General features: G+C 49.4%; 47 protein-coding genes. 28 read left to right on the top strand and 19 right to left on the bottom strand.

Features of this window, described 5'->3' with window-relative positions; all coding sequences use genetic code 11:
• Positions 1-77: 77 nt before the first annotated feature.
• The 4 genes from PGX44_RS09790 to PGX44_RS09775 all read right to left on the bottom strand — a co-directional run bounded on the left by PGX44_RS09790 (position 78) and on the right by PGX44_RS09775 (position 5,138).
• Entirely contained in the window at positions 78-1,274 is a 1,197-nt protein-coding gene (locus PGX44_RS09790; RefSeq protein ID WP_498855246.1) for an acetyl-CoA C-acetyltransferase, read from the bottom strand.
• A gap of 405 nt (positions 1,275-1,679) precedes the next feature.
• Positions 1,680-3,089 (bottom strand): vWA domain-containing protein, encoded by a 1,410-nt coding sequence (locus PGX44_RS09785; protein ID WP_498855245.1) that lies wholly within the window; start codon positions 3,087-3,089, stop codon positions 1,680-1,682.
• A gap of 5 nt (positions 3,090-3,094) precedes the next feature.
• Positions 3,095-4,171: an AAA family ATPase gene (locus PGX44_RS09780; RefSeq protein WP_498855244.1), complete on the bottom strand. Its 1,077-nt coding sequence runs from the start codon at positions 4,169-4,171 to the stop codon at positions 3,095-3,097.
• Positions 4,172-4,289: 118 nt separating this feature from the next.
• Positions 4,290-5,138: a hypothetical protein gene (locus PGX44_RS09775; RefSeq protein ID WP_289001640.1), complete on the bottom strand. Its 849-nt coding sequence runs from the start codon at positions 5,136-5,138 to the stop codon at positions 4,290-4,292.
• A gap of 722 nt (positions 5,139-5,860) precedes the next feature.
• Between PGX44_RS09775 and PGX44_RS09770 the strand changes: the two genes are divergently transcribed.
• The 5 genes from PGX44_RS09770 to PGX44_RS09750 all read left to right on the top strand — a co-directional run bounded on the left by PGX44_RS09770 (position 5,861) and on the right by PGX44_RS09750 (position 9,651).
• Positions 5,861-6,070 carry a hypothetical protein gene (locus PGX44_RS09770; RefSeq protein WP_186503167.1) on the top strand — a complete coding sequence of 70 codons (210 nt, stop codon included), beginning with the start codon at positions 5,861-5,863 and terminating at the stop codon, positions 6,068-6,070.
• A gap of 209 nt (positions 6,071-6,279) precedes the next feature.
• Complete coding sequence (locus PGX44_RS09765; RefSeq protein WP_498855243.1) at positions 6,280-6,894, top strand: GTP pyrophosphokinase; 615 nt, start codon at positions 6,280-6,282, stop codon at positions 6,892-6,894.
• A gap of 1 nt (position 6,895) precedes the next feature.
• The gene (locus PGX44_RS09760; RefSeq protein ID WP_186503169.1) at positions 6,896-7,561 is read left to right on the top strand and encodes a response regulator transcription factor; all 666 of its coding nucleotides are present in this window, start codon (positions 6,896-6,898) and stop codon (positions 7,559-7,561) included.
• Between the two features lie 4 nt (positions 7,562-7,565).
• Positions 7,566-8,849, top strand: a complete 1,284-nt coding sequence (locus PGX44_RS09755) for a sensor histidine kinase (RefSeq protein WP_498855242.1) — start codon at positions 7,566-7,568, stop codon at positions 8,847-8,849.
• 487 nt (positions 8,850-9,336) lie between these two features.
• The gene (locus PGX44_RS09750; RefSeq protein ID WP_498855241.1) at positions 9,337-9,651 is read left to right on the top strand and encodes a LysR family transcriptional regulator; all 315 of its coding nucleotides are present in this window, start codon (positions 9,337-9,339) and stop codon (positions 9,649-9,651) included.
• Positions 9,652-9,673: 22 nt separating this feature from the next.
• Here the strand turns inward: PGX44_RS09750 and PGX44_RS09745 are convergent, their stop codons facing one another.
• Complete coding sequence (locus tag PGX44_RS09745; RefSeq protein ID WP_498855240.1) at positions 9,674-10,825, bottom strand: 1-deoxy-D-xylulose-5-phosphate reductoisomerase; 1,152 nt, start codon at positions 10,823-10,825, stop codon at positions 9,674-9,676.
• A gap of 85 nt (positions 10,826-10,910) precedes the next feature.
• Here PGX44_RS09745 and PGX44_RS09740 point away from each other — a divergent pair, with 85 nt between their 5' ends.
• A complete protein-coding gene (locus PGX44_RS09740) occupies positions 10,911-12,119 on the top strand; it encodes an MFS transporter (protein WP_498855239.1) in 1,209 nt (402 codons plus the stop codon).
• Positions 12,120-12,197: 78 nt separating this feature from the next.
• Here the strand turns inward: PGX44_RS09740 and PGX44_RS09735 are convergent, their stop codons facing one another.
• From PGX44_RS09735 to PGX44_RS09725, 3 genes are all read right to left on the bottom strand, one after another.
• The gene (locus PGX44_RS09735) at positions 12,198-13,679 is read right to left on the bottom strand and encodes an aldehyde dehydrogenase family protein (protein ID WP_186503174.1); all 1,482 of its coding nucleotides are present in this window, start codon (positions 13,677-13,679) and stop codon (positions 12,198-12,200) included.
• Between the two features lie 51 nt (positions 13,680-13,730).
• Positions 13,731-14,327 (bottom strand): nitroreductase family protein, encoded by a 597-nt coding sequence (locus PGX44_RS09730; protein WP_186503175.1) that lies wholly within the window; start codon positions 14,325-14,327, stop codon positions 13,731-13,733.
• 112 nt (positions 14,328-14,439) lie between these two features.
• Positions 14,440-15,306 carry a LysR family transcriptional regulator gene (locus PGX44_RS09725; RefSeq protein ID WP_498855238.1) on the bottom strand — a complete coding sequence of 289 codons (867 nt, stop codon included), beginning with the start codon at positions 15,304-15,306 and terminating at the stop codon, positions 14,440-14,442.
• Positions 15,307-15,431: 125 nt separating this feature from the next.
• Between PGX44_RS09725 and PGX44_RS09720 the strand changes: the two genes are divergently transcribed.
• The 9 genes from PGX44_RS09720 to PGX44_RS09680 all read left to right on the top strand — a co-directional run bounded on the left by PGX44_RS09720 (position 15,432) and on the right by PGX44_RS09680 (position 23,967).
• A complete protein-coding gene (locus tag PGX44_RS09720; RefSeq protein ID WP_498855237.1) occupies positions 15,432-15,977 on the top strand; it encodes a phosphatase PAP2 family protein in 546 nt (181 codons plus the stop codon).
• Positions 15,978-16,029: 52 nt separating this feature from the next.
• Positions 16,030-16,617, top strand: a complete 588-nt coding sequence (locus PGX44_RS09715) for a chromate transporter (RefSeq protein ID WP_186503178.1) — start codon at positions 16,030-16,032, stop codon at positions 16,615-16,617.
• Between the two features lie 14 nt (positions 16,618-16,631).
• Positions 16,632-17,204 (top strand): chromate transporter, encoded by a 573-nt coding sequence (locus PGX44_RS09710; protein WP_498855236.1) that lies wholly within the window; start codon positions 16,632-16,634, stop codon positions 17,202-17,204.
• A gap of 85 nt (positions 17,205-17,289) precedes the next feature.
• A complete protein-coding gene (gene tatA / locus PGX44_RS09705; protein ID WP_498855235.1) occupies positions 17,290-17,532 on the top strand; it encodes a twin-arginine translocase TatA/TatE family subunit in 243 nt (80 codons plus the stop codon).
• A 168-nt stretch (positions 17,533-17,700) separates the two neighbouring features.
• Positions 17,701-19,836 carry an ASKHA domain-containing protein gene (locus tag PGX44_RS09700; RefSeq protein ID WP_498855234.1) on the top strand — a complete coding sequence of 712 codons (2,136 nt, stop codon included), beginning with the start codon at positions 17,701-17,703 and terminating at the stop codon, positions 19,834-19,836.
• Positions 19,837-19,914: 78 nt separating this feature from the next.
• A complete protein-coding gene (locus tag PGX44_RS09695) occupies positions 19,915-22,356 on the top strand; it encodes a homocysteine S-methyltransferase family protein (RefSeq protein WP_498855233.1) in 2,442 nt (813 codons plus the stop codon).
• A gap of 12 nt (positions 22,357-22,368) precedes the next feature.
• Positions 22,369-22,908 carry a hypothetical protein gene (locus PGX44_RS09690; protein WP_498855232.1) on the top strand — a complete coding sequence of 180 codons (540 nt, stop codon included), beginning with the start codon at positions 22,369-22,371 and terminating at the stop codon, positions 22,906-22,908.
• 126 nt (positions 22,909-23,034) lie between these two features.
• Positions 23,035-23,376, top strand: a complete 342-nt coding sequence (locus PGX44_RS09685; protein ID WP_498855231.1) for a cupin domain-containing protein — start codon at positions 23,035-23,037, stop codon at positions 23,374-23,376.
• 192 nt (positions 23,377-23,568) lie between these two features.
• Positions 23,569-23,967 (top strand): C-GCAxxG-C-C family protein, encoded by a 399-nt coding sequence (locus PGX44_RS09680; RefSeq protein ID WP_498855230.1) that lies wholly within the window; start codon positions 23,569-23,571, stop codon positions 23,965-23,967.
• A gap of 60 nt (positions 23,968-24,027) precedes the next feature.
• On the opposite strand, the gene PGX44_RS09675 is transcribed toward PGX44_RS09680, so the two are convergent.
• From PGX44_RS09675 to PGX44_RS09655, 5 genes are read right to left on the bottom strand one after another with little or no spacing between them, the layout of a single operon-like run.
• Entirely contained in the window at positions 24,028-25,563 is a 1,536-nt protein-coding gene (locus tag PGX44_RS09675) for an acyl CoA:acetate/3-ketoacid CoA transferase (RefSeq protein ID WP_498855229.1), read from the bottom strand.
• A 20-nt stretch (positions 25,564-25,583) separates the two neighbouring features.
• The gene (locus PGX44_RS09670; RefSeq protein ID WP_498855228.1) at positions 25,584-26,483 is read right to left on the bottom strand and encodes a thiamine pyrophosphate-dependent enzyme; all 900 of its coding nucleotides are present in this window, start codon (positions 26,481-26,483) and stop codon (positions 25,584-25,586) included.
• A 13-nt stretch (positions 26,484-26,496) separates the two neighbouring features.
• Complete coding sequence (locus PGX44_RS09665; RefSeq protein WP_498855227.1) at positions 26,497-27,678, bottom strand: hypothetical protein; 1,182 nt, start codon at positions 27,676-27,678, stop codon at positions 26,497-26,499.
• A complete protein-coding gene (locus PGX44_RS09660) occupies positions 27,671-27,946 on the bottom strand; it encodes a 4Fe-4S binding protein (protein WP_498855226.1) in 276 nt (91 codons plus the stop codon). The genes PGX44_RS09665 and PGX44_RS09660 overlap by 8 nt, the downstream gene beginning before the upstream one ends.
• A gap of 15 nt (positions 27,947-27,961) precedes the next feature.
• Positions 27,962-28,507, bottom strand: coding sequence for a 2-oxoacid:acceptor oxidoreductase family protein (locus PGX44_RS09655; protein ID WP_498855225.1), 546 nt, complete (start codon positions 28,505-28,507; stop codon positions 27,962-27,964).
• 180 nt (positions 28,508-28,687) lie between these two features.
• On the opposite strand from PGX44_RS09655, the gene PGX44_RS09650 reads away from it, so the two are divergent.
• Together PGX44_RS09650 and PGX44_RS09645 are read left to right on the top strand one after the other, a co-directional pair.
• Complete coding sequence (locus PGX44_RS09650; RefSeq protein ID WP_498855224.1) at positions 28,688-29,458, top strand: IclR family transcriptional regulator; 771 nt, start codon at positions 28,688-28,690, stop codon at positions 29,456-29,458.
• A gap of 25 nt (positions 29,459-29,483) precedes the next feature.
• Complete coding sequence (locus PGX44_RS09645; RefSeq protein WP_498855223.1) at positions 29,484-30,485, top strand: nucleoid-associated protein; 1,002 nt, start codon at positions 29,484-29,486, stop codon at positions 30,483-30,485.
• Positions 30,486-30,543: 58 nt separating this feature from the next.
• On the opposite strand, the gene PGX44_RS09640 is transcribed toward PGX44_RS09645, so the two are convergent.
• The 4 genes from PGX44_RS09640 to PGX44_RS09625 are packed head-to-tail and all read right to left on the bottom strand — an operon-like array spanning position 30,544 to position 34,143.
• Positions 30,544-31,866 carry an AMP-binding protein gene (locus tag PGX44_RS09640; RefSeq protein ID WP_498855222.1) on the bottom strand — a complete coding sequence of 441 codons (1,323 nt, stop codon included), beginning with the start codon at positions 31,864-31,866 and terminating at the stop codon, positions 30,544-30,546.
• On the bottom strand, positions 31,863-33,026 hold the full coding sequence (locus tag PGX44_RS09635) for a thiolase family protein (protein ID WP_498855221.1): 1,164 nt from the start codon (positions 33,024-33,026) through the stop codon (positions 31,863-31,865). Before PGX44_RS09635 ends, PGX44_RS09640 begins: the two co-directional genes overlap by 4 nt.
• Positions 33,027-33,038: 12 nt before the next feature.
• Positions 33,039-33,590, bottom strand: a complete 552-nt coding sequence (locus tag PGX44_RS09630; RefSeq protein WP_498855220.1) for a biotin transporter BioY — start codon at positions 33,588-33,590, stop codon at positions 33,039-33,041.
• Positions 33,580-34,143 carry a hypothetical protein gene (locus tag PGX44_RS09625; RefSeq protein ID WP_498855219.1) on the bottom strand — a complete coding sequence of 188 codons (564 nt, stop codon included), beginning with the start codon at positions 34,141-34,143 and terminating at the stop codon, positions 33,580-33,582. Before PGX44_RS09625 ends, PGX44_RS09630 begins: the two co-directional genes overlap by 11 nt.
• 223 nt (positions 34,144-34,366) lie before the next feature.
• Here PGX44_RS09625 and PGX44_RS09620 point away from each other — a divergent pair, with 223 nt between their 5' ends.
• From PGX44_RS09620 to PGX44_RS09605, 4 genes are all read left to right on the top strand, one after another.
• On the top strand, positions 34,367-34,984 hold the full coding sequence (locus tag PGX44_RS09620) for a hypothetical protein (protein WP_498855218.1): 618 nt from the start codon (positions 34,367-34,369) through the stop codon (positions 34,982-34,984).
• Between the two features lie 57 nt (positions 34,985-35,041).
• Positions 35,042-35,713: a TVP38/TMEM64 family protein gene (locus PGX44_RS09615; protein ID WP_498855217.1), complete on the top strand. Its 672-nt coding sequence runs from the start codon at positions 35,042-35,044 to the stop codon at positions 35,711-35,713.
• A gap of 14 nt (positions 35,714-35,727) precedes the next feature.
• The gene (locus PGX44_RS09610) at positions 35,728-36,972 is read left to right on the top strand and encodes a deoxyguanosinetriphosphate triphosphohydrolase family protein (RefSeq protein ID WP_498855216.1); all 1,245 of its coding nucleotides are present in this window, start codon (positions 35,728-35,730) and stop codon (positions 36,970-36,972) included.
• Positions 36,973-37,086: 114 nt separating this feature from the next.
• Positions 37,087-37,317, top strand: coding sequence for a DUF1653 domain-containing protein (locus tag PGX44_RS09605; RefSeq protein WP_186503199.1), 231 nt, complete (start codon positions 37,087-37,089; stop codon positions 37,315-37,317).
• A 190-nt stretch (positions 37,318-37,507) separates the two neighbouring features.
• On the opposite strand, the gene PGX44_RS09600 is transcribed toward PGX44_RS09605, so the two are convergent.
• Complete coding sequence (locus tag PGX44_RS09600) at positions 37,508-37,996, bottom strand: Hsp20/alpha crystallin family protein (RefSeq protein ID WP_498855215.1); 489 nt, start codon at positions 37,994-37,996, stop codon at positions 37,508-37,510.
• A gap of 386 nt (positions 37,997-38,382) precedes the next feature.
• On the opposite strand from PGX44_RS09600, the gene infC reads away from it, so the two are divergent.
• Genes infC through rplT form a run of 3 tightly spaced genes read left to right on the top strand, consistent with a single transcriptional unit; the run spans position 38,383 to position 39,460 of the window.
• On the top strand, positions 38,383-38,847 hold the full coding sequence (gene infC / locus PGX44_RS09595) for a translation initiation factor IF-3 (RefSeq protein ID WP_498855214.1): 465 nt from the start codon (positions 38,383-38,385) through the stop codon (positions 38,845-38,847).
• Positions 38,848-38,864: 17 nt separating this feature from the next.
• The gene (rpmI, locus tag PGX44_RS09590) at positions 38,865-39,062 is read left to right on the top strand and encodes a 50S ribosomal protein L35 (protein ID WP_186504542.1); all 198 of its coding nucleotides are present in this window, start codon (positions 38,865-38,867) and stop codon (positions 39,060-39,062) included.
• A gap of 47 nt (positions 39,063-39,109) precedes the next feature.
• Complete coding sequence (gene rplT, locus PGX44_RS09585) at positions 39,110-39,460, top strand: 50S ribosomal protein L20 (RefSeq protein ID WP_186504541.1); 351 nt, start codon at positions 39,110-39,112, stop codon at positions 39,458-39,460.
• A gap of 58 nt (positions 39,461-39,518) precedes the next feature.
• On the opposite strand, the gene PGX44_RS09580 is transcribed toward rplT, so the two are convergent.
• Positions 39,519-40,376, bottom strand: coding sequence for a LysR family transcriptional regulator (locus tag PGX44_RS09580; RefSeq protein WP_498855213.1), 858 nt, complete (start codon positions 40,374-40,376; stop codon positions 39,519-39,521).
• A gap of 159 nt (positions 40,377-40,535) precedes the next feature.
• Between PGX44_RS09580 and PGX44_RS09575 the strand changes: the two genes are divergently transcribed.
• The 4 genes from PGX44_RS09575 to PGX44_RS09560 all read left to right on the top strand — a co-directional run bounded on the left by PGX44_RS09575 (position 40,536) and on the right by PGX44_RS09560 (position 44,446).
• Positions 40,536-41,789 carry a diaminopimelate decarboxylase family protein gene (locus PGX44_RS09575; protein WP_498855212.1) on the top strand — a complete coding sequence of 418 codons (1,254 nt, stop codon included), beginning with the start codon at positions 40,536-40,538 and terminating at the stop codon, positions 41,787-41,789.
• 143 nt (positions 41,790-41,932) lie between these two features.
• Positions 41,933-42,451: a hypothetical protein gene (locus tag PGX44_RS09570; RefSeq protein WP_498855211.1), complete on the top strand. Its 519-nt coding sequence runs from the start codon at positions 41,933-41,935 to the stop codon at positions 42,449-42,451.
• Between the two features lie 14 nt (positions 42,452-42,465).
• Entirely contained in the window at positions 42,466-42,981 is a 516-nt protein-coding gene (locus PGX44_RS09565; protein WP_498855210.1) for a transcription repressor NadR, read from the top strand.
• Between the two features lie 124 nt (positions 42,982-43,105).
• Positions 43,106-44,446, top strand: a complete 1,341-nt coding sequence (locus PGX44_RS09560) for an MFS transporter (protein ID WP_498855209.1) — start codon at positions 43,106-43,108, stop codon at positions 44,444-44,446.
• Positions 44,447-44,524: the final 78 nt, after the last annotated feature.

The raw sequence follows: 44,524 nt of genomic DNA, 5'->3' as shown, positions 1-44,524 counted from the left end.
GCAAATAAAAAGAGGATGTGGACAAAATGATTTCTCATTTTGTCACATCCCCTTTTTTAAGACCATCTAGTTAGGAATTAGTCACACATTTTAATAGCAACTGCTGTGCCCTGGCCACCGCCGATGCAAAGGGCAGCAAGACCGAGTCTGGAACCGTTTTTGCGTTCCGGTTCAGCAAGAGCATAGAGAAGAGTTGTCAGGATACGAGCGCCGGAGCAGCCAACGGGATGACCGAGGGAGATACCGGAACCGTAGATATTCGTTTTGTCCATGTCGGCATGGAGTTCACGGCAGCAATATACAGCCTGAGCTGCGAATGCTTCGTTCAATTCAACGAGCTGGAAGTCTTCCATCTTGAGGCCGGTCTTGTCGAACAGTTTGTGGCAAGCCGGGATAGGACCAGTACCCATGATAGCAGGTTCAACACCAGCGGAAGCCCAGTTGAGGATCTTAGCAATTGGTTTGATGCCCAATTCTTTTGCTTTGGATTCGCTCATGAGAACGAGTGCGCAAGCAGCGTCGTTCAGGCCGGAAGCGTTACCAGCTGTAACTGTGCCGTCTTTTGTGAAGGCCGGTTTCAATTTAGCGAGACCTTCGAGTGTCGTGTCCGGACGGATATGTTCGTCAGTGGAGATAACGATATCGCCTTTTTTGCGGTTATGAATCGTTACAGGAACGATCTGAGCGTCGAATTTGCCTTCCTTCTGAGCTTTAGCAGCGCGCATCTGGCTGTTGTAAGCGCAAAGGTCCTGATCTTCACGGGATACGCCGAAACGGGAAGCAATGTTTTCAGCCGTTACGCCCATGTGGTAGCCGTTTTCTGTGCAAACGAGGCCGTCACGAAGCATGGTATCTTCGAGAACGCCGTTGCCCATACGATAGCCGCGACGAGCTTTAGCGATTACATACGGAGCGTTGGACATGGATTCCATACCGCCTGTTACAACGATGTCAGCATCGCCGAGTTCGATCTGCTGGGCTGCCAGGGATACAGCACGGAGGCCGGAACCGCAAAGCTTGTTGATCGTAAAAGCAGGTACTTCCTGAGGAATGCCGGAGTGGAGAGCTACCTGGCGAGTTGTATTTTCACCGCAGCCTGCTGTCAGTACATGACCCATGATAACTTCGTCAATCTGGTCAACAGGAACATTAGCACGTTCAATTGCTGCTTTAACAGCTACACAGCCGAGTTCTACAGCCGTTAAGTCCTTAAACTGGCCGTTGAAGCTGCCGATAGGAGTACGAGCTGCACTTACGATAACTACTTTTTCCATTTGTAAAACCACCCTTTCTGAATAACATAAAATAATTTAAATAGTATATTTCTAGTAGATGAGATATCTGCTAAGTAAATCACTATTTGTCTGCGTAGGGAGAAAAAATTTGGAACCCATACCCAATCAGATGATAGATCTGAAAACATCTGAGTTCTAAATTTCACAATCTCTATGTGTATATAGTATATTTTTTCAGAACTATTTGCAAGTCAAAAATGTATATTTCCTATATCGAATACGCATATTAGTAGCTCCTGATTTCTTCCCATGCATAAATAGTAGGATTTTAGGTTATTTTGAGTGTATTTGCGAACGAGTTTGCAAATACACTCGCATAATCTATGGTAAATCAAAATGGAATGACATGAGATAATTTTCACGAATAGTATAGATGAAGTGAATTTAAAATATCAAACTAATGTCCTCTTGGTTATTCATAGAATAACCGCCTTTTTCTACGAAGAAGAATTCCGATGCCGGTGTTTCTTCCAGCATGGGCTTCAGGTACTTCACGAGGCCGCACGGTTCTTTTAATGATAAGGAATCACCATTACCGCCGATGAGCCAAAGAATCTTGTAGCCAGATGGTTTGGTGCGTAGTACCTCTTCGCCTTTGCCGTCCGTAAAATAGAGCAGTAAATCGATTTTGTGTTCGTTGGCATACTCGATAACCGGTGAATAGCTCGTGCCGCCACGTCCGGCTGGCCGGGCCATGAGGTCTTTGATCGTACGGACTTTATAGACTTTACGAATTTGGTCATCACACTGGATGACTGTAATCTCGGTCTTGTATTCCCGTACGATTTGAAAGACTTCTTCCATGGCCTGCTTGAACTCGTCGTCGCTGATGCTGCCGCTAATATCGAGCGCAATGTAAATCTTGGCCTTGTAATTGCGCAGTTCACCGCGCAGATCCAGGCGGTCCGGCTGACGGCGGTTGCGTCTGGCCGTTGTCTTCTTGTTGCCGCTGGCCACAGTGCCGGCCAATTTCTTTAAATAGAAATGCCACGGCAGGGTGCGATTGCTGTCTTTTATAGCAGCAATCGCATTGGCCAGATGATCGGAAACCTGACCGTGATTGGCACTGTCCACATACTTTTCTGTGAACCATCCTAAGAGCTGGGCATCAATGGTGTCCGCCTCATTCCAGACATCGTGGGTCCGCAAGGGATCAAATTTGGTCAGGATGTCTGTCTGGGCCGTATTATCATCGTCCGTAACGGTAGTCGTCTTTTCCCTGTTTTTCAAAGCCGTCTCAATTTCATCAACGTAATTTTCCAGCGTGCCGAAAGGCGTCAAATAGAGGTGATATTGCAGATTCACCCAGTCTAATGTTGCCGCGTCATCGGGCAAGGGGTGCAGGTACGTGTTGACGACGATATCCATGGCCAGATTGAGGGCGAGCTTGCTGTAATGATCGCGCAGATCCCGGGCCCGTTGCAGATGCTGGAAGACGATGTGCAGGATTTCGTGACGAATGCAGTTTTCCATCTGCTCTATCGTAAGAGGCAGAAAGATAAACGGATTGAAGTACATGACGTACTTGGCATCCTTAAAAGCCACGGCTGTAGCAGAGCCGATGTTGAGGCGGATTTCTTTTCCCATCTGGAAAAAGAAGTAACCGTAAAAATTATCCTTCGCATCGATGAGCTGCAGGCTTACCTTACTGACGAAGGCAAAAAACTCTTTTACAAAATCATCAGGCAAGGTGGCAGCACGCTGTTCTTTTTCTTCCAGGCGCATGTGATTGTCTGCCCAGATATTTAATTTTTGGCCGAGAAGAATGGACTCGGCCTGCAATGCATTTTTCAAGGCTATCACCTGATTGCTTCATACGTCTTAAAATACGCGTCAATAAAGTTGTCATTTTCTAGGGCATATTTTTTTACTACTTTCGTATTGTTGCGGACATCCTTCATGACGCCAATCATTAAATCGGCCGGATAGTATTTGAGGAACAAGACGAGACGGTCGATCGCCGGCTGGGGATCGCATTCGTGAGCTTCCAGCTTGGCGTCGAGCTGGCGCAGAATATTTTTGGCGGCCAAATAGAGACGCGTGTGGGATTCGGCTTCGATCTTCTTGATGACGTCCTGGCTCAGCTCAGAGCCACTGTAGACTTCGTTATAGGTTACTAAGGGAGCCGCATCGGAATGAACAAAATTGACAAATTCTTCGGCAATGACTTTGCCTACGTTACCGGCAATGACATTGTAAAAGACGTTCTTCGGATATCGTTCAGGGTGTTTGGCGTAAACGCGGTAAATATCAGAAATACGTTCATAGCTGCGCGGCGTCGCATCGATATCGTCTTCGTTTTTCTGAGATAAATAATCAGGGAAGGTAGAAATGAATTCCATGACTTTTTGATCGACACCGGCAGCAGCGGCCCAGTCGAGCCACTGCATATAGTCCGGTTCCATGTAGAGCCAGACGAAGCGGTTCTTTTGGGCATTGTCCATTTCTACAGTCTGATAATCATATGTATCTGTCGGATTCATAGCGGCAATAATGCGCACGCTGTCATGCAGGTGGTAGCCGTTGATTTCGTGGTTCAAAATGAGGTTCATCAATTCCTGCTGTACAGCATGTTCACAGCGGTTGATTTCATCGATAAAGAGCAGAACCGTCCGGCCCTGGCTGAGCGCTTCGTCAATTTCCCGCAGCTTGTGATGAATGGCATAGACCGTCATGCGGTTTTCGACTGTTGGCAGGCCGCCGATTTCCCCTTCTTTCAGAATATTCCCGTCAATATTGATAAGACACCAATCGTTTTCATCGGCAAGCTCGGCAGCCAGGGCTGTTTTGCCGATACCGGTTTCACCGATCAATAAGGGAACTGCCTGGGCTTCTAATACCAGTTTTACACTTTGTAACGTATCATTGTAGTTCATCTATTTTCCATCCTGTCTCAAGGCCTGTCATGCAGGCTTAGTAAAATAAAAAGCAATTGAACATAAGTGGCCATTTATAGGCCCATATATTATTAATGTATTATAGCAGGCTGTATACCTACTGAATTTTCAACTTTTCGTCGACTGTAATGCGTTTGGCTTTACGGCTGCCATAATGATAGACGAAATAAAGCTTGTCTATTTGTGTCCAGCCATATTCTGTTTCAATGCGGTTGCACGTAATGAAATCGCGCACGTATTTTTCAGATACATCGTCTTTAGATAACGTATCCTTCAAGACGTCAGTCAGTTCTTCCGGGCTGACGAGCTTATTACGTGGCAAGTACCGGATTACGAGGATATTGAGCTTTAAGAAGTGTAAAAGCGTCTTTTTGTCGGCATTCATAAAGAGGCGGATTGCTTGTTCGTCCTTTTGGATGGCAATACACTGTGCTTCAAACGTGGGCTCTGCCACATAACGCAAGGACATATAGTTAATAGCCGCTGCTTCTGCCTGGACACGCGGTGTTGGCTTCTTTATATATTTAATGGCGTCATATGTGTTACGGACTGCCAGTAGCTGCAGTTCTTCACTGGGGTTTTCGGCATATTGGATGGCCCAGCCTGACTGCGCCAGGGCGTCGCGGATCAGCCATTCCGGCGGTGTATCAATGTATGCCAAATTGGTCCAGCTTTTGCGTACAGCACGTCTCAGGAATTCGTCTGATGGGTGGGGGATGAAGCGGATGGCTTTAGCTGTATTCTGCAAAGCTGTGAGCTGCATTTCCCGTGTAGGGTCTTTAATAAATTCTAGTACCAGACCATTCTCGCGTAAGGCTGCCAGCTTCATCTCTTCTGTTGGGTTAGGAATATGTTGCAGCGCATAGGGATTAATTTTTATCATGCGCATATAGTCGTCAACCGTTTTCCCAGCAGGCGGTATGGTATGTACGTGTGTGTCATACATGACCGGAAACACCTCCTTTACGATAAACGTTTTTCTATAGTTCCTATTTTACTTTTTTTGCGACTCTTTTACAACTAGAAAGCAACTAAAATCTTACGGCCTATTAGTAGAAAAATGATTTTTAGTAATTTATAATTATTTTACAATTTTAATTTTAAGAACCTTTTTTTAATTTATAAATTAAAAATATAAGGTGTAGAACAGAAACGGTAACAGGTCTGTGGTCCTGGACGGGACAAGCAAAAACGTATGGCGTGAAGACACCATAGCAGATGAGAAAAGCCTCTTGATATTGCTATTTAACAGCGTTACTATAGGGTCAGATAAAGAAATAAGAGCACTTAGAGGACAGGCTGGAAGCGTACGGCAGGGCCTTAGGAGGCTTCATTCTTATCTGGATCAATTACATTGGTTATTCATTGGTTTTTATAAAATACATTATTTTTTTAAGTAAGGGGGAAATACTCATGGGGACGAATGCAAAATTAGTAGTTGCTGTTGGCGCATTAATGTCTTTTAGCTTTATCGTCAACCTGCTTTAATCATAACGACAGAAACCCTCTTGCCTTTGGGTGAGAGGGTTTCTGTCGTTTTAAAGCCGCTTCAAGCAGGGAGACTTGTTTTTCCTTCGCATCTTCCGTTGTCAGTCAATTTATGGTATCATAGTACTGTTAAATACTTTTCTGCTCGAGGCAGAATGCGTCTATGCTGGAGGAATTCATATGATTCGCTTTTACGCCGTTTGTGTTATTGCAGCGTTTTGGTTTTTTGGCGCCGGCTATTTCTGGGTTCAGTATCATGATATATCCACGTCGGCTTTGTATGTTGTTGCAGGCTTGATTGTCACGGCTATTGCCGTCTATGCAAAACGCCAAATCAATCAGGGCCAGGAGGCAGAAAAAGCACCGGGAGGAAAGAAAAGCAGAGCGTAACAGAGGGCATAAGCGGGGGATCTGATACTATCAGCCCCTGCTTTTTTTTGTGTATAATAAAAGGAGAAGGTACAGACTGCGGGTGCAGAGAAATTGTTGTAAAACTGTAACCGTATCGTAATGGTAATGATCCGAAAATTTTGTTACAATATGACATTATACTATGCAAAGAAGATAGAGACGTACCAGCAAGAAGAGGGTGGACTTATATGAGTGATATTTATGGCAAATACAGCCCCTATTTACCCCAAATCATGAATCACGTGGCGGCTGAAATCCGCGCCTATAGTGAAAAAGAAAAAGCGAAAAGCGGCTCTATGATTTATGAGCATCTGCTCTTTCGTATCAAAGCCGACCAGAGTATGCGCAGCAAGTGCGACAAACGAAATCTGCCCCAGACGCCGCGTTCGGCCCTGTATGATCTTCATGATGCCATTGGCTTTCGCATTGTCTGCCGTTTTATCGATGATATTTATACGAACATCGAGTATATACGGAATTTGCCGGCTTGCCGCGTCGTTGAGGAGAAGGATTACGTCCGCCATGCCAAGCCCAACGGCTATCGAAGTTATCATATGATCCTGGCGGTCACGGTGCCCTATGAAGATGTGCTGGGACAGCTGCCGGGAACGTATTTCGTAGAAATCCAGCTACGCACGCTGGCCATGGATTCCTGGGCCAGTCTCGAACATGAAATGAAATACAAAAAAAACATTAAAAATCCGGAAATGATCAGCCGTGAATTGAAGCGCTGTGCCGACGAACTGGCATCGTGTGATTTGTCCATGCAGACCATTCGCAATTTGATCAAGGAGGAAGAATAAGATGAGACTGTTACTTGCTGAAGATGAACGGGACATGTCGGCGGCTCTGGTTGCCATTTTAACTCATTCCGGCTATGACGTAGACCCCGTCTATGACGGCGAAGCAGCTGTCGAAATGGCGGCGCATAATACGTATGACTGTATGATTTTCGATATTATGATGCCCAAATTGGATGGCGTCCAGGCGTTGCAGCAAATCAGGGAAAGCGGCGACGTAACGCCGGTGATCATGCTGACGGCTAAGGCTGAAGTGTCTGACCGCATTACGGGCCTCGATGCCGGTGCCGATGATTATCTTACCAAACCCTTTGCCATGGCCGAACTCCTGGCCCGTATCCGTGCGATGACACGCCGCTCTACGTCTTTTACACCACAAAAACTGCAGAGTGGTTCTGTCGCTCTCAATATAGAAGAACAGGAATTGCGCTGTACGAATTCCGTGCGCTTATCCGCTAAGGAAACGAAGCTCATGCAGCTCTTTATGCTCAATGAAGAAAAAGAATTTACGACCGAAGAAATTCTCAGCCGCATTTGGCAGGAAGAGGAAGAAGACGGCAAAATCGTCTGGATTTACGTGTCCTATTTGCGGGAAAAACTGCTGGCCATTGATGCTGATATTTCGATTGATGGCGAGGAAGGTGGTACGTTCCGTCTGGTAAGGAGGTAAGCCCATGAATATGATCAGCAAGCTGCACCGCAAATTTATCCTGGCCGGTACGCTGGCGGTTATCTTGATCGTCGTTGGTGCCCTGGCACTTCTCAATGCCACTGTTTATATTCATGAAACGTCAGAAATCGAAGGCATCATTACGGCGATTGCCGATAATGGCGGTACCTTGCCGGACAGCCGCAAAATTCAGCGGGATGCTGACGATTGGTCCGCTGTCAATAAAATTCTCAACGGCGATGACTGGATTACCAGTACACCTGATTTTTTATATCAGGTACGTTATTTTTCTGTTCTCTGGGGACCCCAGCGTGACGTAGAAAAAGTAGATATCAGTCATACCGCCGCCTTTACCATAGCCGAAGCCGTAGCGTATGCCGATAAGACAGCAGCACTCAGCTCCGCATCGGGCTTTTTAAATAAGGACAAGGCGATTTATGCCTATTTGCGCAAGGACCTGCCTGATGGCTCGCGTCTTCTGATCGTACTGGACTGCACAAAAAACATTCTTTCGATTAATCACATGCTGCGCTATTCCTTTTGGTTTGGCCTGATCGTCATTATCTTATACGTGCTCATTGTAGCCGCCCTGTCAAGCGTCGCCATGCGGCCCTTTGTGCGCAATATGGAAAACCAAAAACGGTTTATTACCAATGCCGGTCATGAACTGAAAACACCTATTGCGATCATTTCGGCTAATACGGAAGCTATCGAAATGCTGAATGGCAAGAGCCAGTGGACGGACAATATTTTAAAGCAAGTGCGGCGGCAGTCACAGCTCATTAATGACCTGATTATGCTCTCTAAAATGGGAGAACGCTCTCTGGCCGATATTACTTTGGTCGATTTAGATGTATCCCAGCAGGTACAGACGGCCGTCCAGGCCTTTGACGCCCTGGCCAAGGATCAGGGGAAAACACTGACTGCCAAAATACGCCCGGGAATTCACGTGACTGCTGACCAGAAATGTCTCTATGAAATTGTCAGTATCCTTTTGGATAATGCCGTCAAGTACTGCGATGACCAAGGTACCGTACAAGTGACGCTGACCGGGAAAAAACTGGGTAAAGGTGCCGTCCTTACTGTTTCCAACCAATATGCTGCCGGCAAGGATGTGGACTATACCCGTTTCTTTGAACGCTTTTATCGCGGTGATGAATCCCACAATAGTGATCAGGCCGGCTATGGTATCGGCCTTTCTATGGCAGAAGAACTGGTCCAACTCCTAAAAGGATCAATCAGCGTGGCCTATAAAAATGGAATTATTACGTTTACGGTCACATTGTAAAAATAAATAAATTATAACATAAAAAATAAATATCAGACTAATTCCGTCTATAATTGTAAAATTTCTGTAAGGTTCTGCAGATATACTGTAATGATTATTCATTGTATCAAAAAAACAAAGAGAAAACATTGATTAATATAGCATACTTCCTGCTTTTGATGCTGAATAAAAAATATAAAATATAGTATATTCTTATTAGCCCAAAGTATCGATAATTTATATTATATTAATCAGAAAAAATATTTATAAATCAAACCTTATATGATATAATAAATTAAACAGATGAATTGCCAAACCTGTTCATGGCATGCGTTTTTGTTTTTATTACCTGGCAATGTCAGTGTTCTCTGGCATGCCGCATATACACGCATCATTGTGGGACCTATGGATGAAACCGTTGTTTTTTGGGGAAGGAAAGATAACGGATTGAACCATACGAGAGCGGTATATGATAAGGGAATATTCTATACCTACAGGAGGGGTAACTATGCTTTACAGACAGATGAAATACTATGTAACAGTTGTGGATCAACACAGTTTTACCAAAGCTTCTTATGAGTGTAATATTTCTCAATCTGCAATTTCCCAGCAAATACAGGCGCTTGAACGTTGCCTGGGAGTTGCCTTGATCGTTCGTAAAAACCGGACATTTGTATTAACACCAGCAGGTAAATATTTCTACAATCATAGCAAAGTCATTTTGAAAAGCATTTCTAAGATGTGCAAGGAAACAAGTCGTATTGCAAATGAACAGGAAATGATGGCCGAAGAAAACGACATGTGTAAAGCTAATATTGGCTAATCATACGGTGATTCGGTATCGGTCAAAGGGCCTTCCATAATTGGGAGGCTCTTTTTCGCACGTCCCGGTCTGCAGCCATAATATCGTCCAAACTGGGCGAACTGATGCTTTGGTGTTCTTCTACGATGCGGGCCAGGAAAACGGGAATATCGCTATAGCCGATGATTCCCTGTAAAAAGGCCTGCACACAGGCTTCGTTGCCGGCATTAAAGGCACACGGGTAAGTACCACCTGATTTACCGCAGTCAATAGCGAGTTTCAGAGCCGGAAAGGCGTCTGTATCAGGAGCCTCAAAGGTCAGCGTACGGGCCTGTACCAAATCGAGCTGGCCGAAAGAGCAGTGATAGCGTTGTGGCCACGAAAAGGCGTATTGAATGGGCAGTCGCATGTCAGGCAGGCCTAACTGGGCTATGACGGCGCCGTCACAGAAGGCAACCAGGGAATGGACGATGCTTTGGGGATGAATGACGACTTCAATCTGCTCGTAGGGCATGTCGAAGAGCCAATGGGCTTCTATGACTTCCAGGCCTTTATTGGCCAGGGTGGAACTGTCGATAGTTACCTTAGGGCCCATGTTCCAGTTTGGGTGTTTCAGACACTGCTCCCGTGTTACGTGGCGTAGTTGTTCCTTCGTATAGCCGCGCAAGGGGCCGCCTGATGCGGTGAGAATCAGTTTGCTCACTTCGCTGTGGCTGCCACCGCGTAAGGACTGGAAAATGGCACTGTGCTCGCTGTCTACAGGGATAATGTGTACGCCCTTTGCCGCAGCGGCTTCCATGATCAGATGGCCGGCAGCAACGAGTGTTTCCTTATTGGCCAGGGCAATGTCTTTACCGGCCCGGATTGCAGCCAGGACGGGCTGCAGGCCTGCATAGCCGACGATGGCGCCGAGGACTGTATCGGCAGGGCCATACGTCGCTGCCGCGATAAGGCCTTCTTCGCCACTCAGTATGTCACAGTCTGTTCCCATTTGCTGCTGCAGCTTATGGGCGGCAGCCTTATCCGTCAGGACGGCAAAGTCCGGGTGAAAACGACGTATTTGTTGGGCCATGAGCTCTGCATTGTGCCGCGCGGCAAGGACGCGTACGTGCATGGTATCCGGATTGGCTGCGATGACTTCTAAGGCTTGCGTACCGATAGAACCGGTACTGCCTAAAATAGTTATTTCTTTCATGGGGAATCTCCTTTTTTATTTTCTTTTATTATGAAAGACAGGTATACTAATAGCGTATGATTTGAGAAGTAAGAGGGGGGATTTTGTGAACTGGAAACTGGTGCTAGGGATACTGGTTTGTAATATCGTTTTTATGTCTTTTAGTTACACCATGCTTATTCCGTTTTTACCACTTTATTTGACCGATGAATTAGGTGTCAGTGCTGCTGACGTGCACGTCTGGTCCGGCCTGGTCTTTTCGGCGACCTTTGTCGTCAGCACGATCATGGCGCCGGTTTGGGGGAAACTGGCCGATTCGCGGGGCAAGCGGCCTATGGCCATCCGCTCGTGTCTCTTTTTGTCCCTCAGTTATTTTTGTGGCGGCCTCGTCACATCACCGGAACAACTCGTACTCATGCGTCTCCTCCAGGGGTTTGCCTATGGGTTATGGCCTATGGATCTGGCTATTATGACCTTGTACGCACCGAAGGAAAAGCTCGGCTTTTGTCTGGGTACCATGCAGGGCGTCATGACTGCCGGCAGCGTAGTAGGCCCCCTCATCGGTGGTACCTTGGCGGAGCTCTTTGGCATGCGCTATTCTTTTTTTATTGCAGCAGGGCTCTTGTTTTTAAATGGACTCATGTTCATTTTCTTTATTAAGGAACCGCCCGATCCGGACAAAGGCACAGTACATCAGACAGACAGCGGCGGGATTCTTTCCCAGTTCACTGTGTTGCGGGTGCCGCTTATTCGCAACATGCTCTTATGCGGAGCGTTGATTCAGATGGTCATATTTATTCTGCAGCCTATCCTTTCTACGTATATTACATCATTAGCAGGGGATTTGCCAAATCTGACCTTTGTTACAGGCCTGATCTTTTCTCTGGCTGGTATTTCCGGTGCCTTTGCAGCTCCCGTTTGGGGACGCATTGGCCAGCGGAGAGGATTTATCCGTACCCTTATGTGGTCTTTGGTTTTGACGGGCTGCTGGATGATGGTACAAGGCCTGCCGCGTACGCTGACGCTATTTGCAGCAACGCAGTTTATTAGCGGACTTTTCTTTTCCGGCATCAATCCGTCCCTCAACGCCATTATGGCCCAGCATACGCCGTCTAACTTTAAAGGACGGATTTATGGACTTCTCTTTACGGCCCAACAGCTCGGCTCCATTGCCGGCCCGCTCTTAGGCGGTGTAGTAGCGACGTGGTGGGGTATGCGTTCTGTATTCTTTGTAGCGGCTGCGTTTTTACTAAGCGCCAGCGTCATGCTGTATCACACCTATCATAACCGGGAACCTAAACCGGTATCGTTTTAAACGGAAAGTCAAAATCCCGTCCCAGACAGTGAGGTGAACTGTCCGGGACGGGATTTTTATAAGGAAGAGAGAGTGGTGTTAGCTTTCATATAAGCCCGATGGCTTTTCGGAAAGATTGATCATAATATTCTTGGTCTGTGTGTAGTGTTCGAGGATGATCTTATCCGTTTCACGGCCAATACCGGAGAGCTTGTAGCCGCCGAACGGTGCACCGGCAGGAATGCTGTTGTACGTATTGACCCACATACGGCCTGTTTCAATAGCCCGGCATACGCGGATAGCACGGTTGATATCACGGGTCCAGACGCCGCCGCCAAGACCGTATTCGCTGTCGTTTGCCATAGCGATGACATCTGCTTCGTCTTTGAAGGGGATGATGCAGACAACAGGCCCGAAAATTTCTTCCTGGGCAATGCGCATGTCGTTTTTCACGTCAGCAAAGATGGTCGGTTTAATAAAGCAGCCTTTGTCCAAACCGTTTTCAGTAGCACGTTCACCGCCGCAAACGAGGCGGGCACCTTCCTGCTTGCCGATTTCTACGTAGTCCAGAATCTTTTTGACCTGGGCTTCGTTGATCTGGGAACCCATCTGTGTTTCCGGATCCCAAGGCAGGCCTACCTTGACGCGCTGGAAGCGGGCAGCCAGTTCATTGACGAATTTATCGTAAATGCTTTCCTGTACGAAAATACGGGAACCGGCGCAGCATACCTGGCCCTGGTTGAAGAGAATACCCAGCTGGGCACCGTCCATAGCCATGTCCCATTTGGCATCTTCAAAGAAGATGTTCGCCGATTTGCCGCCTAATTCCAGTGTAGCCGGGATTAATTTATCCATTGCAGCCTTGTATACGCCACGGCCGACTTCTGTTGAACCCGTAAAGGCGAGCTTCTGCAGATCCGGATGATCGAGGAGATACTGGCCCGATTTGGAGCCTTTGCCGGTAATGACGTTGATTACGCCAGCCGGAACGACGTCGCCAATGAGGCGCATTAATTCAAGGACACTCAGGGACGTGCTGCTCGACGGTTTGATGACGGTTGTACAACCGGCAGCCAGGACAGGAGCTAATTTCCAGGCGGCCATGAGGAACGGGAAGTTCCAGGGAACGATCTGGCCGACAACGCCGATCGGTTCGTGGAGCACGATGCTCATGGTGTTGTTGTCGAGCATGACTGCCCGGCCTTCCTGTGTACGGATGGCACCGGCAAAATACCGGAAATGATCGGCAGCAGCCGGAATATCGACGTTCAGCGTTTCGCGGATCGGTTTGCCATTATCCAGCGTTTCAATCATAGCCAGATGTTCTTTGTTTTCATCGATAATGTCGGCGATTTTGAGCAGAATTTTTTGCCGTTCTATCGGTTCGACGAGACGCCATGTGCGCAATGCTTCGTGCGCTGCTGCAACTGCTGTATCGACGTCTTCTTTCGTCGCTTCGGCACAGGTGGAAAGGACGTCGCCGTTAGCCGGGTTATAGGCTTTGAAGGTCTTGCCGTCACTGGCGGGTACCCACTGGCCGTTAATATATAAATTATAGGATTCCTGAATCTGCGTATTCATTGTAAAAACACCTCCGTAATAAAAAGAACAATATAATAGGGTCTTCCTTACTTACTGATATATTTTTACACGTTCTTCGATGGGCAATTTTTTGACGGGATCCGGATAGGCCTGTGGTTGTCCAAAGGGCATCTGTCCGATCAATTGCCACGTGTCGGGAACGGAAAATTCTTTTTGCAAGGCTTCATCAATGAGGGGATTATAGTGCTGCAGGTTAGCACCTAAGCCTAAATCGGCAAAGAGCGTCCATAAGGCAAACTGGATCATGCCGTTGCCCTGCTGGGCCCAAATGGGGAAATTGGCTGCATACAAGGGATTTTGTTCCTGCATGGCCTTGACCACAGCCGTATCATCGTAATAGAGGACTGTACCGTAAGCAGCAGCGAAGGAATCAATTTTGGCTTCAGTCTTGGCAAAGGCTTCAGCCGGTACCACCTTGCGCAGCGTTTCTTTGGTAATCTGCCAGATGGCATCGTGTTTGGCGCCAAAGGCGAGAATGATCCGCCCGGACTGCATATTAAAAGCTGAAGGAATTTCCTTGACGACAGCCTGAACTTTTTCAATGATTTCTTCCTGAGAAAGGGATACGTTTTTGCCTAAGGTATAGTTTGTGCGGCGTGCCGCATAGGCCTTGATTAACGATTCCATGTATACCACCCCTTATGTAGTTAACTGAAATGGAATATTAACAGATTACAATTATTTGTTATTTATACGCTTATTATAGATGATTCCTGCACATAAATCAATACCTGAATACTCATAATTTGAGTTCTTTAATAAATGTTTCGGCCAGGCTGGAAAGATAGCGGTTCTTCATCCAAATGACGGCAATACTCGTGTATAGGCGGGGCTCATCGATGATTTTGTAATGCAGCCTGTCGTGTGCCGCTAGCTGGAAGGCTGACGCAGGCGTAATGGCAATGCCCAGGCCGGCGTTGGCCCAAAGGATGGTCGTGCGGGCATCGTCGTTTTGACAAAATAAGGTAGGCGTAAAATTATAGACGGCACAGGTATCGCTCAGGAGCTGGGCAAAGCGGCGGTAAATGATAAGGGGTCTGCCGGCCAATTCGGAAAAGGAAATGGTATCCCGGTCAGGGCACCAGTCCAGGTCGTCTGTCAAGGCGGCAATCATGGGCTCCTGTGCGAGCATCTTACAATGAAATAATTCGTGTTTAAAGGGCGTGCGCACGAGACCCAGTTCGATTACCCCTTTTTGGAGCATATCGATAATGGTAAAGGTATTGCCATCATGTATTTCAAAATGGATTTCTCCATGGCTTTTATGGAAATCCTGCATAGCCGAGCTGAGGATAATACTGCCGGAACTCGATACGGTGCCGATCTTCAGGGTACCCCGCAGGCCATGCTGTAAGTCTGCAATTTCCCGCTGTGTCGCGTCGGACAGGTCCAGTATTTGCCGGGCCCGCGTATAAAGGAGCTGGCCTGCTTCGGTCAATTCGATGTGGCGGTGACCCCGTTTAAATAGGGCCGTACCCAGTTCCTCTTCTAATGCTTTTACCTGCTGGCTTAAGGGTGGCTGGGCCATATGGAGCCGTTTGGCTGCCGCTGTGATCTGGCCCTCTTCGGCAATGGCAATGATATATCTGAGTTGTCGTAAATCCATGCTAAAACACCTCTCAAAACATATTTAAAATATATGGTAAGTAGATTTAACAGATATTTTTAATATATCATATTTCCTGCTATAATGCCTATAGAAACAGAAAAGAAAGTGAGAGGAAGGCTTGTATGGATTGGTTGACACATTTGGATATTAGTACGTTGTATTGGCTGCATCAAAGTGTAGGCAGCACGGTGATGAACCGCTTTATCGTCTCCCTGACGACACTCATCAATTGCCTGTGGCTATGGCTGGCTGTCGGCATTACCGGCCTTTGGCAAAAGCGGAGCCGCTGGCTCGTCGTGACCGTAATCATCGCCGTAGGCGCGGCTGTCCTCATCGGCGATGGTGCTTTGAAGCATGTGGTTATGCGTACGCGGCCGTGCTTCCTCTTGTCTGATGCGCCGCTCCTCATGCCGCTGCCGTCGCTGCACAGCTATTCCTTCCCGTCGGGCCATTCCTTTTTCTTCTTTAGCGGTGCCACTGCTATTTACGGCTGGAATCACCGTCTCGGCCGGGTGGCTTATGGCGTGGCCCTTTTGGTGGCCTTTTCCCGCCTGTATCTGTTCATGCATTTTCCCAGCGATGTCCTGGCCGGCGCCATCCTGGGCATTCTCGTCGGCCGCTGTGCCTATGTGGCTTGTCGCCATGTGCAAAAGAGTATTTCAAAATAATGTGTTATGTGTGGTATGATAAGGGTAATTATATTGAAGGAGGTCTTCCACGATGAGTGAAGAAGAATTTGTCCTCGAACATCCACAGCGGGATGCGCACTTTTTCTGGATCTTATTTAAATCGACATTTATTATCAGCGCATTCACTGTCGGCGGGGGCTACGTCATTATTCCGCTTTTGAAAGCTAAGTATGTAGATGAATACCATTGGATTACCGATAAGGATACGCTCGATATGGTAGCCATCGCCCAGGCCATGCCTGGTGTCGTCGCCTGTAACAGCGCCATTATCCTGGGCTACCGCATGGCCGGTATCTTAGGAACCCTGACCGCCCTCTTGGCGACAGTTCTGCCGCCGCTCATTACGCTGAGCATCATTGCCTACTGCTACGATTTCTTCATCCAGAGCACCATCATCAAGATGATCCTGCGGGGCATGCAATGCGGCGCTACGGCCCTTATCGTCAACGTGGGCATCGACATGCTGGTCAAGCAGTGCAAGCGGAAACAGCTTTTGCCGGCCCTCATCATCATCGCTACCTTCATCGGCAGCGTCGTCTTTGACCTGAACATCATGTATCTTATCCTCATCGATGGAATTATTGGCCTCTTCTTCATGAGAGCAGCCAAGTATAACTAAGGAGGCGGACTACGATGATTTACTTACTTCTCTTTTGGGAATTTTGCAAGGTCGGCGCCTTCTGCGTCGGTGGCGGTTATGCCTCTATGCCGCTCATTCAGGCCAGTGTCGTCGATACGTATCATTGGCTGAGCATGAGTGAATTCGTCAATATCTTTACTATTTCGCAGATGACACCGGGCCCAATCGGCATCAACGCGGCAACCTTTGTGGGAACGAAAATTGCCGGTGTTGGTGGCGCTATTGCTGCGACAGTGGGCTTTGTGACGCCGTCGTTCTTCTTGGGCATCATCTTGGCCTATGTATTCCTTAAATACGGCAACATCGGCCCCATCCGCGGTGCCCTCAATGGCCTGCGTCCGGCCGTCGTTTCCCTGATTTGTGCGGCCAGCCTGAGCTTCATTTGGCTCGCTATCTGGAACGTCGACGATATCCCGACGGACTGGAGCACGTACAGCCTGGCAGCCGTCTTTATCCTGGCAGGTTCTGTCTTCTGCCTGCGCCGCAAGGTCGGTGTCATTACGGTCCTCATCGGTTCCGGTGTGGCCGGTCTGGTTCTGGGGCTCTTAGGTCTCCTGCCTGTATAAAGCGTGTAAAGAATAGTCTTTCTGCTTGACAGCCGCTTTGCTCTAAGGAGTATACTAGAAGAAACGGCAAAAGGAGGAATAGATCATGCATTTGGGAGCACAGGAATTAATCCTGATTTTAGTCATCGTACTGGTTCTCTTCGGCGGTAAAAAAGTAGCCGGCTTGGGCAAGGCCTTGGGAACGAGCATGCGCGAATTCAAGGAAGAAGTAAATAAGGATGAACAGCCTGCCGATACAACCGTTCAGGCTGCGGCAAAGACGGAAGAAACACCGGCTGCTAAGGCACCGGAAACCGTTACGGCAGGAACAGATAAAAAAGAAAACTAACCGTTTATACATAAAACCCTGCGGCAAGGGCCCCGTGTTATTCCTTACGGATAACGCGGGGCCCTTTTGCCATCGCTGCAGGCGATAGATATAGTCTTGTCTCGGTGCTTGTTTCAGTATATGATAGACATATTATAGACGCCTAAAAGAGGCAAAGGGGGCCATTCCATGGACATACGAATTATTAACGGCAAGCCTGTTGCACCCGATATAGAAGCCGTGCTTCGCGCGTTGGGCTGTCAACGAGGTACGCCGGGCTGGGAAAAGACAGCGGCTGCCTGCCGGGAACTTGTGCCTCCTTTGCGGCGCCTCGTACGGCCAAAGGCAGCCTTTACCCTGGCAGAGCAAGACGGCAGACCTTGCATTTTTGTATTGCTCACACTGGGGGCTGCTGTGTGCCGCAGGCAGACGCAGCTTAGTGAAAGCGGTGACACGGCGGCGGCCCTCTTACTGGGCGCCTTGGCTGATCAGTGTCTCTTTGCCTTTGAAAAAGAGCTACAGCCTGTTTTGCGCGCCTTTTGTCAGGAACAGCAGTGCGGTATAGCGGCACGCCACGAAGCCGGTGTCGACGTACCTCTGGCTGTACAGCGCACAGCCTGGGAACTGCTCGACGCCAAGCGGACCCTGGGCCTTTCTATTACGCCGGAGGCTATGCTGATTCCGGAAAAAACGCTCTGCCTGACCTTTGCCGTTAGCTCTGACCCGTCACAATGGCATGCAGACCATGATTGCCGGCAGTGTCCTAAGACGGGGTGCCCCCAGCGTCATACGGCCGTTACGGCAGAGGACGGACACCGCGTCATCTGTCCGCCCGGACCGCTCCTGGACAGCCTCATGGCACAGGGACTGGCTGTGAATGCCCTGTGCGGCGGCAAAGGTCTGTGCGGCCGCTGCCGCGTGCGGCTCTGCCAGGGGCAGCTGGCTGTGACGGACGCCGATAGGCAACTATTTACGGCAGCAGAGCTCACTTCCGGTTGGCGTCTGGCTTGTACAGCCCGGGCCGAGGCGCCGGTCACGGTCTTTGTACCGTCTGTTGCTAAGGAAGTCATGCAGACCGCAGGGGCAGAGGCTGCTGCCGTGACGGCAGCAGTCCGCGGCCCCTTTGGCGTAGCCATCGATATGGGTTCGACCACCTTGGCTGCAGCCCTGGTCTCATTAGAGACAGGAATCATCGTCGCCACGGCGGCCTGCAGCAACGGCCAGCGTCGCTTTGGTGCCGATGTGGTGAGCCGCATCCAGGCCGCCAATGAAGGCCACGGTGCCGCATTGCAACGGCTCAGCCGCGATGGTGTGCAGGCCCTCCTGAGGGAGCTTTTGGAGAAATACCCGGCCGCCCGTGGCGCCGTAGAAAAAATCACTCTGGCCGGCAATACGACGATGGAGCACCTCTTCATGGGCTGGTCCTGTGCGGGCCTCGGCAGCTGGCCCTTCCGGCCTGTTTCCTTAGGCGGAGAGACTTACGCCGCAGCAGACCTTCTGGGGGCGCAGCCGGCCTGCACGGCGACCTGCACGTTCTCGCTCTTGCCGGGCCTTAGCACTTACGTCGGCGCCGACATCGCCGCCGGCCTCGTCGCTCAGGACCTGGATCGCACAGACGAGTTGACTTTCTTCCTCGACTTGGGCACAAATGGTGAAATGGCCTTAGGCCGGGCCGGCCGGCTGCTCACGGCTTCTACCGCTGCCGGGCCGGCACTTGAAGGCGGTCATCTGCGCTGGGGCATGAGCAGCGTTGCCGGTGCCATCAGCCATGTGCATCTGGCCGGTAAGCAGCCAGTCGTAGAGACGATTGACGGTGCACCTGCCCAAGGACTGTGCGGCACAGGGATTATTGAAGCCATGGCAGCCCTGGTCGAAGCTGGGCTTGTCGACCGGCATGGCACGTTACAGGAAGCGTATTTTGCTACCGGTTTTCCCTTGGCTGTGACTCCAGCAGGAGAGACGATCGCCATCACACAGGCGGATATACGGGAAATACAAATGGCAAAAGGAGCCATCCGGGCCGGCATAGAAACGCTGCTCGCGTTGTCCGGTACGCCGGCAGAGGCCGTAGAAACGGTATACCTGGCCGGCGGCTTCGGCTGTTATCTGAACGCAGCCAAAGCAGCGGCTATCGGTCTCATTCCGCAGGCCTGGGCAGAAAAAGCCTGTGCGGCCGGCAATACAGCCCTGGCCGGAGCCATACGGAGCCTCGTCGAAGACGGGGCCTTGGTGCGTATGAAAAGCCTGGCTCATGAGGCTGAAGAAATTATCCTGGGTAACGATGAGAAATTTCAAGAACGGTATATCCGCTATATGGAATTTTAGACATATAGCAGATATAATAAGAACTACCAATATAACAATGGCTGGCACACTGGCTGCCGGCCCAGCAGGGGGAGCAATATGACGAGAGAGGAATTTAAACAGCTTATCAAGAGCGGTATCGTCGTCTTAGACGGTGCAACCGGTACGAATTTACAAAAAGCAGGCATGCCTGTAGGTGTGTGCCCGGAATTATGGATTATGGAGCATCCTGACGCGATTCTCACGTTACAGCGCCAGTTTGTAGCAGCCGGCTCACAGATTGTCTACGCACCGACTTTTACTGGGAACCGCATTAAGCTGGCCGAATACGGCCTGGCGGACAGACTGACAGAAATCAACACGCGTCTCGTACAGCTCGCAAAGGAAGCCGCCGGCGATCATGCTTACGTGGCCGGTGATATGACCATGACAGGCCGACAGCTTTATCCCATGGGCGACCTGACCTTTGAAGAATTGGTCGACGTCTACAAGGAACAGGCCCGCGTTTTATGGGAAGCCGGCGTCGATGTGTTCGTCGTAGAAACGATGATGAGCCTGCAGGAAACGCGGGCGGCTCTTCTGGCGATTCGCGAAACGTGTGATCTGCCTATTATGGTAACGCTGACCTTTGAAGCCGACGGGCACACCCTTTACGGCACGCCGCCGGAAGTGGCCGTCGTGGTCCTGCAGGAAATGGGTGCCGACGCGATTGGCATGAACTGCTCGACCGGCCCGGCCGACATGGTGGAGGCAGTTAAAGCCATGTATGAATATGCCACAGTGCCGATCATTGCTAAGCCAAACGCCGGTCTGCCGGAAGTAGAAGACGGCCAGACGGTCTACCGCACGACGCCAGAAGAATTTGCCCGGGACGCAGAGCTGCTCATCGCTGCCGGTGCCCGCATCGTCGGTGGCTGCTGTGGTACGACGGTGGAACATATCCGGGCCCTTAGCGACACGGTCCGCATGCTCACGCCACAGCCTGTTGGAACGACGAAAAAGCGGGTTCTCACGTCAGAACAAAAGCTCGTCACGATTTCCTTAGACGGTCCCTTCCAGGTCATTGGCGAACGTATCAACCCGACGGGGAAGAAGGCCCTCCAGGCAGAACTGCGCAGTGGCAGCCTGGCTATGGTGCGCGCCTTTGCGCGGCAGCAGGAAAAGGACGGTGCTGCCGTTCTCGACATCAACATGGGGACTAACGGCATTGACGAAAAGGAAATGATGCTCAAGGCAATCTACGAAGTTGGCAGCGTTTCTTCGTTGCCTCTTTGCATCGATTCGAGCTATCCCGAAGTTATCGAAGCGGCATTGCGTATCTATCCCGGCCGGGCCCTAATCAATTCCATTTCCCTCGAATCGTCTAAAGTCGACCGCCTCCTTCAGGCAGCCAAGAAATATGGCGCCATGTTTATTCTCCTACCCTTGTCGGATGCAGGACTGCCCAGGTCCGTAGAGGAAAAGCACGTTGTACTTCGGCAGATCCTGGCCAAAGCACAGGCAGCGGGACTTACCAAAGAAGATATCCTGGTCGACGGCCTTGTCGGCGCTGTCGGTGCCCTGCCTACGGCGGGCCTCGATTGCCTGAGTACCTTCCGCTATTGTCACGATGAGCTGCACATAGCAACCGTGTGCGGCCTTTCCAATATTTCCTTCGGCCTGCCCGAACGGATCTATGCCAACATGACTTTCCTGGCCATGGCCGTTTCTAGCGGCCTGACCATGGCTATTGCCAATCCTGGCCAGGACCTGCTCGTGAACGCTGCCGCTGCGGCTAACCTGCTCATGAACCGGCCCGGCAGTGACATGCAATACATTAATCGCATGCAGTATTTTGCCCAAAAGGAAGAAACACGCACTACTACGGAAAAACCGGAAAAAATGCAGAAAACAACAGCTGTCACGACTAGTACTACGCCACAGAATCCCGTCTATCAGGCCGTCCTTGAAGGGGAAAAGGAACTCATTACGGCTTACGCTAAGGAAGAAGTAGAAAAGGGCCTGGCACCGGAAGCAGTCATTAACGACCTCCTCATCCCGGCCATTACCCAAGTAGGCCAGCTCTATAACGACCAGGTCTATTTCCTGCCCCAGCTCATTGCCAGTGCCAACGCTATGGAAACAGCCATTCACTATTTGGAACCGCAAATCAAGAAGAGCGGTGACGAAAAGCAGTTGCCCGCTATCGTCGTAGCGACTGTCGAAGGCGACGTTCATGATATTGGCAAGAACCTCGTAGCCCTCATGCTGCGCAATTACGGCTATGACGTCATCGACCTGGGCAAGGACGTACCGGCTAAGGTGATCATCGACACGGCTCTCGACACAGGTGCCGCCATCGTCGGTCTGTCGGCTCTTATGACGACGACCATGATGCACATGAAGGATGTCATTGCCGAAGCGGCCAAACGTCACTACACGGGCAAAATCATCATTGGCGGCGCTGCCGTGACGCCGAGCTTTGCTACGGAAATCGGCGCCGATGGCTACTCCAGTGATGCCGCCGACTGTGTACGCCTCGTAGGCAGTCTCTTAGCATAGAAAGGAGAAAAAATGAAAAAACAATTGGTAAAACAATCTTTGCTTACAACCGTTGCTGCTTGTATCGTTGCCGGTGCAGCCTTTGCCGCTGCACCGGCTCCTGATGCGGGTACGTCCTGGGCGGGCATGCCCAATCCTATCATAACCTATGATACGTATGACCAGGCTCGTCAGGTCGTAGGCTTTGCGCCGTTATACCTGACCCGCGATTCGGGCTATAGCTGCAACTATATTTCTGTTATTTCCAAAAACCTGGCCGATCTGGGCTTCCAGAAGCTGGGCAGTACAGCCAGCGTACGCGTGCGGACGCTCCTGCGCGCCAAAGACCAGGGGACGCACGGCAATATCAGCGGTGTCTACGGTGCCGAATGGAAAAAGGAAACAATTCATGGCCAGACTGTCTATACAGCCCGTCTGAATACGAACGAATACGCAGCATACTGGCAGAATGATACGTACCTCTTTTCCGTCCAGGCCGAAGGCATTACCTATGCCGATTTCCAAAATCTTTTGGAAAACAGTCTCATCGATGATACACTGCATTATTTCTAAAAGACCTATGTCTAAAAGGAACTACATACCAATACCCCTATACATATAGGTATCGCGCAAGAGGTAGAAAGTATACCTTTTCCGTGTTACAATAAAACTGAAAGAGAAGAAAAAGGAGTGATTCCAATGATTCGCAAAGAAAACAGAGTGGCCGTAGAAGGCTTGGCAGGCGGGAAAGGTCCTGTCACGGTTTGTCACATTTTATCGAAAGAAGAACTCATGGGCCATGGCCGCATGTATGCCAAGGTAATTCTTCCGCCCGGCTCCTATTTGGGTTTCCACCAGCACATCCATGAAACGGAACCGTACTATATCCTTTCCGGTACGGGCGAATTCACGGATAATGACGGCTCCGTTACGCAGGTAACTGCCGGAGACTGCTGTCTCATTGAACCGGGCCAGTCACACAGCATTGCCAATCACAGCAACGAAGACCTGGTTTTCATGGCCCTCATTTATAACGATTAAGATACATCGTTTCGTATAGGCCTGAAACAAAGACCCTGCTGTTACAGTGGAATGGTATGACATAAAGGGAGTGATCATATGACACAGCTTTTTGGAACTATCATTGCAGCATTGGTTACGTTTACACTGTATATGTTATATATTAAATTTGTGCAACATTAGTGAGAAGCATAAGGAAGGTGAATCTATTTTATGGGAAAATACCTTGAGCAGGCCAAAGCACTGCGTAATGACGAAACGGTTCATTACAACTGTGCCCAGGCTGTGACCTGTGCGTTTTCAGAGGCCACAGGCCTTAGCCGCGAATGGTCTCAAAAGGTAGCTGCCAATTTTGGCAGTGGCATGAAACGTGGTGGCACTTGCGGTGCCATTACGGGAGGTTTAATGGTCTTAGGCTTGCTTGGGAAGGACGATGGTCCTACTGTAGCCGCCTATCATAAGGCATTCCGCGACAACCACCAGGGCTGCCTGGAATGTGCCGATTTATTGCGAATCAACCAGAAACAGGGGCGTGAGAAAAAGTGCCACTGTGACGGCATGGTATATGAAGCGGTAGAACGTATTGAATCGTTATTGGAAGAAAAAGAATAAGAAGACAAAGAAGCTGTTCCATTTTGATCGAAATATAATCAGAATGGAACAGCTTTTTTGTCAGGTAAAGAGTGCTGCATCCATCGTAAGCAGCGGCTCCGCTATGCGTGGGCGGAAATCCATTTGGGCCAGCACATCCTCTTCCAGACGGATACCCGGCGCAATTTCCGTCAGGACAAGGCCATCCGCCGTAAGTCGGAAGACAGCCCGCTCGGTGACAATCAACACGTCTTGGCCGGTTTCTACAGCGTAGGCAGCAGAAAAGGTGATTTGCTCAACTGTCTGTTTAAATTTCTTATAGGCACCCTCATGCACTATGTGGAGTTTTCCCTGACTCATTTCTTCTTTCAGGCCACCAGCCGTAAAAGTGCCCATAAAAATGAGGTGCTTCGTATTTTGGGCAATATCGATAAAGCCTCCCGGACCGGTTACGTGACCGTTAAATTTGGAAACGTTAATATTTCCCAGCCTGTCGATTTCAGCCAAACCCAGTACGGCCAGATCGAGACAGCCGCCGTCATACAGATCGAGCATATCGGCAGTCTTGCAAATGGCTTCGGGGTTGAGGGCGGCACCCATATCGGTTCCGGTCAGCGGGACTCCTCCAAGGACACCTGATTCTACAGAAAAGGTAAGGCCGTCAGCTAACCCCTTTTCCGCAGCCACGGCGGCTACGCCCTGGGGCATACCGATTCCCAGATTGATCAAGGCTTGTGGCTGGAGTTCCTGTACGGCCCGGCGGGCACATACCTTACGGGCATCGAGGGGAAGTGGCGGCAGGGCCGTTAAGGGAGTGCGTATGGCACCGGTCAATTCAGGCAAAAAGTCCGGCCGCGCCAGGCTCTGACAGTGATAGACCGGTGGTGCCTGTACGACATAATCGACAAGTATGCGTGGTACGACAATGCGGCGGGCATCAAAAGAGCGGCGCTCTATGATGCCCTCTACCTGGGCGATAACGATGCCTTTTGAGGCGTGGGTCGCTGCGGCCAGTTCGAACTGGTCAGCTATGAGGGATTCTTTATCCATAAGGATATTTCCGTCTTCATCGGCATAGGTGCCACGGATAAAACAGACCTGAATAGGCAGGGACGGATAATAGAGGTATTCCTTGCCGTCTACTTCGACGAGCCGGACCAAATCGTCACCCTCTGTTTGCGTCCGCAGATTGACCTTGCCGCCTTCCAGGCGGGGATCAATAAAGGTCATGAGTCCCGTACGCGTCCAGACGCCGGGCTGGTGGGCTGCTTGAGCCCGGAACAGCTTGAGCAAGGTGCCTAAAGGAATCATATAGGCCAGGCACTTTTCTTCGTGAATATAGCGGGACAAGGCCGGTTCTAAGCCTGTATGCGACGTGATAATCGTGCTGATGAGGCCATCTGCAGCCAGCCTGTCTGCACCACGCCCCTTTTTATCGCTATCACCGATGCTTTTGATGTAGGTGAGACCCTGGGGAGAGCCTGTACGGTCAAAATGTTCGCGCAGGGCTTTGAGCAGAAAATCAGGCAAACCGGCGCCGACAAAGCCGCTATGGGAAAAGGTAGCATGATCGTGAATCAAGGATACCGCTTCGTCTGCCGAGATGAATGTTGTCATAACGCACGTCCTTTCCGGTCTTAGTCCGCCAGCTTCTGTAAGAGCGCATAGCGGTGTTGGACCATTACTTGTATTTCTTCCAGGACCTGTGGCGAAAGTCCTTTAAATTTGCCGATTCCCCGTACAAACTCTGCTATGGGTAAGGGCTTTGGATTCGCTGTGAGGGTCAGCTTTCCGGCACTCATTTCCCAAAGGGGAAAGAGATTGCTTTGTACGGCTTTGCGGGCAATTTCAATGCCTTGGCTGCTGCTAAAGGACCAGCCTGTGGGACAAGGAGAAAATATATGGATATAGGCAAACCCATTTTTGCTGGCTGCCAGCCCCTTTTCCACCTTTTCTATCAAATCCTTCATATGGCTCGGAGAAGCGGTGGCACAATATTCTATACCATGCATGGCCATGATGAGGGGGACGTATTTTTGCTGCTGCTGTTTTCCCTGCAAAACTGTGCCGGCAGGTGTTGTAGAAGTCTTAGAACCCCGTGTCGTCGTAGAACTGCGCTGGTAGCCTGTATTCATGTAGCCTTCATTGTCGTAACAAAGGTAGAGCATTTTTTCCCCTCTTTCGGCAGCAGCTGATAAACTCTGGAAACCACAATCGGCTGTTGCGCCGTCACCGGCCAGGGCAACCAGGTTGACGTCGGGCCGGCCTTTTTTTTCATATATGCGGGACAAACCGCTTAAAAAGGCGGCTGTATTATCTAAGAGAGTAATATGAACCGGTGTTTTTTGACCGTTGGCATAGTTCCAGCCAACGACGCCAGCTCCGGCCATACAGCCAGGCGGAATGGCAAAAATAGAATTAGGTCCTGCTACCTGCAGGACACGGCGCAAAATGAGTTCGGCCCCACAGCCCTGACAGGCAGAAATGCCGGGGGAAACGAGATCAGGTGATTTTTTCAGGGTATCTAGATAGCTCATAATATACGACTCCTTAGTCTTTCAAAAGCCAGTGTACAGGATATTCGCGAGGTTCATTTTTGACTTCTTCCAGCTTATCGATGACCTGCCCTAGTTCGGCCAGCGAAATGTCGGCACCACCCAGTCCGCCGATCGTGGAGAAATGGCTGAAGCGGGCAGCTTGATCTGCCAAGGCAGCTTTTACTTCCATGTGCATAGGGCCTTGGTTCCAGCCAAAGCAGACAGACCGGTCGATGACAGAAAACGCTTTTTTGCCGCGTAACGCAGCGGCGATCTGCCGGGCCGGGAAGGGCCGGGTTACGCGCAGACGGATCAAGCCGGCGTGAATGCCATGATCCCGGGCCAGGTCGACTGCGTCTTTGGCTGTTCCGGACATACCGGCAATGGTGATTAATACGAGGTCTGCATCGTCAGTGCGGTATTCTTCAATCCCACCGCCATACGAGCGGCCAAACTGCTTGCCAAAGGCTGCATCAATTTCTTCTAAAACAGGGAGTACGCGGCTCATAGCTTCGAGATGATCTTTACGATATCTCATAAGTATCGGGCCGGCTGTCAGGGGATCGAGGGAAAGGGGATGGTCCGGATTGAGCAGTGCCGGTAAGGACGTACGGGGGTCTGGCAAAAAGGCATCTACGTCTGCCTGCTCCGGCAGCCAGACGCCTTCGGTCAGGTGGGAACTGTAAAAACCGTCAAAACACACGTTGACCGGAATTCGGATACGGGGATCTTCAGACAGACGATAGGCCTGAATGATCATATCGACAATTTCCTGATTACTTTCACAGAAAATTTGAATCCAGCCGGCTTCGCGGACGCTCATGGCATCCTGCTGCCCGCTCCATACGGTTTCCGGGGAGGTCATTTCCCGTGTAGCCAAGGCCATGACCATTGGCAGCCGCAGGGTAGACATGCGAAAGTACGGTTCATACATTAACGCCAGACCTTGTGCTGCCGTTGCCGTAAATACGCGGCCACCGCCGGCAGCAGCGCCCTGAACGGCACTCATGGCGGAATGTTCACATTCTACCTGAATCATTTCTGCGTCCAATTCTCCGTTATATACCTTTTCGGATAACCGTTCGACAATCGAAGACTGCGGTGTAATCGGATAAGCAGCAATGACTTCCGGACGACACAGGGCAGCTGCTTCGGCGGCTGCATAATTTCCTGTTAAGACGACTTGTTTAGCCATTTGTTTTCACACTCCCTTCGAGCTGCATGGAAATGGCTTCTTTAGGACATTCGTGGGCACAAATACCACAGCCCTTGCAGTAGTCGTAGGTAATCGTGTAGTCTTTTCCGTCAGCCTGAATCGCATTGACGGGGCAGTATGAAAAACATAGTCCACAATGTATGCAGCGGCTCTTATCCATTACAGGACGGTATACCCGCCACGCTGCCGTATCGAGAATATACATGCCTGTATCGCCGACTGGCGTAACATAGGTGCGTTCACTCATGATAATCGTCCTTCCTCAAAACGAACCTGACGTAATAACAAGGGAGGCAGCAGCTGTTTCTGCTGCCTGGCGGTTGACGGCCCCAAAGGTAGCTTCAATTTCTGAAAAGAGATGGTCTGCGTCTACGAGCTGTGTAGCAGCGACAAATGCACCGAGCATAGCCGTATTGGGACGATTGCTGCCCAGGAGCTTTTCAGAAATACCTGTCGCATCGACGGTGACAATTGTTTTGGCAGCTTTGGGGACGTGCAACTGGTCTGCCCCTTTCTTTGTATTGATAATGATCATGCCGCCCTCTTTCAGGCCTGCATACGTGTCAGCGCTGGTGATCAGCGTGTCATCGAGAATCACTAAGATATCCGGTTCATAGACCTGCATTTTGCGGCGAATCGGCGTATGGGAGAGGCGTAAATAACCGAACACAGGCGAGCCCTTGCGTTCTACGCCAAAGGCGGGGATAGATTGCCCATACAAACCGCCGGCAACTGCTGCTTTAACCACAAGCTGCGACGCCTTTACAACCCCTTGGCCACCTCGGCCATGTAAGCGTATTTCATACATAGATATGATCACTCCTTTTTACGAATCAATTGTGTTCATATACAGATACAATTGTATCTGTATATGAACTATTTACTTCATTATAGTAACTGACAAAGGAAAAGTCAATCCTATGAAACGTACGCACCTGTGCCGGTATCCGGGAAATATGGTAAAATAGTGTGCGTGAGGAGTGAGACTATGATCAATGATGTAGAGAAAAAGAAATATATATTAAGCTCCGTCGACAATGTATTGATCCTGTTAAATCTGTTTTTTGATTATGAGGAGCTGACTGTTAACGATATGGCCCGGCTCCTTTCCATTAGCCGCAGTACGGCGTTTCGTTTTGCTGTGACCTTGGAAAATAGAGGCTTTTTGGCAAAAACAGATCACGCGTCATACCGGCTGGGTTTAAACTTATTTTCCCTGGGTATGCTCGCCTATAACCGCATGGAGCTTGTGTCTGTTATCCATCCCCATTTACAAAAATTAGCAGAAGAAAGCGGCGAAACCTGTCATCTGGCCATGCTCGATGATGCTGTACATGTCATGTTTATCGACCGGGCCCTCGGCACAAACCAGCTGAAAATGGAAACAGCTCTGGGCTATCGGCAATATGCACACCTTACGGCAACGGGCAAAGCGATTCTTGCCTATCAGTCCGAACAGACTGTGAACCAGTACCTGAAACAAGCTGGGTTTCCCCAGCTGACACAGCATTCACTGCCGCATGCGGCGGCTTTGCTGCAGGTGCTCGATGCAATCCGGCAGGCTGGGTATGCTTGTGATGATGAAGAGGCCGAAGATGGCCTTACGTGCTATGCTGTTCCGTTATTGGACGTAACAGGCTGGTCGTATGGGGCCGTCAGTATCTCCGGGCCGACGACACGCATGAAAAAAAATAAAGAATCCCATATACAGCGGCTGCAGACACTGGTAGCCAGCGTGTCCAAGACGTTGATCCCATGAGGAAGAAAGGAAGTACATTCAGACCATGATGATTCATAATGCGATACTCCATATTTTGGATTTTGATACGAATATGTGTATTCTTTCGAAGAAAGAACTGGATTTTTCCAGCGATGTCGTCTATGAATACGTAGATAAACGCGTAAACGGACTGATGAAGGATCCCGCTCAGCAGACAGGCATCTTTTATGCGACCAGCGCCTTGCAGCAGTGGCTGCAGCAACTGATTGAAGGGGATCTTTCGTTTACGGATTTTGCTGCTACGGCAGCAAAGAAGCTGTACGATGTGTTGGCGCCCTGTGATAAGAATGAATCCGTCGATTTTCTGGTCGTCGACTATCAGGATGACGACGATGCCCGGACGCTGGCCCTGATCCTTCTCGATCATAAAACGGCCTACACACACCAGGTTTTGGATGAAGACGGTGAGATCTATAACAAGCTCATTAAGCATTACGCTATATTGCCAGGCTCCAGCCAGAAAACAGAGGCGTATGCCCTGATTCGTCTGACGGATATGTCCATCCGCTTCGTAGACAAGAAGCGGACCTGTAATGGCGAAGAGCTGTACATCCTGCCGGATCGGTTGCTGCAGTGCACGGCACGGATTTCCGGCCGCCAGGCTGTCAAAATGGTCAGCAAGATTACTGAAAAGGTAGCCGAAGAACACGGCGGCAGCAGTGTAGAAGCACTGTCACGGGCCAAATCATTCCTGGCAGATAATGCAGAAACGTCAGAATCCTTTTCGCCTAAAGAATTGGGGCATGCCGTTTTTGCTGATGATCAGGCTATGCAGCAGGAATTCATTCAGGAAGTGGAAGCGGCAAAACTGCCGGACGACGTGCCGGTGCAGCGGGAATTTGCCCAGCGGACAGGGAGAAAACATAAAATTAAGACGGACACGGGCATTGAAATTACCTTTCCGTCGGAATATTTTGATAATACCGATTATATCCAGTTCATTAATAATGATGATGGCACCATTTCCATTGAGTTAAAGAATATCGCCAAAATTGAAAATAAGTAGGCCATTGAAAAAGCCCCCGGGAGCAACGCAGTGTAACTGGCTCCCAGGGGCTTTTCGCTTATGTAAGGTTTTTTTGTACGTAGCCGGTTAAGGCGTTATGGTCTATTTTACCACGGTCATTAAGGGGTAACGCATCCAGGAAGAGGATGGCCGCTGGCTGTTCTTTTACCGATAAGAGGTGGTGTATGGCCTGGCGCACGGATGCTTGCGATGTAGCTGCGGTGGTTACGATGCAGGCCGCCCAGTTCTGACCACGCAGTCTATCTGCCAATGGCAGGGCAACGGCTTCACGGACTGACGGCAAGGTTTTTAATTTGCGTTCTAAATAGAGACAATTCAGCTTATAGCCGCCCTTATTGATCCAGCTTTGTTTGCGTCCCGTAAAGAATAAGTCCCCTTTTTCTGTCAGGTAGCCTGTATCTTCCAGCGTATAGGGAACGCTGATGCTGCTCACATGGTATGGTGAATCCACGTAGATACAGCCATCTTTGACAAAAAGACTGACGCCGGGAAAGGGCTTGCCCATATTTTGCGGATCTGTGGCAGAACCGTCGTAGATGCGGTACGTAATATAATTAAGCTCCGTCGCGCCGTAGTAGGCAATGATTTCTGCCTGCGGGAAATAGTGGTGTAGTGTGCCGTAAAGAGACGTCGAAAGGAGCTGGGAGCCCGTAAAAATACAGCGCACAAGCGGTAAGGGCTCTCTGAGTACACGACCTAATAATTGCAACTTTGTCGGTACGAGGTACATGGCCGTTATGTCATACTCCTGCATGAGGCGGATCCACGTCCGGCTATACAGGGTATCACAGGCGATGAGTGTGGCACCGGCGTAAAGGATACTGAGACAGACATTCAAATTGCCTGTAAAACTCAGATTTCCTTGTAAAAAAAGGCGCGTCTCCCGGCCAATATGAAAGATATCGTTTTGTACAGGGAAAAAATCAGCCCAGCTGGCCCAGGTACGGTACAAGACCTTAGGCAGTCCCGTCGAGCCGGAACTGAGTACGCCCAGACAATCATCCGGAGAAGACTGAGCCTCTGCGTACGGAAAGGTCTGGCAACTCAGTTTGTCGTACCACGTGACCAGGCCTTGCAGCTGATACCGCGCGGCTAAGTGCAGGCAGTCGTCGTGACTGAGCTCGTGATGGAGAAGGACGGGACGGCAGCCTTTCTTTTGCAGAGCAAAAAAGAGTACGGCCTGCTGCCACAGGCCGGCGCCGGAAATCAAAATGGTGCCGCTGAGCTTTGGCAGGTCAGCCGCTAAGGCATTCGCTGCGGCCAGTGTGCCTGCATAGGTATGGACGCGGCTATCGATTTGTAAAAAGAGCTTGCTGCCCAGCCGGGCAGCCTGCCGGACTAAGAGATCGTAGTAATTCATGGGCAGGCCTCCAGCAGTAAAGCCTCACCAGTACCGCCAGCGCCGGCAATGGCTACAAGGCCGTAGCGTCCGTGTACTGCTGCCAGGGAGTGCAAGGCGTGTAGCACGAGAACCGCGCCGGATGCACCGTACGGGTGGCCGTAAGCCAGAGCCCCGCCAAAACGGTTGTAACGGTCCAGCACCTGAGGCTGGGAACGGGCGAAGAGGACGTCGATGACGGCAAAGGCTTCGTTGAATTCGATAGCATCCAGGTCGTCGTAGGCAAGCCCTGTTTCCTGTAGCAGTATATCTGCCGTCTTTTGGGCTGCCCGCGGGCTTTCGGCAGGATTGCCTGTGCCACCTGCGACGTAGAGCAGCTTGGCAGCCGGTGTATAGCCGGATTGTTGCAAAAAACGGCCGGAACAGAGAACGACGAAGGCCGCGCCGTCATTCAAGGGGCAGACGTTGCCGGCTGTAGTCACCGTGCCGGGCCCCAGGAGGCGTGGCATACGGGCCAGAAGACGGCTGCTTAAACGAGGGTGAATACTTTCGTCGTCCCTTTGGCCGTCAATGGGGACAATACATTCCCTGAGACTGCCGGCTTTCCGGGCGGCCGTTGCCTTTTGGTGACTCCTGAGGGCCCAGGCATCGAGCTCGTCCCGGCTGATGCCTGCCAGGCGCGCTGTCCGTTCGGCCCCTTCGAGCATGGCCCTTTGGGACAATGTGTCCGGTGAAAATTGAGCCGTTTCATACCGGCCATTTGGCAGCTGGTTGTAGCGGTCGTCCTTTGGGTCATATTGCCGCACGGGCTGCAAAGAGGCGCTTTCCATGCCACCGGCAAGATACACATCGCCCAGGCCTGCACGGATGCGGGACCAGGCGAAATCTATTGCCGCGGCACCAGAGGCACACTGCATATCAACGGTGCATGCCATAGGGGCAGAAAGGCCTGCATAGAGGGCCATGAGACGTGTCAGATTGCCACCTGTACCAGTGGCATTGCCGCCGAAAATACCGTCTAGCTTGGTCAGTTCATAGCGCTGGCAGAGCTCCCGTAGTACGGCAGCGCCGAGATGCTCCGGACGGATGTCTTTGAACTGGCCGTTTTTGGCCCCTAAGGGGGTGCGCAGGCCACCGAGGATGTATACCTCCTGCGGCGCAGACGAAAAAAACGTTTTCATAGAAACCTCCTCTTAGCGTTGCAGATGGTTGATCTTTACGCCCAAGAAGGCAGCCAGGAGGCACTTGGCAATATCGCCGGGAATAAAGGGGAAAACAGCCATGACACAGGCCTGCCAGAGTGTCACGTGCAAGACGAGAACCATGGAAATGACGCCGCCAATGTAGGTAACAGGGATACCCAGGACGATGGAAACGAGACTGTAGCGCCAGAAGGACGGCGTGCTTCCCTTTAAGAGGCTGACTAAGGGATAGGCCAGGGCGAAGGCAATGATAAAGCCGCCTGTAGGACCAAACAGTTTGCCAAACCCGGCTGTACCACCGACAAAGACGGGCAAACCGGCAATGCCCAGGAGAATCCAGACGCAGATGACGATGAACGTCTGTCGTGGCTTGAGCAAAAAGGCTGTCAGATTTAATACTACTGTGAGAGCCGTAATCATGGCCGTTGTAAAGGGCAAGGGAATAGAAATGTAGGCCGACACGCAGCACAGGGCTACGCAAATGGACATCTTTGTTACAGTGCGGATAGAAAGGCCCGCCGGGGCCGTGGCTTCATGCGTCATGTGATTCACCAATTCCTTTCAAGATTGCTTTAAAGCACAAGCGATTTTGGACAAAGCCTGTACACAGAGAACCAGCCAGATAGAGCGAAAGCGTTTCCCCGGACCAAAGGGGCTGGTGGAACCGGATGTCTATGCTGTCCGGTTGTAGTAGTGTTGCTAGGCGCTCTAACATCAAGAGCCCCGGGACCAGTGGACGGTCGCCGGTGTGGAGTACATTCGTATCGCCTACGCGGCAGACAAAGTTTGTAATTTCTTCGGCCGAAAAAGAAAGACGCCGTAAGGGCGGGGCAGCAGGCAGGGCAACAGCCGGGGCTGCTGTGGCTGCGTGGCTGCCTAAGAGCAGATCCGTTTCCAGCGTACTCACGCGCCGGTCCGTCACATACGTACAGCAGACGCGCTCTACATGCTGCTTTTGCTGCCGGATATCCAGGCCGCTTTTTCTTTCTCCGCCAGGCCGCGCGTGTTGCCAGCGTGCCCGCACCAAGAGGGAACCGGTGTAGCGTTCTCCTTTGAGCTGTGCCAGCAGGGTGGCTAAGGCTTCTAACTCGTTCATACGTGTGTGCTCCTTTACTAAAGCATATAAAGACACGCATATTATACGTCCTTTTATTTTATAAGTCAACTTTTTAAAATTTATTAAAAGTTGACAATAAGGAACAGCTGATGAAAAGAAAAACAAAAATGATGAGAGCTAGAAATAATGGTGGCGTTTCTCAGTTGCACCGCGTTTTTTTGGCGTGCTATAATAATAGTAAATATAAGGGAGGGCACAGGCTATGGGATTTTTTGAGAAATTGTATGAAGAGGGTCCGCAACGGACGCGAAGCGAAAAGCTCTATGATTCAGCCTTGGAAATTATGAATAATACAGAACGACAAAATAAAGAGTTACCGGAAGCGGAACGGCAACGGGTTATGGCTGGCGAAGCTTGTGATGTTCTCCCTCAGGCCGGCGGGGATTTTGGCCATGACCTGACCAATCCCATTCCTGTTAACGGCGCCATTGGTGAATTTTCCTATTTGTCGCGCTTACGTATGCGCACGACCGGTGGCCGCGTGTTTTTCCATAAGCGGAGAACCATCGGTACGATTGATGAATTCGAACTGACAAACGTAAGCGGCGCCTTTGCTGACCGCCTGTATGTGGATCCGTGTCACCCCCAGGCGACGGCCTATTATCCGAACAATTATTATTTGGAACGGGAAGCCGTCCAGCCCCGGGGCATTACGACAACGTGCCCTGATTTTCCCCGCAATCTGTATAAATGCATTCAGGATGAAGCTGAAAAATGGCTGCACGTACGGGTTGCTGAAAAAGAGGCACAGCACATTCAAATAGAACGGGCGCAGGCCTCCTTACGTCAATGGCGGGAAGACCATCCGGAAAAGCCCTAGCAGCGTATTTTCTGCAGGACGTACTGAAAAATTGACGTAGATAAGAAGAGTGTGATCATGATACATGGTTCAAAATTAGATAAAGTGATGAAATTGAGCGTGCTTTTCATCATCATCATTGAATTGGCGGCCGTTCAATATTTCATTCCTGATTTTTACCGGACTCTGTTCCGCCTGACCTTGGATGGCAACGTACAGGGCCTCATCGAATATATCGGTTCTTTCGGCTATGGTGCTATTGCCATTACAACCTTTATGATCGTTATTTGTAACGTAACGGGCTTGCCGTCTATTCCTTTTTTGACGGTTAGCGGTGCAATTTTTGGCCTTATACCGGGGATTTTCCTCTCCTGGGTAGGAGAGGTATTGGGAAATATACTTGGCTTTATCATCATGCGGACCGTCTTGCGGGATAAGGCAAGGCAGCTCGTAGAACGAAGCCACTTGTCGGATAAACTGGATAAATACAGCACCATTAAAACCGTATCTATCGCCAGGGCTATTCCCTATTCTCCTAACTTGGTTATTACAGCTGTAGCAGCCATGAGCTCCATCGGTTTCCGCGATCATCTCATTGCGACACTGATCGGCAAGGTTCCTTCTGTCCTCGTCGAAGTATGGCTGGGCCATGACCTTCTGAAATTTGGCCAATACGGCGGCCGTGTCATCATTTGGGCAACCCTGATTCTGACGATTTATTACGTATACAGACAGTATAAAAAAAAGTGATAGGGGGCTTTGGCGTGAAAAATTCCTTTCTTTCTGTGCGCATGGATGAACAAAATCCACATTGGCCTATGGCGATTACACGCCAGGGAACGTTATATCACAGACCTGATGATTTCCGTACGGAATTTGGCCGCGATTATACCCGTATTATTCATTCTACGGCGTATAGCCGTTTAAAGCATAAGACCCAAGTGTTTTTTACGACCAAGAACGATCATATATGTACGCGCATTGAACACGTCAACCAAGTCTCTTCTGTAAGCGGCACGATCGGCCAGCATTTGGGCCTTAATACGGAACTGATCCAGGCCATTGCCAACGCCCATGATTTGGGCCATTCGCCTTTCGGCCACTTAGGCGAACGGGTCTTGCGGGACATTAGCAAAAATGAATTGGGCGAAATGTTTTGGCATGAACAACAGGGACTGCGCGTCGTAGATGATATTGAAACCCTTCTCGATCCGGCCGGGCGTACGTCCAATCTCATGCTGACCTATGCTGTGCGCGATGGCATTATTTGTCACTGCGGGGAAGTCCACCAGACTGTTCTCCGGCCGCGGACAGAGCCCATTGCGTTAGAGAGCATCAGCAAGCCGAACCAGTGCGAACCTTATACGTGGGAAGGCTGCGTCGTCAAGATTTCCGATAAAATAGCTTATCTCGGCAGGGATATTGAAGATGCCGTCCGCCTGCGTATCTTAAAAGAAGACGGTAAGCCCTTGAAGGACTTGAAACGGGAGCTCAATGGTCATCTGCACGCCCAGCTGGAATCGGTGACTAATACGGCCATCATGTATCCCCTCATTACGAATATTTGCAAGGAAAGTACGCCTGACAAGGGACTGGTCCTGTCAAAAGACCATTTGGACCTCATGCGGCGGGTTATGGAATTCAACTATACCTATATTTATCATAATAAACGTCTGGAAGTATACCATGCCTACGCCCGGCTCATCTTGGAATCTATCTATGGCATCCTCAAGGCGTGTTACGCCGGTGCACAAACCCTGGCGAATGTGGCTGCCTTAGAGGAAGAGTATCCGACACTGGGCAAACATTTTCTCGAACGGCTGCGCAAGTATTCCGATCTGGGCCGCCGCACAGCCCATGCAGATAAGTTTGGCAACGATTTTGGTAACCGTGTCATTTATAATATTGCTACCTCTGAAAAAGCGTACCGCCAGGCTTGTATCGACTATATTGCCGGCATGACCGATACGTATGCCGAGAAAATATTCGATGAACTGACTACCTTTTGATTACTATTTTTGCTGATTTGTGCTACAATATATATCAACCTGCTGAGTAGACAAGAATTGCCTTGTCTAATGGGGAGCAGAGTATATTACAGGTATTTTCAGGAGGATGTACTGATGAGAGAACTGCCAAAAGCAAATGAAATCTGGCTTCATTTTAAGGGAAGCAAATATCAGATTATTACGCTGGCCGAACATACGGAGACAGGCGAAAAGTTTGTCATTTACAAAGCCCTGTCGGGAACGATGAAAACCTATGCCCGTCCGCTTAAAGATTTTATGAGCGAAATAGATAAAGAAAAATATCCCAAAGCAGAACAAGACTATCGCTTTGTGAAAAATGCGTAAGTAAAAACTCCGGCCCGTCCCTTGCGGAAATGGCCGGATTTTTTTGCCGGGACTTCCTCCCTGCATGTACTGTTTCCGTCATTCCATACTGTATTATCGCATGGAATGACACCTCTCCCATAGGGGCAGAAACAAAAAAGCACCGGCCGCGTGTGCGGCTGATGCTTTTTTAAGGAGGATTGACAACACCTTATTTGATGTCAATACGCTGGCCCGCCTGGATGGCGTCCGGATCAAGCTTTGGCAGAGTTACTGTGAGGACACCGTTTTCAAAGGCTGCTTCGATGCCATCGCGATTAATATTGCGAATAATAAACTGACGGCTGTAGGCCAAGTTGGAACGTTCACGACGGATGTAGTGACGTTCGTCATGTTGCTTTTCTTCAGCCTTAGGTGCATCCTTTTGATCAGCCGCAGTCTGGGCCGGTTTCGTTTCCTTTTCAGTCTGGTGCTGGGCGCGGAGTGTGAAGACGTCGTTAGCATAGGTCAGGGAAATATCTTCTTTCGTCATGCCCGGCAGATCGGCTGTGAGGATATATGCCTTGCCTGCATCTTCGATATCAATCTTCGGCAGGCGGTACTGTGTCGTTGGTGACGGCTGGAATAAGCCATTGAAAAAGTCATCAAACGTGTTGTCCGGAAATGCAAAATCTGTACTTACAGGAAATAAAGTTCTCATAGTAAAAACCTCTTTTCAATTCCGTGCCCTTAGAAACAGGTACTTATTTGTTCTTTTGACCTTTTCGGTTAGAGGGTAACCTCTCTAACTACACTTATAGTATAACTCTGTTAGCTAATAAGTCAAGAGAGTGCTAAGAAAAAATATCAAAAAAACAAAAGAAAAATTAGATTGACAGGAGGGTCAGTTTTTGATAAAATAGCACTGTTGAAAACAAAGCAGAAGCTATCCGCCTCTCACCTTACACGACTAAAATGTTACTAAGGTAAAAGATGTAATGCTACAGGAACGGATAGCGTATGCATTCCGTTCTTTTTTTATGGAGGTGAACGACGATTAGTAAGGAATTACGTATAAACGATCAAATCAGAGCCCGCGAAGTCCGCGTGGTCAGCGATAGCAACGAACAGCTTGGTGTTATGTCTCTTCGCTCTGCGCGTCAGATTGCTGAAGAACGTCACATGGATCTGGTAGAAGTTGCGCCCAATGGCAAACCGCCAGTATGCCGTATCATGAACTACGGTAAATATCGTTACGAACAGCAAAAACGGGAAAAAGAAGCGAAGAAGAAACAGAAAGTCTTGACGCTGAAAGAAGTAAAGCTCCGTCCTAACATCGAAGATCATGATTTCTATGTTAAGATGAAGGCTGCTGAACGTTTCCTGGAAGAAGGAAGTAAAGTCAAAGTCACGATTATGTTCCGCGGTCGTGAAATGAGCCATCCGGAACTGGGCGAAAAATTGTTGATACGTTTTGCTGATGAACTGAAGGACGTTTGCCACGTAGAAAAAGAACCTAAAGTTGAAGGCAGAAATATGACGATGGTCATCGCTGTCAATAAAGCAAAGTAAGAGGAGGATATTCAATTATGCCGAAATTAAAAACCCGCCGTGCTGCGGCTAAACGCTTTTCCACTACTGGTACGGGAAAAATCAAACGTATGAAACCGTACAAAAGCCACATTCTGGAATCTAAATCCCCGAAACGTAAACGTAATCTGAGAAAAGCAGCTCTGGTTGCTAAGACAACGGTTGATGCTGTTCGCAAGATGTGCCCGTACATCTAATCGTTACGTTGCGTATTTTAATGTTATAGAGTTGGAGGAAATACATAATGGCTAGAATTAAAGTTGGCGTTACTGCACACGCTCGTCATAAAAAAATCTTAAAAATGGCTAAAGGCTATCGCGGCACTCGTTCCCGCCTCTTCAAAAAGGCTAACGAAAGTGTAATGAAAGCCCTGTACTACGCTCGTCGTGACCGTCGTGCAAAGAAACGCGAATTCCGTAAACTTTGGATTGCCCGTATCAACGCTGCCAGCCGTGCTAATGGCTTGAGCTACAGCCGTTTCATCTGCGGCCTGAACAAAGCCGGTGTCATCGTAGACCGTAAAATGCTGGCTGACCTGGCTGTTGCTGACGCAGCTGCTTTCACGAAGCTCGTTGAAATTGCCAAAGCGCAGTAAGAATATAAAAACGTCGTTCCTGGAACTATACCGGAAACGACGTTTTTTTGTTATCTTATTATTCGAGAAGCAACTCTTCCAAATCTTCCGGCAGGTTGCCGGGCGCTTTAGTAATAAAATAGCTGCTTACCCTGGGTGGTGCAAAGTCGAGGAGGGGAATCGAACGCAACGTGCCCCGTTCCAGATATTCCTCGACCAGGCTATGGGGCAGAAAGGAATAACCCAGCCCTTCTTCAATGTATTGCGGCAGTTTCGTACTGTTATCGATTTCCAAGGGAAAATGATGATAGCGCGGGAAGAGATCCTGGATGTAGAGGCCTACGCCTTGGAGTGCAAAATTGCAAAACAAGTAATTGATCTTCTGCAGATCTTCCTTGTGGATACCGTTGGCATAGGTCATATCCTCAGTGGCACAGACCAAATCGAGTGTATCCGTGCGGTACAGTTTACAAATAAACCCATCGCGATAGAGGGCTGAATACGTAAAGACTACATCTAACAGGCCATCCTGCAGACTGCGCAGCATTTCGGCGGTGTGACTGATGGTGATGTTAAGGGAAACGGCCGTATTGACTTTCATATAGGCGCGGATATTCTTTTGCAGATGACACTCATAAATCGTATTGGTCGAACCGATATGAATCTTTTGGGCATATGCTGTAGGGCTTTGTAAATCCTGAAAGGCCGAGATCTCCAGGTCAATGAAGCGTTGGGCATATTCCAAAAATTTTTCTCCTGCCGGTGTGAGATCGACCTGCTTGTGTGTACGGACAAATAATTCTTTTCCTAATTCTGTCTCCAAATCGTGAATCCTGTTGGTTACTGTCGATTGGGCGACGAAAAGCTGTTGGGCAGTTTTTGTAAAGTTTTTTATTTGAGCCAGGGCAATAAACGTTCGTAGCGTGTTGGTGTCCATAGTACTCCTTTCTTTTTATTTTGATTTAGAAAACGAATTGTTTAAATTAAAATAATCTATTTTACACATTGTATACGGGTATTATATAATATAAACGATGAAGAAACAATATTAGAAAGAAACAATATTTCACATTATACAGATGGAGTTGAAAACAGGATGAATAAGAAAACCGTTCCCTTTAATGAAGAACAAATCCGCAAAATTATTGCTGACTATCCCACGCCGTTTCATATCTATGATGAACAGGCTATCCTTGATAATGTGCGTAAATTAATAAAAGCCTTCGACTGGGCGTATGATTTTAAAGAATATTTTGCCGTCAAAGCCACACCGAATCCCTACATTATGAAGCTGCTCAAGGCAGAAGGTGTCGGTTCGGACTGCAGCTCTCTGCCGGAACTGGAACTTTGCGACAAAGTGGGCATTCGCGGCCGCGATATCGTCTTTTCCTCGAACGATACGCCCTATGAAGAATTTGCCCGGGCCATGGAATTAGGTGCATTGATCAATTTAGATGATATTTCTATGATCGACTACATGACCGAACGCGGCCCTTTGCCGGATTGGATGTGCGTCCGTTACAACCCGGGCCCGCTCCTCAAAGGCGGTAACGACATCATTGGTGTACCGGAAGAAGCCAAATACGGTATGACGCGTGAACAAGTCTTTGATGCCATCCGGATCCTCAAGGAAAAGGGTGTCCAGCATTTCGGCCTGCACACCATGGTCGTTTCTAACGAACTCGACCCGAACGGCCTCATCAATACGGCCAAGATGATGTTTGAACTGGCGGTAGATGTACAGAAAATGGTCGGCGTCAACATCGAATTCCTCGATTTCGGCGGCGGCATTGGTCTGCCGTACCGTCCGGAACAGTCCTTTGTCGATTACGATGTATTGAGCGCAGGCATTAAGAAGAACTTTGAAGCTATCATGGAACCGGCTGGTCTCCACAAATGCCGTATTTCCTTCGAATGTGGCCGTGCGATTACGGGCCCTTACGGCTACCTTGTAACGACGGCTATCCACCACAAGCACATCTGGAAAGAGTACATCGGCGTCGATGCCTCCATGGCTAATCTCATGCGTCCGGGGATGTATGGTTCGTACCATCACCTGACGGTCATGGGCAAGGAAAACGCTCCCTTAGACCATGTCTATGACGTAACGGGTTCGCTCTGCGAAAACTGCGATAAATTTGCGACAGACCGCAGCCTGCCTGAAATCAATGATGGCGATATTCTCGTCATTCACGATACGGGCGCACATGGTCATTCCATGGGCTTCAACTATAATGGCAAACTCCGTTCGGCCGAATTGCTCCTGCATGCTGACGGTACGGTAACTAAGATTCGCCGTGCTGAAACCATAAACGATCTCTTTGCTACTCTTGATTTTTCCAATCTTTGACAGACACAGGAATCCCGGCCTTAGGGCCGGGATTTTTTTGAGTAAAAATTTAACGCTCTTCTAATATAAGACGTCACTTTTTATGGTAAAATATAAAATATAATAATATAACTGTATAACTGTGAGAAGGGAGGAGAACCCGTATGAGTATGGGATTTGATATGCTGGCCGGTTTTCAGCTCTGCATGATCATCTTTCTCTTTGTATTTGCCCTTCGCCATCACGCGCACAGTCAGGGGAAAATGTATCACTTTTTTATCTCACCGTGTCTATATATATTGTGGAATGGTGTGACGATTTACTATTTTGCCGATTTCTTCTATTTGGCTGTCCTCTGGTTTATGATGGGGGCCTTGCTCAGCGTAGGCTGTGCTATCTTGATGCGGCACTATATACTGCATGTTTGCTATTACCAGCCGGACGGAATGTTTTATTATCCCCGTACGCTCTGCATGCTCTTGTATCTGATGGTGGAAATTCTGGTTCTCACGGGCGTACAGCAGGCGGTCTATTATTTGCCGCTGTTAGTTCATTCCTGGCTATTTAATGAATTGTTGGGGTTTATTCCCGGTCTCGTCATGGGCTTGCTTTGGGGAATGTTGTTCGTAGCCTTTTTCCTCTTTCGCCCCCATAATCAGACAGAACATACAGTGATGGATTAGAGGAGAGGATGCTCATGGATAGTGAAAAACGCCGGAAACGGATTATAGAGGTACTGGAAAAAGCGACCGGCCCTGTAACGGGAGCAGAACTTTCCCGCCAGTGTCATGTGAGCCGCCAAATCATCGTCGGTGATGTAGCTATGCTGCGTGCACACGGCGAAGATATCATTTCTACACCACGGGGCTACCAACTGAACGCTTCCGGTAATGGCGGCATACAACGGACGTTTGTCGTTTGTCATGGTCCTGATCAAGTGCGGGATGAACTGGAAGCTATCGTAGATAACGGTGGCACGGTGCAAAATGTCGTCATCGAACACGACGTATATGGATACCTGGAAGGGACACTGCGTCTGCGTTCGCGTCGCGATATAGAGCAATATATCAAGAAAATGGCTGAATCCAAGTCTGAACTGCTGAGCCGGATCAGCGGTGGTATTCATTCTCACGTCGTTGAAGCTGCCTCGGAGGAAGATTTGCAAGCCATTGAAGAAGCCTTGGAACAGCTGCATATTCTGTATAAACAATAAGGTGCATGCATAAAAGCAATAGATATTTCTATTGCTTTTATTTTTTTTTAGGTGTATCATCTCTACATAGACAGCTGTCATGACAGCTGTAAAAGAAATGGAAAAGATTGGGAGGAGATTACACATGATATTAGAACGATTGGAAGCGTTGCCAGTCGGCTCGTTTCATTACAAATTACTTGCTGTAACAGGTTTGGGCTGGCTTTTTGATTCAATGGATACGGGCCTTATCGCTTTTATCCTGCCGGTACTAGCCAAGGAATGGGAGCTGGCCCCGGCTCAGATGGGCATGATCGGCAGTATCGGTCTTATCGGCATGGCCTTGGGCGCTGTCATTTCCGGTACCGTAGCGGATCATCTGGGACGCAAGAAGGTGTTTTCCATTACGGTTTTATTGTATAGCATTGCTTCGGCTATGTGTGCCTTATCGTGGGACTATACGTCGCTTTTATGCTTCCGCTTTCTTGTCGGCTTCGGTCTGGGTGGTGAACTGCCAGTAGCAGCGACGCTTGTATCGGAGTATGCACCGTCCCGCGTACGTGGCCGCTTTATCGTTCTGCTGGAAAGCTTCTGGGGTTTGGGCTGGATTGTTGCCGCCTGCATTGCTTATTTCTTCATTCCTGTCTACGGCTGGCGTATGGCCTTTGGTATCGGTGCCCTGCCGGCACTTTATGTCTTCCTCATTCGTCTGCATATGCCAGAATCGGTCCGCTATCTTCTTGCCAAAGGACGTGTTCAGGAGGCAAGGAACATAGTCATCAAGCTCGAAGAAAAGCTGCACGTACCCGTACAGCCATTTACGTCGGACCGGGAAGAGTTGCCGCCTAAGACAGTCGTTTCTTTCCGCGAACTTTGGAAGAAGCCATTTATCTCCCGGACAGTCATGCTCTGGCTCGTCTGGTTTGGTATCAACTTTAGCTACTACGGCATTTTTATGTGGCTGCCATCTATGGTATTCCAACAAGGCTTTACAGTCGTAAAAACTTTTGAATACGTATTGGTCATGACGCTGGCTCAGTTACCCGGTTATTATTGTGCCGCCTGGCTCGTCGACAAACTAGGGCGTAAGTATACCCTCTCGGCCTTCCTCCTCTTTAGTGGCGTAGCCAGCTACTTCTTTGGACACGCTGCCACGGCAACGACGCTTATGCTCTGGGGCTCTGTCATGAGCTTCTTTAACCTCGGTGCCTGGGGTGTTTTATATACGTATACGCCGGAACAGTATCCCACTTCCATCCGGGCCCTCGGCAGCGGCTGGGCTGCCGGCTTCGGCCGCTTTGGCGGTATGGCAGCACCGCTCATGACGGGCATCGTCATTGGCCGTGGCTTTGGCTTTGGCTTTGGCTTCGTCTTTTATATGTTTGCCTTTGTATTCCTGGCAGTAGCTGCTGTCGTCCTTACACTAGGGATAGAAAGCAAGCAGAAAGATCTGGAAAGTATTACTACCGTGAGCCGTGTTTCATAAGAAAAAACAAAAGAAATATAAAAAAAGGGGATGTGACAAAATGAGAAATCATTTTGTCCACATCCTCTTTTTATTTGC

The sequence above is a fragment of the Caecibacter sp. AF58-12pH5A genome, assembly GCF_027681725.1.
GTDB lineage: Bacteria > Bacillota > Negativicutes > Veillonellales > Megasphaeraceae > Megasphaera > Megasphaera hominis.
This window is presented reverse-complemented; position numbering and strand designations above follow the sequence as displayed.

Excerpts from the sequence above, each read along its gene's own strand:
- PGX44_RS09690 (WP_498855232.1), top strand. The coding sequence starts at position 22,369 with ATGAAAAAACAATTGGTAAAACAATCTTTGCTTACAACCGTTGCTGCT.
- PGX44_RS09655 (WP_498855225.1), bottom strand. The coding sequence starts at position 28,507 with ATGTATGAAATACGCTTACATGGCCGAGGTGGCCAAGGGGTTGTAAAG.
- PGX44_RS09685 (WP_498855231.1), top strand. The coding sequence starts at position 23,035 with ATGATTCGCAAAGAAAACAGAGTGGCCGTAGAAGGCTTGGCAGGCGGG.
- PGX44_RS09680 (WP_498855230.1), top strand. The coding sequence starts at position 23,569 with ATGGGAAAATACCTTGAGCAGGCCAAAGCACTGCGTAATGACGAAACG.
- PGX44_RS09645 (WP_498855223.1), top strand. The coding sequence starts at position 29,484 with ATGATGATTCATAATGCGATACTCCATATTTTGGATTTTGATACGAAT.
- PGX44_RS09560 (WP_498855209.1), top strand. The coding sequence starts at position 43,106 with ATGATATTAGAACGATTGGAAGCGTTGCCAGTCGGCTCGTTTCATTAC.
- PGX44_RS09695 (WP_498855233.1), top strand. The coding sequence starts at position 19,915 with ATGACGAGAGAGGAATTTAAACAGCTTATCAAGAGCGGTATCGTCGTC.
- PGX44_RS09725 (WP_498855238.1), bottom strand. The coding sequence starts at position 15,306 with ATGGATTTACGACAACTCAGATATATCATTGCCATTGCCGAAGAGGGC.
- PGX44_RS09700 (WP_498855234.1), top strand. The coding sequence starts at position 17,701 with ATGGACATACGAATTATTAACGGCAAGCCTGTTGCACCCGATATAGAA.
- PGX44_RS09580 (WP_498855213.1), bottom strand. The coding sequence starts at position 40,376 with ATGGACACCAACACGCTACGAACGTTTATTGCCCTGGCTCAAATAAAA.
- PGX44_RS09650 (WP_498855224.1), top strand. The coding sequence starts at position 28,688 with ATGATCAATGATGTAGAGAAAAAGAAATATATATTAAGCTCCGTCGAC.
- PGX44_RS09615 (WP_498855217.1), top strand. The coding sequence starts at position 35,042 with ATGATACATGGTTCAAAATTAGATAAAGTGATGAAATTGAGCGTGCTT.
- PGX44_RS09565 (WP_498855210.1), top strand. The coding sequence starts at position 42,466 with ATGGATAGTGAAAAACGCCGGAAACGGATTATAGAGGTACTGGAAAAA.
- PGX44_RS09570 (WP_498855211.1), top strand. The coding sequence starts at position 41,933 with ATGAGTATGGGATTTGATATGCTGGCCGGTTTTCAGCTCTGCATGATC.
- PGX44_RS09670 (WP_498855228.1), bottom strand. The coding sequence starts at position 26,483 with ATGAGCTATCTAGATACCCTGAAAAAATCACCTGATCTCGTTTCCCCC.
- rplT (WP_186504541.1), top strand. The coding sequence starts at position 39,110 with ATGGCTAGAATTAAAGTTGGCGTTACTGCACACGCTCGTCATAAAAAA.
- PGX44_RS09605 (WP_186503199.1), top strand. The coding sequence starts at position 37,087 with ATGAGAGAACTGCCAAAAGCAAATGAAATCTGGCTTCATTTTAAGGGA.
- PGX44_RS09660 (WP_498855226.1), bottom strand. The coding sequence starts at position 27,946 with ATGAGTGAACGCACCTATGTTACGCCAGTCGGCGATACAGGCATGTAT.
- PGX44_RS09675 (WP_498855229.1), bottom strand. The coding sequence starts at position 25,563 with ATGACAACATTCATCTCGGCAGACGAAGCGGTATCCTTGATTCACGAT.
- rpmI (WP_186504542.1), top strand. The coding sequence starts at position 38,865 with ATGCCGAAATTAAAAACCCGCCGTGCTGCGGCTAAACGCTTTTCCACT.
- PGX44_RS09665 (WP_498855227.1), bottom strand. The coding sequence starts at position 27,678 with ATGGCTAAACAAGTCGTCTTAACAGGAAATTATGCAGCCGCCGAAGCA.
- PGX44_RS09710 (WP_498855236.1), top strand. The coding sequence starts at position 16,632 with ATGATTTACTTACTTCTCTTTTGGGAATTTTGCAAGGTCGGCGCCTTC.
- PGX44_RS09575 (WP_498855212.1), top strand. The coding sequence starts at position 40,536 with ATGAATAAGAAAACCGTTCCCTTTAATGAAGAACAAATCCGCAAAATT.
- PGX44_RS09640 (WP_498855222.1), bottom strand. The coding sequence starts at position 31,866 with ATGAATTACTACGATCTCTTAGTCCGGCAGGCTGCCCGGCTGGGCAGC.
- PGX44_RS09780 (WP_498855244.1), bottom strand. The coding sequence starts at position 4,171 with ATGAACTACAATGATACGTTACAAAGTGTAAAACTGGTATTAGAAGCC.
- PGX44_RS09600 (WP_498855215.1), bottom strand. The coding sequence starts at position 37,996 with ATGAGAACTTTATTTCCTGTAAGTACAGATTTTGCATTTCCGGACAAC.
- PGX44_RS09750 (WP_498855241.1), top strand. The coding sequence starts at position 9,337 with ATGCTTTACAGACAGATGAAATACTATGTAACAGTTGTGGATCAACAC.
- PGX44_RS09760 (WP_186503169.1), top strand. The coding sequence starts at position 6,896 with ATGAGACTGTTACTTGCTGAAGATGAACGGGACATGTCGGCGGCTCTG.
- PGX44_RS09775 (WP_289001640.1), bottom strand. The coding sequence starts at position 5,138 with ATGTATGACACACACGTACATACCATACCGCCTGCTGGGAAAACGGTT.
- PGX44_RS09625 (WP_498855219.1), bottom strand. The coding sequence starts at position 34,143 with ATGAACGAGTTAGAAGCCTTAGCCACCCTGCTGGCACAGCTCAAAGGA.
- PGX44_RS09720 (WP_498855237.1), top strand. The coding sequence starts at position 15,432 with ATGGATTGGTTGACACATTTGGATATTAGTACGTTGTATTGGCTGCAT.
- PGX44_RS09790 (WP_498855246.1), bottom strand. The coding sequence starts at position 1,274 with ATGGAAAAAGTAGTTATCGTAAGTGCAGCTCGTACTCCTATCGGCAGC.
- tatA (WP_498855235.1), top strand. The coding sequence starts at position 17,290 with ATGCATTTGGGAGCACAGGAATTAATCCTGATTTTAGTCATCGTACTG.
- PGX44_RS09755 (WP_498855242.1), top strand. The coding sequence starts at position 7,566 with ATGAATATGATCAGCAAGCTGCACCGCAAATTTATCCTGGCCGGTACG.
- PGX44_RS09620 (WP_498855218.1), top strand. The coding sequence starts at position 34,367 with ATGGGATTTTTTGAGAAATTGTATGAAGAGGGTCCGCAACGGACGCGA.
- PGX44_RS09715 (WP_186503178.1), top strand. The coding sequence starts at position 16,030 with ATGAGTGAAGAAGAATTTGTCCTCGAACATCCACAGCGGGATGCGCAC.
- PGX44_RS09730 (WP_186503175.1), bottom strand. The coding sequence starts at position 14,327 with ATGGAATCGTTAATCAAGGCCTATGCGGCACGCCGCACAAACTATACC.
- PGX44_RS09735 (WP_186503174.1), bottom strand. The coding sequence starts at position 13,679 with ATGAATACGCAGATTCAGGAATCCTATAATTTATATATTAACGGCCAG.
- PGX44_RS09765 (WP_498855243.1), top strand. The coding sequence starts at position 6,280 with ATGAGTGATATTTATGGCAAATACAGCCCCTATTTACCCCAAATCATG.
- PGX44_RS09635 (WP_498855221.1), bottom strand. The coding sequence starts at position 33,026 with ATGAAAACGTTTTTTTCGTCTGCGCCGCAGGAGGTATACATCCTCGGT.
- PGX44_RS09630 (WP_498855220.1), bottom strand. The coding sequence starts at position 33,590 with ATGACGCATGAAGCCACGGCCCCGGCGGGCCTTTCTATCCGCACTGTA.
- PGX44_RS09770 (WP_186503167.1), top strand. The coding sequence starts at position 5,861 with ATGATTCGCTTTTACGCCGTTTGTGTTATTGCAGCGTTTTGGTTTTTT.
- PGX44_RS09745 (WP_498855240.1), bottom strand. The coding sequence starts at position 10,825 with ATGAAAGAAATAACTATTTTAGGCAGTACCGGTTCTATCGGTACGCAA.